General features: G+C 69.3%; 48 protein-coding genes, 1 tRNA gene and 2 pseudogenes (1 of these 51 running past the window's edge). 16 read left to right on the top strand and 35 right to left on the bottom strand.

Features of this window, described 5'->3' with window-relative positions; genetic code table 11:
• Positions 1-246 precede the first annotated feature (246 nt).
• Positions 247-909 carry an endonuclease NucS gene (nucS, locus tag ACTWQE_RS04190; protein ID WP_443327420.1) on the top strand — a complete coding sequence of 221 codons (663 nt, stop codon included), beginning with the start codon at positions 247-249 and terminating at the stop codon, positions 907-909.
• Between the two features lie 58 nt (positions 910-967).
• Here the strand turns inward: nucS and ACTWQE_RS04195 are convergent, their stop codons facing one another.
• The 4 genes from ACTWQE_RS04195 to ACTWQE_RS04210 form a co-directional block, all read right to left on the bottom strand.
• Positions 968-3,523: an ATP-binding protein gene (locus ACTWQE_RS04195; protein ID WP_443327421.1), complete on the bottom strand. Its 2,556-nt coding sequence runs from the start codon at positions 3,521-3,523 to the stop codon at positions 968-970.
• A gap of 387 nt (positions 3,524-3,910) precedes the next feature.
• The gene (locus ACTWQE_RS04200) at positions 3,911-4,234 is read right to left on the bottom strand and encodes an STAS domain-containing protein (RefSeq protein ID WP_443327422.1); all 324 of its coding nucleotides are present in this window, start codon (positions 4,232-4,234) and stop codon (positions 3,911-3,913) included.
• Positions 4,235-4,370: 136 nt separating this feature from the next.
• Complete coding sequence (locus ACTWQE_RS04205; protein ID WP_443327423.1) at positions 4,371-5,219, bottom strand: 3-hydroxyacyl-CoA dehydrogenase family protein; 849 nt, start codon at positions 5,217-5,219, stop codon at positions 4,371-4,373.
• 151 nt (positions 5,220-5,370) lie between these two features.
• On the bottom strand, positions 5,371-6,027 hold the full coding sequence (locus tag ACTWQE_RS04210) for a TetR/AcrR family transcriptional regulator (protein ID WP_443327424.1): 657 nt from the start codon (positions 6,025-6,027) through the stop codon (positions 5,371-5,373).
• 80 nt (positions 6,028-6,107) lie between these two features.
• Here ACTWQE_RS04210 and ACTWQE_RS04215 point away from each other — a divergent pair, with 80 nt between their 5' ends.
• From ACTWQE_RS04215 to ACTWQE_RS04225, 3 genes are read left to right on the top strand one after another with little or no spacing between them, the layout of a single operon-like run.
• A complete protein-coding gene (locus ACTWQE_RS04215) occupies positions 6,108-6,896 on the top strand; it encodes an ABC transporter ATP-binding protein (protein ID WP_443327425.1) in 789 nt (262 codons plus the stop codon).
• 32 nt (positions 6,897-6,928) lie between these two features.
• Positions 6,929-7,684: an ABC transporter permease gene (locus tag ACTWQE_RS04220; protein ID WP_443327426.1), complete on the top strand. Its 756-nt coding sequence runs from the start codon at positions 6,929-6,931 to the stop codon at positions 7,682-7,684.
• Between the two features lie 9 nt (positions 7,685-7,693).
• The gene (locus ACTWQE_RS04225) at positions 7,694-8,266 is read left to right on the top strand and encodes a cob(I)yrinic acid a,c-diamide adenosyltransferase (RefSeq protein WP_443327427.1); all 573 of its coding nucleotides are present in this window, start codon (positions 7,694-7,696) and stop codon (positions 8,264-8,266) included.
• 15 nt (positions 8,267-8,281) lie between these two features.
• Here the strand turns inward: ACTWQE_RS04225 and ACTWQE_RS04230 are convergent, their stop codons facing one another.
• On the bottom strand, positions 8,282-8,488 hold the full coding sequence (locus ACTWQE_RS04230; protein WP_443327428.1) for a hypothetical protein: 207 nt from the start codon (positions 8,486-8,488) through the stop codon (positions 8,282-8,284).
• Positions 8,489-8,491: 3 nt separating this feature from the next.
• On the opposite strand from ACTWQE_RS04230, the pseudogene ACTWQE_RS04235 reads away from it, so the two are divergent.
• Positions 8,492-8,881 (top strand): annotated as a pseudogene (locus ACTWQE_RS04235) (LuxR C-terminal-related transcriptional regulator); the annotation flags it as partial.
• Positions 8,882-8,966: 85 nt separating this feature from the next.
• Here ACTWQE_RS04235 and ACTWQE_RS04240 read toward each other — a convergent pair.
• The 25 genes from ACTWQE_RS04240 to ACTWQE_RS04360 form a co-directional block, all read right to left on the bottom strand.
• Positions 8,967-9,443, bottom strand: coding sequence for a DUF2550 domain-containing protein (locus ACTWQE_RS04240; protein ID WP_443327429.1), 477 nt, complete (start codon positions 9,441-9,443; stop codon positions 8,967-8,969).
• Positions 9,444-9,626: 183 nt separating this feature from the next.
• Entirely contained in the window at positions 9,627-10,004 is a 378-nt protein-coding gene (locus tag ACTWQE_RS04245; protein WP_443327430.1) for a F0F1 ATP synthase subunit epsilon, read from the bottom strand.
• Between the two features lie 123 nt (positions 10,005-10,127).
• Complete coding sequence (gene atpD, locus ACTWQE_RS04250; RefSeq protein ID WP_443327431.1) at positions 10,128-11,570, bottom strand: F0F1 ATP synthase subunit beta; 1,443 nt, start codon at positions 11,568-11,570, stop codon at positions 10,128-10,130.
• 5 nt (positions 11,571-11,575) lie between these two features.
• Positions 11,576-12,490 (bottom strand): F0F1 ATP synthase subunit gamma, encoded by a 915-nt coding sequence (locus ACTWQE_RS04255; RefSeq protein WP_443327432.1) that lies wholly within the window; start codon positions 12,488-12,490, stop codon positions 11,576-11,578.
• Positions 12,491-12,492: 2 nt separating this feature from the next.
• On the bottom strand, positions 12,493-14,064 hold the full coding sequence (atpA, locus tag ACTWQE_RS04260) for a F0F1 ATP synthase subunit alpha (protein ID WP_443327433.1): 1,572 nt from the start codon (positions 14,062-14,064) through the stop codon (positions 12,493-12,495).
• A 143-nt stretch (positions 14,065-14,207) separates the two neighbouring features.
• Positions 14,208-15,023 carry a F0F1 ATP synthase subunit delta gene (locus ACTWQE_RS04265; protein WP_443327434.1) on the bottom strand — a complete coding sequence of 272 codons (816 nt, stop codon included), beginning with the start codon at positions 15,021-15,023 and terminating at the stop codon, positions 14,208-14,210.
• Positions 15,020-15,571, bottom strand: coding sequence for a F0F1 ATP synthase subunit B (locus tag ACTWQE_RS04270; RefSeq protein ID WP_443327518.1), 552 nt, complete (start codon positions 15,569-15,571; stop codon positions 15,020-15,022). Before ACTWQE_RS04270 ends, ACTWQE_RS04265 begins: the two co-directional genes overlap by 4 nt.
• Before the next feature lie 44 nt (positions 15,572-15,615).
• The gene (locus ACTWQE_RS04275; RefSeq protein WP_443327435.1) at positions 15,616-15,864 is read right to left on the bottom strand and encodes a F0F1 ATP synthase subunit C; all 249 of its coding nucleotides are present in this window, start codon (positions 15,862-15,864) and stop codon (positions 15,616-15,618) included.
• Positions 15,865-15,938: 74 nt separating this feature from the next.
• Positions 15,939-16,748 carry a F0F1 ATP synthase subunit A gene (gene atpB / locus ACTWQE_RS04280; protein ID WP_443327436.1) on the bottom strand — a complete coding sequence of 270 codons (810 nt, stop codon included), beginning with the start codon at positions 16,746-16,748 and terminating at the stop codon, positions 15,939-15,941.
• 267 nt (positions 16,749-17,015) lie between these two features.
• A complete protein-coding gene (locus ACTWQE_RS04285; protein WP_443327437.1) occupies positions 17,016-17,453 on the bottom strand; it encodes a hypothetical protein in 438 nt (145 codons plus the stop codon).
• A gap of 268 nt (positions 17,454-17,721) precedes the next feature.
• Positions 17,722-19,128 (bottom strand): MraY family glycosyltransferase, encoded by a 1,407-nt coding sequence (locus ACTWQE_RS04290; RefSeq protein WP_443327438.1) that lies wholly within the window; start codon positions 19,126-19,128, stop codon positions 17,722-17,724.
• A 135-nt stretch (positions 19,129-19,263) separates the two neighbouring features.
• Entirely contained in the window at positions 19,264-20,553 is a 1,290-nt protein-coding gene (gene glyA / locus ACTWQE_RS04295) for a serine hydroxymethyltransferase (RefSeq protein ID WP_443327439.1), read from the bottom strand.
• Between the two features lie 245 nt (positions 20,554-20,798).
• Complete coding sequence (locus tag ACTWQE_RS04300; RefSeq protein WP_443327440.1) at positions 20,799-21,488, bottom strand: arsenate reductase/protein-tyrosine-phosphatase family protein; 690 nt, start codon at positions 21,486-21,488, stop codon at positions 20,799-20,801.
• Entirely contained in the window at positions 21,485-22,132 is a 648-nt protein-coding gene (locus ACTWQE_RS04305; RefSeq protein WP_443327441.1) for an L-threonylcarbamoyladenylate synthase, read from the bottom strand. The genes ACTWQE_RS04300 and ACTWQE_RS04305 overlap by 4 nt, the downstream gene beginning before the upstream one ends.
• 76 nt (positions 22,133-22,208) lie before the next feature.
• Positions 22,209-23,114 (bottom strand): peptide chain release factor N(5)-glutamine methyltransferase, encoded by a 906-nt coding sequence (gene prmC, locus ACTWQE_RS04310; protein ID WP_443327442.1) that lies wholly within the window; start codon positions 23,112-23,114, stop codon positions 22,209-22,211.
• A gap of 59 nt (positions 23,115-23,173) precedes the next feature.
• Positions 23,174-24,250, bottom strand: coding sequence for a peptide chain release factor 1 (gene prfA, locus ACTWQE_RS04315; RefSeq protein ID WP_443327443.1), 1,077 nt, complete (start codon positions 24,248-24,250; stop codon positions 23,174-23,176).
• A 124-nt stretch (positions 24,251-24,374) separates the two neighbouring features.
• Positions 24,375-24,599, bottom strand: a complete 225-nt coding sequence (rpmE, locus tag ACTWQE_RS04320) for a 50S ribosomal protein L31 (RefSeq protein WP_443327444.1) — start codon at positions 24,597-24,599, stop codon at positions 24,375-24,377.
• Positions 24,600-24,768: 169 nt separating this feature from the next.
• Positions 24,769-25,890 carry an LCP family protein gene (locus ACTWQE_RS04325; RefSeq protein WP_443327445.1) on the bottom strand — a complete coding sequence of 374 codons (1,122 nt, stop codon included), beginning with the start codon at positions 25,888-25,890 and terminating at the stop codon, positions 24,769-24,771.
• An 842-nt stretch (positions 25,891-26,732) separates the two neighbouring features.
• Complete coding sequence (gene rho, locus ACTWQE_RS04330) at positions 26,733-28,793, bottom strand: transcription termination factor Rho (RefSeq protein ID WP_443327446.1); 2,061 nt, start codon at positions 28,791-28,793, stop codon at positions 26,733-26,735.
• 335 nt (positions 28,794-29,128) lie between these two features.
• Complete coding sequence (thrB, locus tag ACTWQE_RS04335; protein ID WP_443327447.1) at positions 29,129-30,109, bottom strand: homoserine kinase; 981 nt, start codon at positions 30,107-30,109, stop codon at positions 29,129-29,131.
• A 444-nt stretch (positions 30,110-30,553) separates the two neighbouring features.
• Positions 30,554-31,639 carry a threonine synthase gene (gene thrC, locus ACTWQE_RS04340; protein ID WP_443327448.1) on the bottom strand — a complete coding sequence of 362 codons (1,086 nt, stop codon included), beginning with the start codon at positions 31,637-31,639 and terminating at the stop codon, positions 30,554-30,556.
• Between the two features lie 6 nt (positions 31,640-31,645).
• Positions 31,646-32,938 (bottom strand): homoserine dehydrogenase, encoded by a 1,293-nt coding sequence (locus ACTWQE_RS04345; protein ID WP_443327449.1) that lies wholly within the window; start codon positions 32,936-32,938, stop codon positions 31,646-31,648.
• 287 nt (positions 32,939-33,225) lie between these two features.
• The gene (lysA, locus tag ACTWQE_RS04350; protein WP_443327450.1) at positions 33,226-34,617 is read right to left on the bottom strand and encodes a diaminopimelate decarboxylase; all 1,392 of its coding nucleotides are present in this window, start codon (positions 34,615-34,617) and stop codon (positions 33,226-33,228) included.
• Positions 34,618-34,833: 216 nt separating this feature from the next.
• A complete protein-coding gene (gene nrtL / locus ACTWQE_RS04355) occupies positions 34,834-36,372 on the bottom strand; it encodes an ArgS-related anticodon-binding protein NrtL (protein WP_443327451.1) in 1,539 nt (512 codons plus the stop codon).
• A gap of 162 nt (positions 36,373-36,534) precedes the next feature.
• Positions 36,535-37,038: a response regulator gene (locus ACTWQE_RS04360; protein ID WP_443327452.1), complete on the bottom strand. Its 504-nt coding sequence runs from the start codon at positions 37,036-37,038 to the stop codon at positions 36,535-36,537.
• 261 nt (positions 37,039-37,299) lie between these two features.
• On the opposite strand from ACTWQE_RS04360, the gene ACTWQE_RS04365 reads away from it, so the two are divergent.
• A tRNA-Arg gene (locus ACTWQE_RS04365) sits at positions 37,300-37,371 on the top strand.
• Between the two features lie 846 nt (positions 37,372-38,217).
• On the opposite strand, the gene ACTWQE_RS04370 is transcribed toward ACTWQE_RS04365, so the two are convergent.
• Together ACTWQE_RS04370 and ACTWQE_RS04375 are read right to left on the bottom strand one after the other, a co-directional pair.
• Positions 38,218-38,802 carry a hypothetical protein gene (locus ACTWQE_RS04370; protein ID WP_443327453.1) on the bottom strand — a complete coding sequence of 195 codons (585 nt, stop codon included), beginning with the start codon at positions 38,800-38,802 and terminating at the stop codon, positions 38,218-38,220.
• A 471-nt stretch (positions 38,803-39,273) separates the two neighbouring features.
• Positions 39,274-40,968, bottom strand: coding sequence for a TIGR04141 family sporadically distributed protein (locus ACTWQE_RS04375; protein ID WP_443327454.1), 1,695 nt, complete (start codon positions 40,966-40,968; stop codon positions 39,274-39,276).
• Positions 40,969-41,186: 218 nt separating this feature from the next.
• Here ACTWQE_RS04375 and ACTWQE_RS04380 point away from each other — a divergent pair, with 218 nt between their 5' ends.
• The 6 genes and pseudogenes from ACTWQE_RS04380 to ACTWQE_RS04405 all read left to right on the top strand — a co-directional run bounded on the left by ACTWQE_RS04380 (position 41,187) and on the right by ACTWQE_RS04405 (position 50,314).
• Positions 41,187-43,307, top strand: coding sequence for an N-6 DNA methylase (locus tag ACTWQE_RS04380; RefSeq protein WP_443327455.1), 2,121 nt, complete (start codon positions 41,187-41,189; stop codon positions 43,305-43,307).
• 78 nt (positions 43,308-43,385) lie between these two features.
• A complete protein-coding gene (locus tag ACTWQE_RS04385) occupies positions 43,386-45,452 on the top strand; it encodes a type I restriction-modification system subunit M (protein WP_443327456.1) in 2,067 nt (688 codons plus the stop codon).
• A 182-nt stretch (positions 45,453-45,634) separates the two neighbouring features.
• Positions 45,635-45,967 (top strand): annotated as a pseudogene (locus ACTWQE_RS04390) (restriction endonuclease subunit S); the annotation flags it as partial.
• 378 nt (positions 45,968-46,345) lie between these two features.
• Positions 46,346-46,762: a hypothetical protein gene (locus tag ACTWQE_RS04395; RefSeq protein WP_443327521.1), complete on the top strand. Its 417-nt coding sequence runs from the start codon at positions 46,346-46,348 to the stop codon at positions 46,760-46,762.
• 7 nt (positions 46,763-46,769) lie between these two features.
• Positions 46,770-47,006 carry an AAA family ATPase gene (locus ACTWQE_RS04400; protein ID WP_443327457.1) on the top strand — a complete coding sequence of 79 codons (237 nt, stop codon included), beginning with the start codon at positions 46,770-46,772 and terminating at the stop codon, positions 47,004-47,006.
• A gap of 101 nt (positions 47,007-47,107) precedes the next feature.
• Positions 47,108-50,314, top strand: coding sequence for a type I restriction endonuclease subunit R (locus ACTWQE_RS04405; protein ID WP_443327458.1), 3,207 nt, complete (start codon positions 47,108-47,110; stop codon positions 50,312-50,314).
• Positions 50,315-50,358: 44 nt separating this feature from the next.
• On the opposite strand, the gene ACTWQE_RS04410 is transcribed toward ACTWQE_RS04405, so the two are convergent.
• Entirely contained in the window at positions 50,359-50,772 is a 414-nt protein-coding gene (locus ACTWQE_RS04410) for an ATP-binding protein (RefSeq protein WP_443327459.1), read from the bottom strand.
• A 251-nt stretch (positions 50,773-51,023) separates the two neighbouring features.
• Here ACTWQE_RS04410 and ACTWQE_RS04415 point away from each other — a divergent pair, with 251 nt between their 5' ends.
• The 3 genes from ACTWQE_RS04415 (at position 51,024) to ACTWQE_RS04425 (ending at position 53,772) form a co-directional block, all read left to right on the top strand.
• Positions 51,024-51,872, top strand: a complete 849-nt coding sequence (locus ACTWQE_RS04415) for a helix-turn-helix domain-containing protein (protein WP_443327460.1) — start codon at positions 51,024-51,026, stop codon at positions 51,870-51,872.
• Between the two features lie 9 nt (positions 51,873-51,881).
• Positions 51,882-52,073: a hypothetical protein gene (locus tag ACTWQE_RS04420; protein ID WP_404748153.1), complete on the top strand. Its 192-nt coding sequence runs from the start codon at positions 51,882-51,884 to the stop codon at positions 52,071-52,073.
• An 82-nt stretch (positions 52,074-52,155) separates the two neighbouring features.
• Complete coding sequence (locus tag ACTWQE_RS04425) at positions 52,156-53,772, top strand: protein kinase domain-containing protein (RefSeq protein ID WP_443327461.1); 1,617 nt, start codon at positions 52,156-52,158, stop codon at positions 53,770-53,772.
• 27 nt (positions 53,773-53,799) lie between these two features.
• On the opposite strand, the gene ACTWQE_RS04430 is transcribed toward ACTWQE_RS04425, so the two are convergent.
• Both ACTWQE_RS04430 and ACTWQE_RS04435 read right to left on the bottom strand, forming a co-directional pair.
• On the bottom strand, positions 53,800-55,905 hold the full coding sequence (locus tag ACTWQE_RS04430) for an AIPR family protein (RefSeq protein ID WP_443327462.1): 2,106 nt from the start codon (positions 55,903-55,905) through the stop codon (positions 53,800-53,802).
• Between the two features lie 26 nt (positions 55,906-55,931).
• Positions 55,932-57,296, bottom strand: coding sequence for a hypothetical protein (locus ACTWQE_RS04435; protein ID WP_443327463.1), 1,365 nt, complete (start codon positions 57,294-57,296; stop codon positions 55,932-55,934).
• A 261-nt stretch (positions 57,297-57,557) separates the two neighbouring features.
• Here ACTWQE_RS04435 and ACTWQE_RS04440 point away from each other — a divergent pair, with 261 nt between their 5' ends.
• Positions 57,558-57,671: the 5' end (the start) of a hypothetical protein gene (locus tag ACTWQE_RS04440; protein WP_443327464.1), read on the top strand. Its footprint extends 483 nt past the window's final position; the window shows 114 of its 597 coding nt (coding positions 1-114); the start codon lies at positions 57,558-57,560; the stop codon falls past the right edge of the window.

Below are 57,671 nucleotides of genomic sequence, written 5' to 3' on the forward strand. Positions count from 1 at the left end.
GCAGGGCCTCGGTTGAGGGTGGTGGCGGGAGACGGGCGGGCGAGGGGGGCGGCCCGCAGGGCCTCGGTTGAGGGTGGTGGCGGGAGACGGGTGGGTGAGGGGGGCGGCCCGCAGGGCCTCGGTTGAGGGTGGTGGCGGGAGACGGGTGGGTGAGGGGGGCGGCCCGCAGGGCCTCGGTTGAGGGTGGTGGCGGGAGACGGGTGGGCGAATCGCGTGGACCGCGCCCGTCGAGTAGCGTGGCCGACCATGCGTCTCGTCATTGCCCGCTGCTCCGTGGACTACGCGGGCCGGCTCACCGCCCACCTCCCTCCGGCACCCCGTCTGATCCTTGTGAAGGCCGATGGCAGTGTGTCCATCCACGCGGACGACCGGGCCTACAAACCCCTCAACTGGATGTCCCCGCCGTGCACCCTCAAGGAGGGGGACGACAAGGTGTGGACGGTGGTGAACAAGGCGGGCGAGAAGCTCATCATCACCATGGAGGAGGTCCTGCACGACTCCTCGCACGAACTGGGCGTGGACCCCGGTCTGATCAAGGACGGCGTGGAAGCGCACCTCCAGGAACTGCTCGCGGACCGGATCGAAACCTTGGGCGAGGGCTACGCGCTGATTCGGCGTGAATACCCCACAGCCATCGGCCCGGTGGACATCCTGTGCCGGGATGCGGACGGTACGACGGTCGCCGTGGAGATCAAGCGACGTGGCGAGATCGACGGTGTGGAGCAGCTCACCCGCTATCTCGAACTCCTCAACCGGGACCCGCACCTGGCCCCGGTGAAGGGCGTCTTCGCCGCCCAGGAGATCAAGCCGCAGGCGCGGGTGCTCGCCACCGACCGCGGCATCGGCTGTGTCGTCCTCGACTACGACGGACTGCGCGGTATCGAGGACGACAAGCTCCGCCTCTTCTGACGGACCCGGCCCACCGGCACACCGCCCGGCCGCGCCGCGTCCCGCTACGGCCCCGGTCTCAGGTGATCGGGGCCGTACCCGTCTGCGAGCCGGACGCACCGGACGACGCGGTGGTGCCGCTGGTGCCGGGATCGCTGCCCTGCGGGCTGCTCGGCGCGGGGCCGCTGGCCGTGTCCGACGTACCGTCGCTCGGCGTCGCCGTCGGGGTCGAGGACGGGGACGGCGACGAAGACGTCGGGGGCCGGGACGTGCTCGGCGACGTCGGTGGCCGCGACGAGGGCGGCTTCGGCGACGACGGCGGCTTCGGCGGATCGTCCGGGTCGTCGGTCTCGTCCGGCCTCAACGGCCCGGGGGTGCCGCTGGTCGACGGCCTCCCGGACGGGGCCTCGCTCTCGGCCGGTCCGGACGGGGCCGCCGTCGCGGGGGCACCGCTCGCGCCCGGCTTCTGCGGTCGGCTGGTCGCGTCCTGCGTCGGGGGCTCGTCCGCGATGAGCCCGTTGCTGCCGTCGTCCTCGTCCGCCGTCTGCTCGGACTTCATCCTGCCCGGCGCCCCGTCGTCACCCCCCGAGGCAGCGCCCAGGGCGACCACGGTGCCGAGCACGGCCACGAGCAGTGCGCCCGCGCCCGCGGCGACCACATTGCGCCGGGCGCCGGTGAGGACCGTACGCCGGAGCCCCGTCAGCTTCCCGAGACCCGCCGGGCCCGGGCGACCGCTCTGCGGGGAGACCACGGTCATGGCCTCGGCCGCGGACCCGAGCACCGCAGTGACCCCGCCGGGCGGCGAAGCCGACGCGTCACTGCGCGCGTCCGATATCTCCTCGCCCGCGGTCGTCCGGCCACCGCCGGGCACGAACCCGCCGGACTTGTCGGCGACGAGCGCCAGCGCACGCCGGCCCGCGACCGCACCGCGCCGGTCCGCGAGAGCGCCCCGCAGCGCGATGGAGGCCTCCAGCTCGGCGCGGGCCCGCTCCACCTGTCCGGTGCACAGCGCCAGGGCACCCAAGTCGTGGTGGAAATACGCCTCTTCGGCGACCTCACCGGAGAGCCGGGCGGCTTCCTGGCCGTGCCGCAGCGTCCGCTCCCAGGCGCCCCAGTGCAGTGCTGCGGCGAACGCCGGCGCCGCCGTACGGGCCAGCAGTACGGCCGCGCTCGGGTGTCCGGCCTCCTCGCTGCCCATGAGCACCGACATCGCCGCGAGGATGGCGTCCCCCTCGGCCGCGACCCGCTCGGGGGTGACGGACGGGTGCCCGACCCACCAGGCGTAGTGCTGCGCCGCGGTGTGGGCGTACGCGGTCGCGTCATCGGCGTAACCGGCGGCCTCCAGTTGGGCCGCGGCACCGGCGGAGAGCCTGTACTGGGCTCCGACCGGGGTGAGCAGCCCGCAGGCCAGCAGCTCCCCGACCGAGGCGTCGGCATGGGTGTCCCCCACGAGTGCGGGCAGATGCGCCTGGTGCGGGCACGCGCCGCCGAGCGCGACGGCGAACCGCAGGGTGCTGCGGGCCGCTTCGCTGAGCCGGGAGGCGAGCAGGGCGGCCGGCGCCGCGGCCTCGGGGAGCGTCGGCAGCGGGGCGGCGGGCCCCTCCGCGGCGGGCGGTGTGTCGTCGGCCCGGTCGGCGGGTTCGCCGTGCTCATCGGCGGACTCCGGGTCATCGGACAGCGCGTCGCGCTGCCTGAGCAGCGCCGCGGCCTGGACGAAGCGCAGGGGCAGCCCCTCGGATTCGAACCACAGGTCCGCCGCCCACGCGGCCTCGTCCTCGGTGAGCGGGCGCTGCACGGCCCGCTCCAGCAGCTCCAGGCAGGCGGGGCGGGTGAGACCGGTGAGAAAGACCTCTTCGAGATGGGACTCGGCGGAGGGCGCGGCGACATCGGGCGTGGCGGAGAGGAGGAAGGCGCACTCGGGGGTGGCGTCGAGGAGTTCGTCCAGCGCGCTGCCGCCGAACTCGAGGTCGTCGAGGACCACGACGGCCCCGATCTGCTGGGCCGCCTCCAGCAGCTCCGCCCGCCCCGGCCGGTACAGCGGCGCGTGGTGGACGGTCGCGTAGAGCTCGTGGAGCAGATCGGTGGCCGTGCGGTGGTAGCCGGACAGCCGTACGAGGCCGTCGGGGGCGAGCTCGGCGCAGTCCCCGGCGACGGCGTCGAGAAGAGCGCTGCGGCCCGATCCCGAGGGGCCGGTGACCCGTACGGACCGGCCGCGGGAGAGCAGCCGTACGAGCCGCTCGCGCTCCTCCTGGCGCTCCAGGAGCGGCAGTTCGGGCGCGGCGGGACCGGCCGGTACGGGCGGCATGGCGGCCCGGCGCCTGGCGGCACGCCGCTCGGCGTCCGCCCGCTCGGGGCGCTCTCCTCCGGGCGCTCCCACCGGGGAGGCTCCCCCGGGCGGGCAGGGCTCGATCTCGCTGCCGTCAACGGGATTGACGGTCAGCAGATACTCGCCGGTCAAGACCTGGACGGTGCGGGCGGGCGCGGGCCCCCTCCCGCTGTCCCGCTCACCGGGCCCGAAGCCGGGTGTCAGGGGGTCCCGCGGCTGCCGCGGCGGATCTCCGCCGCGGTCGCGCCGCGCGTCGCGGCGATCGCTGTCGTGGCCGTACTCTTCCGGCCCCCGGTTGTTCGGGTCCATGATCAAAGCCCCCCAGTCCGGGTCGCGTACCGTCAAGCCTCCCGGCCTGTCCGCACGCTGTCCGTCGCTTCCGGTCCGGTGGTCCGTCGCGGTGTGCCCGTAGACGACGGCAACCGAACCCCGGACCTTCGCACAGTATCCAGGAAGAGGAGCGGCGCCACGCGGCCGGGAAGGTCACAGCTTTGTGAGGAATGGCGGCCGGTGTTCCCGGCCGGAGCTCCGGGCCCGATGCCGTCGGCCGCGAGTCCGGGCCGGCCGGAAACCCCCGGCCGTGCGCTCCGGCCCGGCCCGATTCCCGAGTCCATGGTTCCGGGCCCGGCCGGCCCCCGGGGCGTGTACTCCCGGTACTTCCCGGTACTTCCCGGCCTTGGCCGGGCCCCGGGCCGGTCAGACCCGGGGCAGCGACTCGGCTTCGATGCCGCCCTCGATGGCGAGGATGCGGTGCAGGCGGGTGGCCACCAGGAGGCGCTGCATCTGGGGCGGCACTCCCCGCAGGACCAGCCGGCGGTTGGCCCGGCCGGCCCGGCGGTGCGCACCCATGATCACCCCGAGTCCGGTGGCGTCCCAGGAGTCGAGTTCGGTCAGGTCGAGCACGAGGTCGCCCCGGCCGGAGTCGACGGCGGTGTGCAGGACCGTACGGGCGTCCGCCGCGCTGCGGACGTCGAGGCGGCCCCCGACGACCAGCTCGGCGTGGTCGCCCCTGATGTGCATATGCGCTCCCCGAATGTGGTGCGTGCGTGGTCAACGTCTACAGAACTGACTGCCTCTCACACGGCAAAGTTGCCGCCTGTAAGCGAACCGATACGGAATTCACCCCTTGGAGTGACCCCCCGAGGGTGACGGCGCATCAGTGCTTGTAGAAGCCCTGCCCGCTCTTACGGCCGATGTCACCGGCATCGACCATCCGGCGCATGCTCTCCGGAGGCGCGAACTTCTCGTCCTGCGTCTCCGTGTAGATGTTGCTGGTGGCGTGGAGCAGGATGTCCACACCGGTCAGGTCCGTCGTGGCGAGCGGCCCCATGGCGTGGCCGAAACCCAGCTTGCAGGCGATGTCGATGTCCTCGGCGGAGGCCACGCCGGACTCGTGCAGCTTGGCCGCCTCCACGACGAGCGCGGAGATGAGGCGGGTGGTGACGAAGCCGGCCACATCGCGGTTGACCACGATGCAGGTCTTGCCGATGCTCTCGGCGAACTCGCGGGCAGCGGCGAGGGTTTCGTCACTGGTCTTGTAGCCGCGGACGAGTTCGCACAGCTGCATCATCGGCACCGGCGAGAAGAAGTGGGTGCCGACGACCTTCTCCGGACGGCCGGTCACCGCCGCGATCTTGGTGATCGGGATGGCGGAGGTGTTGGAGGCGAGGACCGCGTCCTCCTTCACCAGGCCGTCGAGGGCACGGAAGATCTCCTGCTTGACCTCGATCTTCTCGAACACCGCCTCCACCACGATGTCCGCGTCGGCGACGGCGTCGAGATCGGTGCTGGTGCTGATACGAGCCAGGGCGGCCTCCGCCTTCTCGGCGTCGAGCTTGCCCTTGGAGACGAACTTGTCGTACGACGCCTTGATGCCGTCGGTGCCACGGGTCAGCGCCTGGTCGGTGACATCGCGCAGGACGACATCCCAACCCGCCTGGGCCGAGACCTGCGCGATACCGGCTCCCATGAGTCCGGCCCCGATGACGGCGAGCTTCCTGGCCACTCCTGCTCCCTCAACCCTGGAGTCCGGGGGGCACCCCCGGTAACCCTGCGAAAATTCAGCTCTCGGGCGGACCTTAGCGCTCGTGAGGGCCCACGGGGCCGGGAAGAGATGCGCGTCACGTCTCACATGACGGACATCACACGCCTGCGGGTCATTCGGCCGACCGGACTGCGTAGTTGAGGACCTTTTCGCCCAGCAGTTCCTCGACCTGGTCGAGTTTGTCCAGTACGGCTCGTGAGGCCTCGGCCGGCCGGAGCCCCTCGGACATCGCGCGCCGGACGCCACTCACGACCGTGCCGTTCAACCAGCCCAGCTGACCGGCCACGAGCTCCGGCATGGCGTCACCGGGCCCCGTGCCGGACTCCTCGCGCAGCGCCTGCTCCACGGCGTCGACGGCGCGCTGCTGTATCAGGTGGAGCCGGGCCACGAGCGCGGGTGACTCCCGCACCACCGTGGCGAACGCGGCGTACCCCTCGGTCAGGCCGATCGACGGCGAGACGGCCACGAGATCGTCGCGCAACCCGCGCAGCACCGCCCGGGCCGCGGACTCGCCCATGCGGCGGCCTCGCACCATGGCGGCGAGCCGGTCGACGACGGCGTCCTCCCGGTCGAAGAAGAGATCCTCCTTGGCCGGAAAGTAGTTGTAGACGGTGTTGACCGACACCTCGGCGGCCTCCGCGACCTCGGCGATCGTCACTGCGTCGAAGCTCCGCTCCATGAAGAGGCCGGTGGCCACATCCGAGATGTGCTGCCGGGTCTGCCGCTTCTTGCGCTCCCTCAGGCCTTCCGCCCTGACCGTCCCTGCCATGCCTCCATGCTAACTTCGCCGCACTCTCTTAAAACTTGGGGTCATTGCAAGTTTGCAGTGACTATGTTTTTCTGGGCTTCATGACCCCACCGATCCTGAGCACCATCGGACTTGCCCGGACGTTCCGTACGAAGCGCGGACCTGTGGAAGCCGTGCGCGGTGTCGACCTGACCGTCGAGCGGGGTGAGATCCTCGGCTTCCTCGGGCCCAACGGCGCGGGCAAGACCACCACGCTGCGGATGCTGACCACGCTCCTCCCACCGACCGGCGGCACGGCCTCCGTCGCCGGGCACGACCTCGTCGCGGACCCCGCCGCCGTACGCCGCCGCATCGGGTACGTCGCCCAGTCCGGCGGCGTCGATCCGACCGTCTCCGTACGCGAGGAACTCATCACCCAGGGACGGCTGCACCGGCTCCCCCGGGGCGCGGCCGAGCAGCGCGCGACCGTACTGGCTGGGGACCTCGGCCTCACCGAGGTGCTGGACCGTCCCTGCGCCGCGCTCTCCGGCGGCCAGCGGCGGCGGCTCGACATCGCCATGGGCCTCACCCATCGTCCGGAGCTGCTCTTCCTGGACGAGCCGACCACCGGCCTCGATCCGGGCAGCCGGGCCGACTTGTGGGACCTGGTCCGGCGGATCCGGTCCGAGCACGACACGACCGTCTTCCTCACCACCCACTACCTGGACGAGGCCGACGCCCTGGCCGACCGGCTCGTCGTCGTGGACGGGGGCCGGGTCGTCGCCGAGGGCACGTCCGAGGAACTGAAGACCCGGTACGCGGGCTCACCGGAGGCGACCCTTCAGGACGCGTTCCTCGCGATCACCGGCCGCTGCGCGGCGCCACGGGACCGAGCCCCCGTGGCCATCTGAATTCTCCGCTGCCATCCGACCGGGAGCCCCTTATGACCTCTGTCCTGTCCGACACCGCGATCCTCTTCGGCCGCTATCAGCGCCGGACCCTGGCCTCGAAGCCCATGATGTTCTTCGGTGCGCTGATGCCTCTGCTCTATCTGGTCTTCTTCGGCCCGCTCCTCCAGGACCTGCCGCTCGGAGCCCGGGGTGACTCCTGGCAGGTGCTCGTCCCCGGACTGCTCGTCCAACTCGCCCTGTTCAGCGCCGGGTTCGCCGGATTCGGCGTGCTCATCGAGAAGCAGCACGGCGTCATCGAGCGGATGAGGGTCACTCCGGTCAGCCGGATGGCCCTGCTGCTGGGCCGGGTGTCGTGCGATGTCTGCGTCCTGCTCCTGCAGTCACTGCTGCTGGTGCTGGTGGCACTCGCGTTCGGGCTGCGGGCCCCGCTGCCCGGCATCCTCATCGGCTTCGCCTTCGTCGCCGTACTGACGCTCTCGCTGGCGTCCCTGTCCTACGCCGTGGCTCTGCGGGCCCGTACCCCGCAGGAGTTCGCTCCGGTCATCAACACCGTCAACATGCCGGCGGTGCTGCTCTCCGGGGTGCTGCTCCCCATGGCACTGGCGCCCGCCTGGCTGGATGCCGTCTCGCACTTCGTGCCGTTCCGCTACCTCGTGGACGCCGTACGGGCGGGGTTCGTCGGCGAGTACACGGGCGCCACCATGCTGTACGGCGTTCTGGCGGCCGCCGCGCTGGCCGCCGTCTCCGTGACCGTCGGCACACGAGTCTTCCGCCGGGCCGGGGCATAGGCTCGCCTCATGGTCAATCTGACGCGCATCTACACCCGCACCGGGGACGACGGTACGACCGCCCTCGGCGATATGAGCCGCACCGTGAAGACGGACTCGCGGATCGCCGCGTACGCCGACGCGAACGAGGCCAACGCGGCGATCGGCGTGGCCATCGCCCTCGGGCAGCTGTCCGAGGAGGTCGTGAAGGTCCTCGTCCGGGTCCAGAACGACCTGTTCGACGTGGGCGCCGACCTGGCCACTCCGGTGGTCGAGGAGCCGGAGTACCCGCCGCTGCGCGTCGAGCAGTCCTATATCGACAAGCTGGAGGCGGACTGCGACCGCTTCCTGGCCGATCTGGAGAAGCTGCGCAGCTTCATCCTGCCGGGCGGCACACCCGGCGCGGCGCTGCTGCACCAGGCGTGCACGGTCGTACGGCGGGCCGAGCGGTCCACCTGGTCGGCGCTGGAGCGGCACGCCGACATCATGAACCCGCTCACCGCGACGTACCTCAACCGGCTGTCCGACCTCCTGTTCATCCTCGCGAGGACGGCGAACAAGGAGCTCGGCGACGTGCTGTGGGTACCCGGCGAAAACCGCTGACGGCTCGGTCCGCGGTCAACGCCGGGACTGCAGCCGCTCCCGGGGCCGTTCCGTGTCCTGCGGCGCGGCCCCGGCGGGGGCCTCCTTCGGCCAGAGCGTGTAGCTGACGGCGATGACCAGGTTGATGCCGATCACCCAGAGCATTTTCGTCTGCCACGCCCGCAGGGAGCCGGTGTCCCCGTCATTCCCGACGTAGAGGATCGCGCCCTGGAGCAGCCCCATGCCGTCTTCGGCGCGCTGCGCGCGGGGGCGTCGGGCTTTCTGCTGAAGGACAGCGACGCGGCGGGGCTCATCGAGAGCGTACGGACCGTGGCCCGCGGGGACGGCATGATCGCACCCGCCGTGACGCGCCGTCTGATCGCGGAGTTCGCCGCACCCAGGACCGTACGGGCACCGGAGGCAGCCGATCCGGCGGTACTGGACACGCTGACCCGGCGGGAGCGCGAGGTGCTGGGTTGCATCGGCGAGGGCCTGTCGAACGCGGAGATCGCCACCCGGCTGGCGATGGCGGAGGCCACGGTGAAGAGTCATGTGAGCCGGCTGCTGGCCAAGCTGGACCTGCGCAGCCGGGTGCAGGCGGCCGTCCTGGCGCGGGAGTTGGGCGTCGGCCGCTGAGAGGGCCTGGCGACGCGGACACGGAAGACCGGCCACGCGAAGAAGACACTCCGCCGGCGGACCTCCCCCCAACGGGGCCTGTTATTCAGGCCACATTGACTCTCTGGCCCGGTGGCGCCGCTTCGAGCCAGGCGAGGAAGCCCGTCAGCGCGTCCTCGCTCATGGCGAGTTCAAGGTGGGTGCCGCGGTGCAGACAGCGCAGGACGATGGCGTCCGACAGCAGCGCCAATTCCTCCTCGCCCTGCGGAGTGCGGCGCGAGAGGACCTCGATCGCGGATCGCTCCAGGACGCGGCGCGGACGCGGGGCGTAGGAGAACACCCGGAACCACTCGACCCGGTCACCGTTGTAGCGCGCGACCCCGTACACCCAGCCCTTGCCGCTGGGCTCGGGGTCCGGCGCACCGGCCTCGGTGGTGCCCGCGCTCACCTGCACGTTCCAGCGCAGACTGCAGTCGAACGTGCCGCCCGAGCGCTGGATCAGTCTGCGGCGCAGCCCGAAGACGAACAGTCCCAGCAGCACCAGCGCGATGACCACGCCGCTCACCAGCAGTGCGAGGAACATCTACACCGACCTCCTCGCCTCTTCTAGCCGGACGACCAGTATGACCTCAGGATCTGCCTCAGCCGCGGACTGCCCTGGAGTATTCCAGCGCGGTCCGCGGCTGTGGGGGCGCCCCCCCGGGGGCCTCTCCCAGCGATCGCCGGGGGAGGATTCCGGAGGGCGTGTGTCGTGTCTCCGGGCGGGTCAGCGGTGGCCCGTTGCCGCTACCAGCCGGACCTCCGCACGCCGCTCCGCGGCGGCGTCCGTGTCCGACTTCGCTCGCTCCAGGGCCCGCTCCGCACGGGCGACATCGATCTCGTCCGCCAGCTCCGCGATCTCGGCCAGCAGCGAGAGCTTGTTGTCGGCGAACGAGATGAATCCGCCGTGCACCGCCGCGACGACAGTACCGCCGTCACTCGTACGGATGGTGATCGGGCCGGACTCCAGCACACCGAGCAGCGGCTGGTGGCCGGGCATGACGCCGATGTCACCCGATGTGGTACGTGCGACGACCAGGGTGGCCTCGCCGGACCAGACACTGCGGTCCGCGGCGACCAGCTCGACGTGCAGCTCAGCAGCCAACGTGGCTCCTCGGGTCTCCACCTGCCGTGGCAGGTGTCCAGTAAAAGACTGGGGTGTCAAGAATAACGGGCGCGGATGTCAGGGGCGGGGCGGCCCCGCCCCTGACATCGTCGAGCACGGGGCTCAGGAGACGCCCAGCTCCTTGGCCTTCGCCTTCAGGTCGTCCAGGCCACCGCACATGAAGAACGCCTGCTCGGGGAAGTGGTCGTACTCACCGTCGGCGATCGCGTTGAACGCGGCGACCGACTCGTCCAGCGAGACGTCCGATCCGTCGAGACCGGTGAACTGCTTCGCCGCGTGGGTGTTCTGCGACAGGAAGCGCTCGATACGACGGGCGCGGTGGACGACCAGCTTGTCCTCCTCGCCGAGCTCGTCGATACCGAGGATCGCGATGATGTCCTGGAGGTCCTTGTACTTCTGCAGGATCCCCTTGACGCGCGAGGCGCAGTCGTAGTGGTCCTGCGAGATGTAGCGCGGGTCCAGGATGCGGGACGTCGAGTCCAGCGGGTCCACCGCCGGGTAGATGCCCTTCTCCGAGATCGGCCGGGAGAGCACCGTCGTCGCGTCGAGGTGCGCGAAGGTGGTCGCCGGAGCCGGGTCGGTCAGGTCGTCCGCCGGCACGTAGATCGCCTGCATCGAGGTGATCGAGTGACCGCGGGTCGAGGTGATGCGCTCCTGCAGGAGGCCCATCTCGTCCGCGAGGTTCGGCTGGTAGCCCACCGCGGACGGCATACGGCCGAGCAGGGTGGACACCTCGGAACCGGCCTGGGTGAAGCGGAAGATGTTGTCGATGAAGAACAGCACGTCCTGCTTCTGCACATCGCGGAAGTACTCCGCCATGGTCAGACCGGCCAGCGCGACCCGGAGACGGGTGCCCGGGGGCTCGTCCATCTGGCCGAAGACCAGCGCGGTCTTGTCCAGAACACCGGACTCGTCCATCTCCTGGATGAGGTCGTTGCCCTCACGCGTACGCTCACCGACACCGGCGAACACGGAAACGCCCTCGTGCAGCTTGGCCACACGCATGATCATTTCCTGGATGAGGACGGTCTTGCCGACGCCCGCACCACCGAACAGACCGATCTTGCCGCCCTTGACGTACGGGGTCAGCAGGTCGACGACCTTCAGGCCGGTCTCGAACATCTCGGTCTTGGACTCGAGCTGGTCGAAGGCCGGGGCCTTGCGGTGGATCGGCCAGCGCTCGGTGATCTGGCTCTCGGCCTCCGGCTCGTTCAGGATCTGGCCGAGCGTGTTGAAGACCTTGCCCTTGGTGATGTCACCGACCGGCACGGTGATGCCGGCGCCGGTGTCGGTCACCGCGGCCTGGCGGACCAGACCGTCGGTGGGCTGCATCGAGATCGCGCGGACGAGGCCCTCACCGAGGTGCTGGGCCACCTCGAGGGTCAGCATCTTGAGCTTCCCCTCCTCGGCCGGGTCGGCGACCTCGACGGTCAGCGCGTTGTAGATTTCCGGCATCGCGTCGACGGGGAACTCCACGTCGACGACGGGGCCGATGACCCGCGCGACGCGGCCGGTCGCCGTGGCCGTCTCAACAGTGGTGGTCATAGTTGTCAGTCACTCCCCGCGGTCGCGTCGGCCAGGGCGCTCGCGCCACCGACGATCTCGCTGATTTCCTGGGTGATGTCGGCCTGGCGGGCCGCGTTGGCAAGCCGCGTGAGCGACTTGATGAGCTCTTCGGCGTTGTCGGTCGCCGACTTCATCGCACGGCGGCGGGCGGCGTGCTCGGAAGCGGCCGACTGCAGCAGAGCGTTGTAGATCCGGCTCTCGACGTACCGCGGCAGCAGGGCGTCGAGAACGTCCTCCGCCGACGGCTCGAAGTCGAACAGCGGAAGGATCTGGTCTTTGCCGCCCTCCTCCTTGGCCGTCTCGTCGAGGGTGAGGGGCAGCAGCCGGTCGTCGATCGGCGACTGCGTCATCATCGACACGAACTCGGTGAAGACGATGTGCAGCTCGTCGACCCCGCCCTCGGCCGTGTCCGTGACGACGGCCTCGATCAGCGGAGCGGCGACCCTCTTGGCGTCCGCGTACGTCGGACTGTCGGTGAAGCCCGTCCAGGATTCCGCGATCCTGCGCTCACGGAAGCTGTAGTAGGCCACACCCTTGCGTCCGACGATGTACGGGACGACCTCCTTGCCCTGGGCGGTGAGCCGCTCGGTGAGCGCCTCGGCCGCCTTGATGGCGTTGGAGGAGTAGCCGCCGGCCAGACCGCGGTCGCTCGTGACGAGCAGCACCGCGGCGCGGACGGGGCTGTCCACCTCGGTGGTCAGCGGGTGCTTGGCGTTGGAGCCGGTCGCCACCGCCGTGACCGCCCGGGTCAGCTCACTCGCGTACGGCGTGGAGGCCGCCACCTGGCGCTGCGCCTTGACGATGCGCGAGGCAGCGATCATCTCCATCGCCTTAGTGATCTTCTTCGTGGCGGAGACGGACTTGATGCGGCGCTTGTATACCCGAATCTGGGCGCCCATGCTCAGCCCTCACCCAGGAGCTTGCCGTCCGAGGTCTCGAACTGCTTCTTGAAGCTCGCGACCGCGTCGGCCAGCGCCTGCAGCGTGTCGTCGGACATCTTCCCGCCCTCGCGAATGCTGGTCAGCAGACCCTTGTGCTCGCGGTGCAGGTAGTCGAGGAGCTCCCGCTCGAAGCGCCGGATGTCCTCGACCGGCACGTCGTCCATCTTGCCGGTGGTACCGGACCAGATGGAGACGACCTGGTCCTCGGTGGAGTACGGCGCGTACTGGCCCTGCTTCAGCAGCTCGACCATGCGCTTACCGCGCTCCAGGGAGGCCTTGGAGGCCGCGTCCAGGTCGGAACCGAAGGCGGCGAACGCCTCCAGCTCGCGGTACTGGGCGAGGTCCACACGGAGCCGGCCGGAGACCTGCCGGATGGCCCTGTGCTGGGCGGAGCCACCGACACGGGAGACGGAGATACCGACGTTCAGCGCCGGGCGCTGACCCGCGTTGAACAGGTCCGACTCCAGGAAGCACTGGCCGTCGGTGATGGAGATGACGTTGGTCGGAATGAACGCCGACACGTCGTTGGCCTTGGTCTCGACGATCGGCAGACCGGTCATCGAGCCCTTGCCCATCTCATCGGAGAGCTTGGCGCAGCGCTCCAGCAGACGCGAGTGCAGGTAGAAGACGTCACCCGGGTAGGCCTCACGGCCCGGCGGGCGGCGCAGCAGCAGGGAGACGGCGCGGTAGGCATCGGCCTGCTTCGACAGGTCGTCGAAGACGATCAGGACGTGCTTGCCCTGGTACATCCAGTGCTGGCCGATGGCCGAGCCGGTGTACGGGGCCAGGTACTTGAAGCCGGCCGGGTCGGACGCCGGGGCCGCGACGATCGTCGTGTACTCCAGGGCGCCGGCCTCCTCCAGCGCGCCGCGCACGGACGCGATGGTGGAACCCTTCTGGCCGACCGCGACGTAGATGCAGCGGACCTGCTTGTCGGGGTCGCCGGAGCGCCAGTTGTCACGCTGGTTGATGATCGTGTCGATCGCCAGCGCGGTCTTGCCGGTCTGCCGGTCGCCGATGATCAGCTGACGCTGGCCGCGGCCGATCGGGGTCATCGCGTCGACGGCCTTGAGGCCGGTCTCCATCGGCTCATGGACCGACTTACGGACCATGACGCCGGGAGCCTGCAGCTCGAGGGCGCGACGACCTTCGGTCTCGATCTCGCCGAGACCGTCGATCGGGTTACCCAGCGGGTCGACGACGCGACCCAGGTACCCCTCGCCGACGGCGACGGACAGGACCTCACCGGTGCGCGTGACCGGCTGGCCCTCCTCGATACCGCTGAACTCGCCGAGGACGACCGCACCGATCTCGCGCTCCTCGAGGTTGAGGGCGAGACCGAGGGTTCCGTCCTCGAACTTCAGCAGCTCGTTCGCCATGGCCGAGGGAAGACCCTCGACCTTCGCGATGCCGTCGCCGGCAACGCTGACCGTACCGACCTCCTCGCGCGAGGCCGCGTCCGGCTTGTACGCCTGGACAAAGTTCTCCAGCGCGTCCCGGATCTCCTCCGGCCGGATCGTGAGCTCCGCCATCTGGGTTCCCTGCTCTCCTTGTTGGGCCCGAAGTGTTCTCTGGGGGGTACGGGGGTGTCACCCCCCGAGATGTCACTGCGACTACGGCCCAACTCGGGCCGCTAACAGTACGTTTCTTCAGCTGCTTTTGAGTTGGTGGCCGGTCAGCCGGCCATCCGCCGGGTCGCCTCTTCGAGGCGGTCCGCGATGGTCCCGGTGATGACCTCGTCGCCGACGCGAACCTTGATCCCGCCGAGGACCTCGGGGTCCACGTCGAGGTTCAGGTGCATCTGCCGGCCGTACAGCTTCGCCAGAGCGGCACCGAGGCGCTGCTTCTGCCGGTCGCTGAGCGGCACTGCCGAGATGACGACCGCGACCGTACGGTCCCGGCGCTCCGCGGCGAGCTTGGAGAGGGCGTCGAGCCCTCCTTCCAGGCTACGGCCCCGCGGATGTGTCACAAGGCGCACCACGAGCCGCTCGGTGACCGGGTTGGCCCGGCCGCCCAGCAGGCTGCGCAGCAGCTCGGCCTTGGCCGACGGGGTCGCGATCCGGTCGGTCAGCGCGGCGCGCAGCTCCGGCGAGGAGGAGACGATCCGGCCGAACCGGAACAGCTCGTCCTCGACGTCGTCGAGCGCACCACTCCGCTGGGCCGCGACCAGGTCGGCGATGTCCGCCAGCTCCTCGGTCGCGTCCACCAGGTCGCGGGAGCGCGACCAGCGGGCGCGGACCATGCCGGAGAGCAGATCGACGGTCTCGCCGCCCACCTGGTCGCCCAGCAGGCGCGCCGCCAGCTCCGCCTTGGCGTCACCGGGCTGCGCCGGGTCGGTGAGGACCCGACGCAGCGACACCTCGCGGTCGAGCAGCCTCGTGACGGCGGCCAGCTCCTCGGCGAGCTTCGCCGCGTCGACGGACGTGTTGTCCGTCAGCGCGTCGAGACGCTCACGCGCGGAGGCCAGTGCCTCGCGGCTCGCTCCATTCATCGGGCGGCCCCAGTCGACTCTGCCTTCTCCTCGAGCTCGTCGAGGAAGCGGTCGATGGTGCGGCTCTGCCGGGCGACGTCCTCGAGGGACTCGCCGACGAGCTTGCCGGCCAGATCGGTGGCGAGCTTGCCCACGTCCTGGCGCAGCGCCTGAGCGGCTTGCTTGCGGTCGGCCTCGATCTGGGTGTGACCTGCGGCGATGATCTCCTCACGCTGCCGCTGGCCTTCCGCACGCATCTCGGCGATGAGCGCGGCACCCTGCTCCTGCGCCTCCTGGCGCAGACGCGCGGCCTCGTGCCGGGCCTCGGAGAGCTGAGCCTTGTACTGCTCGAGCACGTCCTGGGCCTCGGTCTGGGCCGCCTCGGCCTTCTCGATCCCGCCCTCGATCGCCTCGCGGCGCTGCTCCAGAACCTTGTTGATGTTCGGGAGGAGCTTCTTGGCGAGGAAGAGGAAGACGATCGCGAAGGCGATCAGACCGATGACGACCTCTGGGAGCTCCGGGAGAAGCGGGTTCTGGGCCTCCCCCTCTTGCGCCAGCTGCAGGGCGATCACATCAGTGCCTTTCGTCGAATCGGGCAGTGCGTATGCCGCGATTACTTCGTCACCGGGTAGACGAACGGCATGACCAGACCGATCAGGGCGAGCGCCTCACAGAGAACGAAGCCGAGAATCTGGTTCGCACGGATCAGTCCGGCTGCCTCGGGCTGGCGGGCCAGCGCCTGGGTGCCGTTACCGAAAATGATGCCGACGCCCACGCCGGGGCCGATGGCTGCAAGGCCGTAGCCGATCGAACCGAGGTTGCCTTCGAGGTTGACCGCGGCGAGGGTCTGGAGAGCGGACATGCCGTTTCTTCCTTCTCTTTCACGGACCGGTGGGGGTTGGCCACCGGACGACTGTCGGTATGAGTCCTGGCTGCTCAGTGGTGCTCGGCGAGAGCGCCCTGAATGTAGTTGGAGGCCAGGAGGATGAAGACGTACGCCTGCAGCGCCTGGATGAACAGCTCGAAGGCCGTCAGCAGGATGACCATGACGAACGAGACGCTGGCGTAGGCGATGCCGATGCCGTTGAGCAGGTACCAGCTGGCGATCGTGAAGATCAGCAGCAGCACGTGCCCGGCGAACATGTTGGCGAAGAGCCGGACCGCATGCGTGAACGGCCGGATGAGCAGATTCGAGAAGACCTCGATCAGCATGACGACCGGGAGCACCGGCCCCAGCGACTTGTCGTAACCGGAGATGTTTTTCCAGCCACCGACAAAGCCGTGGCGCTTGAAGGTCAGGCTGACCCACAGGACATAGACGATGGCGGCGAGCGCGGCCGGGAACCCGATGACCGAGGGCACGGGGAACTGGGCGAGGGGAATGATCGCCCAGATATTCATGATCCAGATGAAGAAGAAAAGCGAGACCATGAGCGGGACGTACTTTTCGCCCTCACGCTTGCCGAGCGTCTCGTAGACCACGCCACGGCGCACAAAGTCATAGCCCGCCTCGCCCACCATCTGCAGCTTGCCGGGGATCACCTTCGGCTTGTTGAAGGCGGCCCAGAAGAACCCGATCACGACGATCGTGCTCAGCGCCGCCAGCAGCATCGGCTTGTTCAGCTCGACGCCGCCGATGGTGGCGATCGGCTCGAAGACGAACGAGTGCAGGCCGGGGGCCGGGAAGCCGCATCCCTCAAAGATGTGGCAATCGGTCTCGAAGGCGAGCATCTGGTCAGCACTCACCGCGAGCTCCTTCAGCGTGGCGCATAGGTACGGCAACCTCGTTGTGTCGGCGCGGCACGCAGCCGCGGTTCGGCACTGGACTGGTCTAACGAATGTGAGGACGGCGGCTGGTCGGCGCTGAGCCGAGTGGCCTGCCAGGCATCAGCTGCATGGGCTGCCGGTTCCGTCCCGTTGAACTCGGGAACTCAGCCGCCTGCGCCAGCAATGCCGCAGTTGACACGGGACGATAGCAGGCGGTCCTGCCCATGCTTATTCCGGCCCTACGGGTCATACCGCCGACCCCGCACGCTCGGACTTCTCGGGCTCATGCGACTCGGGCTGAACGTAGAGAACTTTGGCCTTCATATGGGCACGAGCTTGGGCGGCGACCCAGATGAGGGTCGTCACCAGCAAGGTGAGGCCAAATGCCTGCACATTGAACAGGGTTGTGTTCTTGAACACCGCCAGGAAGACGGCGAGCAACAAAACCTGCGTTGTGTAAAGCAACAGACCCATGATCTGGAAGAGCTGCGGCAAGGATCGGGCGGTCCGCTGCAGTACCACGACCCCGAGCCCCATGAAGAGCATTACCAGTAGCGCACCGAACGCCGCGCCGATCGCCCCCTTGCCGCCGGCGAGCACGGCGCTGACAACGACGGCGATCACGCCGACGGCAGCCGTGGGCACGGCGGTATGGAGGAGCATTCGGACGTCATTGTCAGGCATGGCGGCAACTCCGGCGGGAGACGGGGGCACGAGTGTCGTCATGGACGAGCGTAGGGCCCGGCTGAGGGTGCACCTCGCACCCAAGGGCCGTCGCGGTGCGGCCCCTCGGCTCTGGCGCCGGGTTTAGTGAACGGTATCACAAACTATTTGATGAGGTCTTTACCTACATCGTGTGCTACCCGTCACACATTCGAGCTAACCGCTGCACCGATGAGCTGACCGTCGGCGGAATGTCTGCTATAGGGGCTGATATCCGGCTCCTGAGCCCCTACCAATGGCGGGAACGGGCACCGATCGCGGTCGCGCCATTGGCCCGGGCGGCGATCGTCGTGGTGGCCTTCACACCGGCGGGCACCGGAGCGAGATCGTCCTCTCCTACCTGTTCGGGGAGCCCTTCCCCCGCACCGGGCCGGTCTCCGGCCCCCGGCCACTCACCCGTCGGCTGCTCACCCGTCGTCGGCTGCTGAGGCGTGCCGGACAGCGCCGGTGCAGCCGTCGAGGCCGGCGTGGCGCTGCGGTAGCGCGGCGGGAGGAAGGACTCCGCCCAGCGCGGTGCTCGCGGGGAGAAGCGCGGCATCAGCAGGAGCACCAGGCCCAGTGCGCTCAGGGCCATGATCAGGAGCAGGATCCACACACTGGCCGAGTTGACCGAGTACGCGACGGCCCCGAAGGCGATCAGCGCCGACCAGAAGTACATGATCAGGACCGCGCGGCTGTGCGAGTGGCCGATCTCCAGCAGCCGGTGGTGCAGATGCCCGCGGTCGGCGACGAACGGCGACTGGCCCTTCCACGTACGGCGGACGATCGCCAGGACGAGGTCGGCGACCGGGACCATCAGTACGGTCAGCGGCAGCAGCAGCGGGATGTAGACCGGCACCGTCGCGTGGACGGCGGCCCGCTCCGAGCCCGTGAAGAGCTTCAGCGCGTCGGGGTCCACCTGGCCGGTGATGGAAATCGCACCCGCCGCGAGCACCAGGCCGATCAGCATGGAGCCGGAGTCGCCCATGAAGATCCGCGCCGGATGCATGTTGTGCGGCAGGAAGCCGATGCACATGCCCATCAGGATCGCCGCGAAGAGCGTCGCCGGTGCGGCCGCCTCGAGTCCGTACCCGAACCACATCCGGTACGCGTACATGAAGAACGCCGCCGCCGCGATGCAGACCATGCCGGAGGCCAGGCCGTCCAGGCCGTCCACGAAGTTGACCGCGTTGATGGTGATGACGACCAGCGCGACCGTGAGCAGCGTCCCCTGCATCGATGTGAGCGCGACCGACCCCACTCCGGGCACCGGGATCCACAGGATCGTCAGCCCCTGTATGACCATCACGCCCGCGGCGATCATCTGTCCGCCGAGCTTGATCAGCGCGTCCACGCCCCACTTGTCGTCGAGCACGCCCAGCAGCCAGATCAGCGCGGCGCCGGAGAGCAGCGCGCGTGGCTCGTTGGACAGTTCGAACACCTTGCGGACGTCGGCCAGATGCGCGGCGACCAGCAGACCGGCGCACAGCCCGCCGAACATGGCGATGCCGCCGAGCCGCGGTGTCGGCTCGCGGTGCACATCACGGGCACGGATCTCCGGCATCGCACCGGCCGCGATGGCGAACTTTCGCACCGGGCCGGTGAGGAGATAAGTGACCGCGGCCGTGACGCACAGCGTCAGCAGGTATTCACGCACGGGCTGCCCCAGGGGTATCGCTGGCCATCTCAGCCCCACACCCTAGCTTCTCGGCGCGGCGCGCCGGTGCGGGCGATCAGGCGGGCACACGGTGGAGGACACCCTCGGTGCTGAGACGGTTCCACGGCCCCTCCGCTACTCGGTACGCGTCAGGGGATACGGGGGAAAGGCACTCGCCAGTTCAGTCGCCCCCTCACGCGCCCCCGGGTCCTCCCGCAGTGCCGCCCCCACCAGCTTCGCGATCCGCGTCATCTCGCCCTCCCCCATGCCCTGGGTGGTGACCGCCGCGCTGCCCAGCCGGATGCCCGTCGCCGGTGCGGGCGGTGCGGCGCCGTGCGGCAGGGCACAGGTGTCGAGGACCACACGCGCGGCGGCGCAGCGGCCCCGGGCCGTACGCCCGTCCAGGCCCAGCGGAGCGACATCCGCGCAGATGAGATGCGTGTCGGTGCCCCCGGTGGCGAGCGCCAGCCCTTCCGCCGCCAGCCCTTCGGCGAGAATCCGCGCGTTGGCCGTCACCTGGTGCGCGTAGGCGGCGAAGGCCGGGGTCGCGGCCAAGGCCACGGCCTTGGCCGCGATGGTGTGCATCTGGGCGCCGCCCTGGGTGAAGGGGAAGACAGCCCGGTCGATTCGCTCGGCGAGATCGGCTCCGCAGAGGATCAGGCCGCCGCGGGGCCCGCGCAGCACCTTGTGGGTGGTGGCGCACACCACATCGGCGTACGGCACCGGGCTGGGCGCCACTCCCCCGGCGACCAGTCCGATGGGGTGCGCGGCGTCGGCGATCAGATACGCGCCGACGTCGTCGGCGATGTCCCGGAAGAGGGCGTAGTCGGGATGGCGCGGATAGGAGATCGAGCCGCACACCACGGCCTTGGGGCGGTGCCGGCGGGCCAGGGCGCGGACCTCGTCGTAGTCGATCAGGCCGCCGTGCTCGGGGTGGTCGGGCGGGTGGACGCCGTATCCGACGAAGTCGAACCACCGGCCGGAGAAGTTCGCGGGCGAGCCATGGGTGAGATGCCCGCCCTGCGGCAGGGCCATGGCGAGCACGGTGTCCCCGGGCCGCAGCAGGGCGGCGTACGCGGCGAGGACCGCCGAGGAGCCCGAGTGCGGCTGGACGTTGGCGTGATGGGCGCCGAAGAGCGTGGTGGCCCGCTCGACGGCGAGCCGTTCGGCGAGGTCGACCAGCTCGCAGCCGCCGTGGTGGCGGGCGCCCGGGTAGCCCTCGGCGTACTTGTTGGCGAGGGGGGAGCCCAGCGCCGCGAGCACCGCGGGAGAGGTGAAGTTCTCCGCCGCGATCAGCTGGAGGCCGGCTGACTGGCGTTCGAGTTCGGCGAGCAGCAGCCCGGCGAGTTCGGGGTCCTGGCGGCGCAGCGCGTCGAAGTCCGGGCCCCAGTGAGTGCGTGTCGTATCCGCGGTGCTGACCGGCATGGCTGACTCCGGGCATCGGTGGTGGTCCTGCCAATGTAGGACCGCGGCGATGAGGCCGCAGGTGCTCAGCGGCTCCCGTGCACCGGTTCGGCCACTGCCGTTCGTCCCCTCGTGTGCTCAGGCCTCGCCCCTCGTTTGCTCGGGCCTCGCCCCTCCTGCACTCGGGTCTCGTCCCTGCTGCGCTCGTGACCCGCACTCGTGCGGGCGCGCTCAAACGTTCCCCCGCCCCTGGGTGGCCCGGCCGTTCAGGTCTTCGCGGGGACGCCCGTGAGGGCCGTGACGACCGGGTCCAGGGCCTGGTGGATCTCGTCGCCGATGCTGCGGAAGAAGGTGATGGGCGCGCCGTACGGGTCGTAGACCTCGTCCGCGTCCGGGCTGGGGGCCAGCAGCCAGCCGCGCAGTGCCGCCGCGGCCCGCACCAGGGAGCGTGCGCGGTCGACGACGGCGCCCGCGGGCTCCGGGTCCGGCAGCGTCGCCGGGTCTATGGCCCGGACGAGGCGGGTGAACTCCTTCAGCGTGAAGGTGCGCAGGCCCGCGGAGTGCCCCATGGAGATCACCTGGGCCCGGTGGTCGCGGGTCGCGGTCAGCACCAGATCGGCGCGGATGACGTGCTCGTCGAGGAGCTCGCGGCCGACGAAGCCGGCCGGGTCCGCGCCGAAGTCGCTGAGTACGGTCGCCGCGTGCGCCTCCATCGGGGCGCCCTCATGCCCCCAGGTGCCCGCGCTCTCCACGATCAGCCCCCTCGTCCCGCGGTGGTCCGGCGGCTCGCCGAGGCGGTCCGCGAGGGCATGCCGGGTCAGCCGCTCGGTGATCGGCGAGCGGCAGACGTTGCCGGTGCTGACGTGGAGGATGCGGAAGGTGTCCCGGGAGGCGCCGGTGCCGTCCGCGCGGAGGACATCCCGGTCCGCTATGCCACGCCCCTCAGGGGCGGTCAATTGGCCACCTCGAGGTCGGGTACGACCTCCCGGAGCTGCTCGGCGCTCAGCGCGCCCGCACGCAGCAGCACCGGCACCTTGCCGGTGACATCGACGATCGAGGACGGCACGGCGGCGGGGGTGGGGCCCCCGTCGAGGTAGACGGATACCGAGTCGCCGAGCATCTCCTGCGCGGCATCGCAGTCCTGCGGGGCGGGATGCCCCGTGAGGTTGGCGCTGGAGACCGCCATCGGGCCGACCTCGGTCAGCAGCTCGATGGCGACCGGGTGCAGGGGCATCCGTACGGCGACGGTGCCCCGGGTCTCCCCCAGGTCCCACTGCAGCGACGGCTGGTGCCGGGCGACGAGGGTCAGCGCGCCCGGCCAGAAGGCGTCGACGAGCTCCCAGGCCTGCTCGGAGAAGTCGGTGACCAGCCCGTGCAGGGTGTTCGGGGAGCCGACGAGGACGGGCGAGGGCATGGCGCGGCCCCGGCCCTTCGCGGCCAGGAGGTCACCCACGGCCTCGGAGCTGAAGGCATCCGCACCGATGCCGTAGACGGTGTCCGTGGGCAACACGACCAGTTCGCCGCGGCGGACGGCGGAGGCGGCTTCACGCAGACCGGTCGTGCGGTCGGTCGCGTCGGTGCAGTCGTAACGCCGGGCCATGGTTAACGGGCCTCCCTGTTCCGGGGCTCCTGCTGGGTCTTCTGTCGGTGCGCCGCTGTCACGGCGCGGGGTGCGGTCACGGGGTGGCCCGGCGGGCCGTGGCGAACCGCGGCCGGTTGTTGAGGTCGGGATGGTCGGCGGCGTCGGCCCAGCCGCGTTCCTCGGTGAAGATCCACGGCACCTGCCCGCCCTGGGTGTCGGCGTGCTCGACGACCACGACGCCGCCCGGACCCAGCAGCCGGTGGGCGGTCCGCTCGATGCCCCGGATGGTGTCCAGGCCGTCCTCGCCCGAGAAGAGCGCCAACTGGGGGTCGTGGTCGCGTGCCTCGGGGGCGACGTACTCCCACTCGGTGAGCGGGATGTACGGCGGGTTGGAGATCACCAGATCGACCTGGCCGTCGAGCTCGGGGAGGGCGCTGAAGGCGTCGCCGTGGTGCAGCTGGACCCGTGATCCCTCGACGTTCTTGCGCGCCCAGCGCAGGGCGCCCTCGTCGAGCTCGACGGCGTGCACCCGCGAGCGCGGCACCTCCTGGGCCAGCGCCAGCGCGATCGCGCCCGAGCCGGTGCAGAGGTCGACGATGAGCGGCTCCACGACGTCCATGGCCCGTACGGCGTCTATGGCCCAGCCGACGACCGACTCGGTCTCCGGGCGGGGCACGAAGACACCGGGGCCGACCTGGAGCTCCAGATAGCGGAAGAAGGCGCGGCCGGTGATGTGCTGGAGGGGTTCGCGGGCCTCACGGCGTGCGACGGCCTCCCAGTAGCGGGCGTCGAAGTCGGCGTCGGCGACCGTGTGCAGCTCACCCCGTTTGACGCCGTGCACGAACGACGCGAGCTCCTCCGCGTCGAAGCGCGGTGAGGGCACGCCCGCGTCGGCCAGCCGCTGGGTGGCCTGGGCCACCTCGGCGAGCAGCACCGAGCGGGGGTGCGGCCCGCGGCGGAGCGGCTGGGGGTCGTTGTGCCCCCCGGAATGTTGCTGCATCCGGTCCTCCGACGACGGCTTACGGGCTTGACGCTGACAGGGGTGGTTCAGGGCACCGCCTACTGGGCGGCGGCCAGTTTGGCGGCGGAGTCCGCGTCGACACAGGCCTGGATCACCGGGTCCAGCTCGCCGTCGAGCACCTGGTCCAGGTTGTACGCCTTGAAGCCCACACGGTGGTCGGAGATCCGGTTCTCGGGGTAGTTGTACGTCCGGATGCGCTCGGACCGGTCGACGGTGCGGACCTGGCTGCGCCGGGCGTCCGCGGCCTCCTTCTCCGCCTCCTCCTGGGCGACGGCCAGCAGCCGGGCACGCAGGATACGGAGCGCCTGCTCCTTGTTCTGGAGCTGGCTCTTCTCGTTCTGGCAGGAGGCGACGACACCGGTGGGGAGGTGGGTGATGCGCACCGCGGAGTCGGTGGTGTTGACCGACTGGCCGCCGGGCCCGGAGGAGCGGTAGACGTCGATCCGCAGGTCGTTGGGGCTGATCTCGACGTCGACGTCCTCGGCCTCGGGGAGGACGAGGACACCCGCGGCGGAGGTGTGGATCCGGCCCTGGGACTCGGTGGCGGGCACCCGCTGGACCCGGTGCACCCCGCCCTCGTACTTGAGCCGGGCCCAGACGCCCTGACCGGGCTCGGCGGAGGCGTTGCCCTTCAGCTTCACCGCGACCTGGACGTCCTTGTAGCCGCCGAGGTCCGACTCGTTGGCCTCGATGATCTCGGTCTTCCAGTTGTTGCGCTCGGCGTAGCGCAGATACATCCGCAGCAGATCGCCGGCGAAGAGCGCGGACTCGTCGCCGCCCTCGCCCGCCTTGATCTCGAGGATGACGTCCTTGTCGTCGCTGGGGTCGCGCGGGACGAGCAGCAGCCGCAGCTTGTCGGTCAGCTCCTCGCGCCGCTGTTCCAGCTCCTTGACCTCGGCGGCGAAGTCCGGCTCGGCCGCGGCGAATTCGCGGGCCGTCTCGATGTCGTCACCGGTCTGCTTCCAGGAGCGGTACGTGCCCACGATCGGGGTCAGCTCGGCGTAACGCTTGTTGAGCCTGCGCGCGTTCGCCTGGTCGGCGTGGACCGTGGGGTCGGCGAGCTTCTTCTCCAGATCGGCGTGTTCGCCGATCAGTTCCTCGACCGCCTCGAACATCGGGACTCGTTCCTTGAGTGAAGGGCTGGTTGCACAGGGTGCGCGTACGGGATCCTGCGGGACGACAAAGCGCCGGTCCGGTCACCCCTGGGCGGGGCGACCGAGGACCGGCGCCTGCGGGTCGCTACTTCTTGGCGGACCCGGCGGCCTTGCCGAAGCGGGCCTCGAAGCGGGCCACACGGCCACCGGTGTCGAGGATCTTCTGCTTGCCCGTGTAGAACGGGTGGCACTCGGAGCACACGTCGGCGCGGATGGCGCCTTCGGAAACGGTGCTACGGGTGGTGAACGAGGCTCCACAGGTGCAGCTGACCTGGGTCTCCACGTACTCCGGGTGGATGTCGCGCTTCAAGGGATTCTCCTAGGTTCGGGAGGGCTCCGGGTCGTACGGCGGGATGCCTGTGCGTGAACCGGGGCCGACGTACCAGTCTGCCAGCACTGGCCGTATCTCCCAAAACCGGGGGCGGCCGGAATGCATTCCCGCCGCCCCCGGGCCCGCCGGTGATGCCCCGGGGGGACGGTCAGGAGCTCTTGACCACGTCGGAGGCGTCGGACGGGGCACCCGCGGCCCCCTTGGTCGCGGACTGCGGAATCGGCCGGTCCTGATGCAGGGCGTTCCACACCTGCCGGCCCTGCTTCTCCAGCGGTACGACGCGGTTCGGGTCGGCCTTGTCGTAGACGACCGGCAGCGTCACCAGCCGCATGTCCTCCGAGCCGATGCTCTTGAGGCCCCTGGTGAAGCTGAGCAGCTCGTTCACGGAGGACAGGTCGGAGTCGGTGGTCACGGTCCGCGTGGCGGTGTCCGCGAGGCCGTAGAGCTTGCCGGGATCGCCGAACAGATCGACGTTCTTGACCTGGGTGATCAGTGCCTTGACGAAGGCCTGCTGGAGCTGGATCCGGCTGAGGTCGCTGCCGTCCCCGACCGCGTGGCGGGTCCGTACGAGGCCGAGGGCCTGCTCGCCGGACAGGGTGTGCCTGCCGGGCTTCAGATCCAGCCGGCTGCTCCTGTCCTTGATCGCCTCGCCGGTGGTGACGGGCACCCCGCCCAGCTTGTCGATGAGCTTCTTGAAGCCGGTGAAGTCGACCTCGAGGTAGTGGTCCATGCGGATGCCGGACATCTTCTCGACGGTCTTCACCGAGCAGGCCGCGCCACCGATCGCGTACGACTCGTTGAACACCGCGCGCTGGACGGCCGGGGAGGTGCCGCCGCCGGTCTTCCTGCACTCCGGGCGGCTGACCACGGTGTCGCGCGGGATGCTGACGACGCTCGCCTTCCGGTGACCCTCGTACACGTGGAGGACCATCGCGGTGTCCGCGCGGGCACCGCCGTCGTCGTCCCCGTACTTGCCGTTGACGCCCTTCCGGGAGTCCGAGCCCATGAGCAGGATGTCCATCGAGCCGTTGTCGACGTTGCGCGGGCGGTCGGTGCCCAGGGCCGAGTTGATGTCGACGCCCTTGAGGTTGCCGTTGAGCTGGAAGTAGGCGACACCGAGCCCCGCACCGCCGAGGAGCACCAGTCCGGCGGCCGACCAGGCGCCGACCGTCAGCGCCTTGCGACGGGCACCGGGCGCCTTGGGGTGCCGGCCCGTGGCGCGTATTCGGCCCGGCCGCGAACTCCCGGCGCCCGTGTTGTCGTCGGCCATCTGCTCCTCAGTCCTCGCGATGCGTTCCGGCTGTCCGGCTACCCCCTGCCGACATGGTCAGGCGTGGAATGTCGTCATCTGTCAGGACGACGGCTCCCGCACGAGGGTTGCACGGCGGCCCTGAGCGCCTTTTCGGACGAACTGTGAGAACGGCATGGGGGCCCTCAGGCGTCACACCGCTCCCACCTGCGGTTTCGGCCACGGACGTGGTGCTGGTTTCAGCCAGTGCCGATCTTGACGCGTGTGGCGAACATCTCGGTTGATCCCCCAAAGGGCGATACCGGGGGAGCCTTGCCACTGCCCTGATGGAGGGCGGCGTTCCGCGGTCGTACGGGCGGGGGAGCCGGCCCTGATGTCGCCGGTCATGCCGCCGGGGGGCAGTCAAGGCGTTGTACGACGCCCCGTACGCGTTCCGACGGGTGCCGGGAGCGGAAAGACCGCTGCCCCGCTGCCGCGCACCACGGGCGTCCGGCTTCCGTACCCCATGAACTCACGCCGGTCGGTGGGGAGTCGGAGTCCGAGGAGCCGGGGCCGGGGGTGCCTCCGGCGGAGGCGGCGTCCGTACCGCCCGCCACGACCGAGACGGGTACTCGTCTCTCACCGACCCGCAGCGGGACAAGGAGTGGCGGAGAGAAGGGACATGGGCCCGGGCGCACCCGCGGCAGCGCGAAGGGGCATGCGACGCGGTGTGCCGACGACAGGGCTCCACGCGGTCAGTGGCGGAGCCAACCGCCTGGGGCGAGCGCGAACGCACAGGCGCAAGCACGAGGGCCTTCCCGTCACCGGGGTGACGGGAAGGCCCTCGTGGTGGTCCCGGGCCACGCCCGGGGAAGGAGTGCGGCTCAGTCGTTGCCGTTGCTCATCCCCGGAGTGGTCTTCTGGATCTGCAGCAGGAACTCGGCGTTGCTCTTGGTCTGCTTCATCTTGTCCAGGAGCAGTTCGATGGCCTGCTGGGAGTCGAGCGCGTGCAGCACCCGGCGCAGCTTCCAGACGACGCCCAGCTCTTCGCCGCCGAGCAGGATCTCTTCCTTACGGGTGCCGGACGCGTCCACGTCCACCGCCGGGAAGATGCGCTTGTCGGCGAGCTTCCGGTCGAGCTTGAGCTCCATGTTGCCGGTGCCCTTGAACTCCTCGAAGATCACCTCGTCCATCCGCGAGCCGGTCTCGACCAGCGCGGTGGCCAGGATGGTCAGCGAGCCACCGTCCTCGATGTTCCGCGCGGCACCGAAGAAGCGCTTCGGCGGGTAGAGCGCGGTCGAGTCGACACCACCGGACAGGATGCGGCCGGAGGCGGGAGCCGCGAGGTTGTACGCGCGGCCCAGACGGGTGATGGAGTCCAGCAGCACGACCACGTCGTGACCCAGCTCCACCAGACGCTTCGCGCGCTCGATGGCCAGCTCCGCGACGGTGGTGTGGTCCTCGGCGGGGCGGTCGAAGGTCGAGGAGATGACCTCGCCCTTGACCGACCGCTGCATGTCGGTGACCTCTTCGGGCCGCTCGTCGACGAGGACGACCATGAGGTGGCACTCGGGGTTGTTGTGCGTGATCGCGTTGGCGATCGACTGCATGATCATGGTCTTGCCGGCCTTCGGCGGCGAGACGATCAGACCACGCTGGCCCTTGCCGATCGGCGCGACCATGTCGATGATCCGGGTCGTCAGCTGGCCCGGCTCGTTCTCCAGACGCAGCCGCTCCTGCGGGTACAGCGGGGTCAGCTTGCCGAACTCCGGCCGTCCGCGGCCGGTTTCGGGCGCCATGCCGTTGACCGAGTCGAGGCGGACGAGGGCGTTGAACTTCTCGCGGCGCTCGCCTTCCTTCGGCTGGCGGACCGCGCCGGTGACGTGGTCACCCTTGCGCAGGCCGTTCTTACGGACCTGGGCGAGCGAGACGTACACATCGTTCGGGCCCGGGAGGTAGCCGGAGGTCCGGATGAACGCGTAGTTGTCGAGGATGTCCAGGATGCCCGCGACCGGGATCAGAACGTCGTCCTCGGAGACCTGCGGCTCGTTGCCGAAGTCGTCGCGGCCACGGCGGCCGCGGCGGTCACGGTAGCGGCCACGGCGGCCACGCCGTCCGCCCTCGAACTCGTCGTCGTCCTGTCCGCCGCCGCGGTTGTCCCGCTGCTGGCGGTTGCCGCCGCCCTGCTGGCCGTCGTCGCCCTTGCCGCGGCGATCGCGCTGGCCGCCGCCACGCTCACGGCGGTCGCCCTTCTGGCCCTGGCCGCCCTGGCCGCGGTCCTGGCGGTCGCCGCCCTTGCCCCGGCCTTCGGCCGTGTCGGCCGCGGTCTCGGCCTTGGCGTCGGTCTTGGCCTCGGCCTTCGTCTCGACCCTGGTCTCGACCTTGGTGTCGGTGCCGGACTCGGCGGTGTCGGGACTGCCGGCCTGTGCCGTGGCGCGGCGCCGGCGACGTCCCTCGCCCGCGGGCTGTTCATCGCTGGCCGGCTGACCCGGAATCTCGATCTGCTGCTGGGCCGAGGCCTTCTCGGCCGTTGTGTCGGTGCCCTCCGTCTCGCCCGTACGGGCCTTGGAGGTGGTACGGCGCTTCGGCTTGGCCTCGGCGCCGGAGGCCGGGGAATCGGCGGGGGCGTCGGCGCTCTTGGCCGGGGCCGAGCCTCCCCCGGAGCCTGCGGCCTGGGAGGCGCCCCCGGCCTGCTTCTCCTTGATGACCTCGATCAACTGGCTCTTGCGCATCCGCGCGGTGCCCTTGATGCCGAGGCCGGACGCGACCTGCTGCAGCTCGGCCAGAACCATGCCCTCGAGGCCGGTGCCGGAGCGGCGTCGCCGCGAGGCAGTACCAGTGGCAGCACCGGTGGCAGGCGCGGCAGGAGCGTCCGTGGCGGGCGCGGAGGCAGCGCCGACGGAGTTGTCGGCAGTCACGCCCATCAGATCGGTGGTGTCGCTCACGAAGGGTCCTTCCCTGGAGCGGGCGTCGGCCTGTCTGGCTCGGCGACCGGTTGTGCTGTCCGGCTGCGGTCCTTGGGTTGCGGACCGGCCGGGGCGGTGGTCCGCCAGTACGGCGGAGAGATCATTTGATGGTTCCGGCGCATCGCGCCGACTCCGGAGCGAACTCGAATCTGCTCAGGCAGGCTGCTCAGGCAGTTTGGGAGGCTCCCGGAAGAAGGGTGGTCCCAAAAGGGGACACGGAGCACCGCACCGCGAAGGTGTCGAGTGCAGACTTGAGGTTAACACTACCGGATCCAACAAACATTCCCCCTCTCCAAGTCCGGCAATCGTGCAGTTCACCCGGGGGTACGGCCCTCGGCTGCGCCACCAGGGGTTTTGTTGCTTCCCTGGTGGCCGTTCTTTCCGGCGAGCGGCAGCACACTGGCGCCCGCCGCGTCGAGGGTCAGACGGTTGGCCGCCCATCCCTCGCCCGCCAGCTGTGCCACCTTGTCGGCGGCACTGTCCTCGGCCAGTGCGAGCACCGTCGGGCCCGCACCGGAGATGACCGCGGGGACCGAGTCCGCGCGCAGTCGGTTGACGAGAGCCACGCTCTCGGGCATCGCCGGAGCACGGTACTCCTGGTGAAGCCGGTCCTCGGTGGCCGCCAGCAGCAGCTCGGGCCGCCTGGTCAGCGCCTCGACGAGCAGCGCCGCCCGGCCCGCGTTCGCCGCGGCGTCCACATGGGGGACCGTACGCGGCAGAAGCCCGCGCGCGGTCTCGGTCAGCACCGGCTTCGACGGCACGAAGACCACCGGAACGATGGACTCTGAAGGCGCCAGTCTGATGGCGCGCGCCGCTCCCGCGTCGGTCCAGGCCAGGGTGAAACCGCCGAGCAGACACGCGGCGACGTTGTCGGGGTGGCCCTCGATCTCGGTGGCCAGCTCCAGCAGAGCCGTGTCGTCGAGCCGCTCGGCGCCGCCTATGGTCACCGCGCGGGCGGCGACGATGCCCGCGCAGATGGCGGCGGAGGAGGAGCCGAGGCCGCGGCCGTGCGGAATGCGGTTGGCGCAGACGACCTCGAGACCCCGCGGCTGCCCGCCGAGCAGGTCGAACGCGGTGCGCAGCGACCGTACGAGCAGATGGCTCTCGTCCCGGGGCAGTGTCTCGGCGCCCTCACCGGCGATGTCGATGTGCAGACCTGCGTCGGCGACCCGGACGACCACGTCGTCGTACAGGCCCAGGCTGAGGCCGAAGGCGTCGAAGCCCGGGCCGAGGTTGGCGCTGGTGGCGGGAACGCGCACCCGGACGGCGGCGGCTCGGAAAGCGGGACCGGCCATCGCTCGATGACTCTCCTTGATGTGGAACGTGGGAATTTCCCCGGGCTTCCTCCCCGGGCTTCGCCCTGTGGAACCCCGGGGGACCCCGCCAGGGCCCGGCGGCCGCGCAATATGTGGCGGGCAAGCTACGGCAGGGCGGGGTTTCGCGTACCAGCCTATCGAAGGAAGGTTCTGCCGCGACATAGGGCGCACAGGAGGCGCACGATGCGTGTCGCACCCCGTCCTGTGCTTCGTTGAGGCGTTTCTCCCCGGTTGTACCGGGGAGATCAAGCCAGATCGGGCCGGCCGGGGCCGGCTGTCTCTGCCGCTTCCGGCGAGCCGGGAACCCGGTGCCGGAAGACCGTTCCGCCGGGGCAGGGGGCCGGGGGCGGCCGGCCGACCGGCCGGGAAACCGGCCGACCAGTCATCCCGTCATCCCGTCAACCGTTCGGCCCGTCAGCCGGATCAGAGGAGACCGAGCCGCTCGGCTGCCGCGTCCGCGTCCACCGGTACGGTCACGGGCTGCGGCGCGCCCGCCACCGCCCAGTCCGGGTCCTTGAGGCCGTTGCCGGTGACCGTACAGACGATCCGCTGGCCCGGGTCGACCTTGCCCTCCTCCGCGGCCTTCAGCAGTCCCGCGACGCTCGCGGCCGACGCGGGCTCGACGAAGACGCCCTCCTGCGAGGCGAGCAGCCGGTAGGCCGCGAGGATTTGACGGTCCGTCACCGCATCGATGAGTCCACCCGACTCGTCGCGGGCCTGCTCGGCGAACGTCCAGGACGCGGGGTTCCCGATCCGGATCGCGGTGGCGATGGTGTGCGGGTCCTTCACCGGCTCGCCCCGTACGATCGGAGCCGAGCCGGAGGCCTGGAACCCGAACATCCGCGGCCGGCGGGAGGCGACGCCGTCCTTCGCGTACTCCTGGTAGCCCCGCCAGTACGCGGTGATGTTGCCCGCGTTGCCGACCGGCAGGACATGGATGTCGGGGGCGTCGCCGAGCGCGTCGACGATCTCGAAGGCGGCGGTCTTCTGGCCCTCGATGCGGTACGGGTTGACCGAGTTGACCAGCGCGACCGGGTACTTGTCCGACAGAGCGCGGGCCAGGTTCAGACAGTCGTCGAAGTTGCCGTCGACCTGGAGGATGCGCGAGCCGTACACCAGCGCCTGGCCCATCTTGCCCAGCGCGATCTTCCCCTGCGGGACGAGGACGGCGCAGACCATCCCGGCCCGTACGGCGTACGCGGCCGCCGAGGCGGAGGTGTTGCCGGTGGAGGCGCAGATGACGGCCTTGGCCCCCTCCTCCTTCGCCCGGGTGATGGCCATCGTCATGCCCCGGTCCTTGAAGGACCCGGTCGGATTGGCGCCCTCGACCTTGAGGTGGACCTCGCAGCCGGTGCGCTCGGAGAGCACCTGCGCGGGCACGAGCGGAGTCCCGCCCTCGCGGAGGGTGACGACCTGGGTCCCGTCGGTCACGGGCAGGCGGTCGCGGTACTCCTCGATGATGCCGCGCCACTGATGGGTGCCGGTGGGCCGGTCGACGATTGCAGACATGGTTCCTTACTCCCCTTCAACCCGCATGATGCTCGCGACGTCGCGCACGGTGTCCAACCGGCGCAGCGCCTCGACAGTGGCCGCCAGGGCGGCGTCGGGCGCCCGGTGGGTGACGACCACGAGCGATGCCTCGCCGTCCTTCCCCTGCTGACGGACCGTGTCGATGGACACCCCGTGCTCGGCGAAGACATTGGCGACCTGAGCCAGGACGCCGGATTTATCGGCGACGTCGAGGCTGATGTGGTATCGCGTGACGACCTCGCCCATCGAGCTCACCGGCAGTCGCGTGTACGCGGACTCGCCGGGGCCGGTCGCCTCGTTCACCTTGTTCCGGCAGACGGCGACCAGATCGCCGAGGACCGCGGAGGCGGTGGGCGAGCCGCCCGCCCCCGGTCCGTAGAACATCAGCTGACCGGCGGCCTCGGCCTCGATGAAGACCGCGTTGTACGCCTCGCGGACGGAGGCGAGCGGGTGGCTGAGCGGGATCATCGCGGGGTGCACACGCGCGGTCACCGACCGGCCGTCGGTGGCGCGCTCGCAGATGGCGAGCAGCTTGACCGTACAGCCCATGCGCTTGGCCGAGGCGATGTCGGCCGCGGTGACCTCGGTGATGCCCTCGCGGTGCACGTCCTCGATGGTGACGCGGGTGTGGAACGCGATACCGGCCAGGATCGCGGCCTTCGCGGCGGCGTCGAAGCCCTCGACATCGGCCGTCGGGTCGGCCTCGGCGTACCCCAGGGCGGTGGCCTCGTTGAGCGCCTCGCTGTAGCCGGCACCACCGGTGTCCATCCTGTCGAGGATGAAGTTGGTGGTGCCGTTGACGATGCCCAGGACGCGGTTGACCTTGTCGCCCGCGAGGGACTCGCGCAGCGGCCGCACCAGCGGGATGGCGCCCGCGACGGCGGCCTCGTAGTAGAGGTCCGTGCCCCGCTGCTCGGCCGCGGCGTGCAGGGCCGCGCCCTCCTCGGCCAGCAGCGCCTTGTTGGCGCTGACCACGCTGGCGCCGTGCTCGAAAGCCGTGGTGATCAGGGACCGGGCGGGTTCGATGCCGCCGATGACCTCGATGACCACATCGATGTCACCCCGTTTGACCAGTGCCATGGCGTCCGTGGTGACCAGCTCGGAGGGAACGCCCTCCCGGACCCGGCCGGGGCGGCGTACGGCGATTCCGGCCAGTTCGACGGGGGCGCCGATCCGGGCCGCGAGGTCGTCCGCGTGCGTCGTCATGATGCGCGCCACCTCTGAGCCGACCACTCCACAGCCCAGCAGCGCCACCTTCAGCGGACGCGTACGCATCATCCGACCTCGTTTCTCATACATCGTGGTGTTGCACCAGTCTCACTCACCGGACGGGACTTTCTATCCCCGTTCCAGAATTCGAGATGCCCTTCTCACCATTGCGAGAAGGGATCTCAAGATCTCAATTGTCCGACGTCTCTGCGATGTCTCTCCCATGTCCGTCCGGCGTCGGGCACGTCCGTCCGGCTTCGGTCCGGCTTCGGTCCTGCCTTGGTCCGACTTTGGCACGGCTTTGGTCCGACTTCGGCCCGGCCTTGGTCCGACTTCGGCCCGGCACCGGCCCGCGGCTATCCGACGTCGAGGCGGAGCAGATCCTCCTCCGTCTCCCGGCGGACGATCACCCGCGCCTCGCCGTCCCTGACCGCGACCACCGGCGGGCGCAGCGCGTGGTTGTAGTTGCTCGCCATGGAGCGACAGTAGGCGCCGGTCGCGGGCACCGCGATCAGGTCCCCCGGCGCCAGGTCGGCCGGGAGGAACGCATCCCGTACGACGACGTCGCCGGACTCACAGTGCTTGCCGACGACGCGGGAGAGCATCGGCTCGGCGGTGGAGACGCGGGAGACCAGGGCGACGCTGTACTCGGCGTCGTAGAGGGCTGTGCGGATGTTGTCGGACATACCGCCGTCCACACTGACGTAGGTCCGCAGGCCTTGCAGCGGCTTGACCGTACCGACCTCGTAGAGGGTGAACGCGGTGGGGCCGACGATCGCGCGGCCGGGTTCGACGGAGATCCGGGGGACGGCGAGGCCGGCGTTCTCGCACTCACGGGTGACGATCTCGCCGAGGGCCTTGGCGATCTCGTGCGGCTCGCGGGGGTCGTCCTCGGCGGTGTAGGCGATGCCGAGGCCGCCGCCGAGGTCGATCTCGGGAAGCTGGACGCCATGCTCGTCACGGACCTCCTTCAGCAGTCCGACGACACGGTGGGCCGCCACCTCGAATCCGGAGGTATCGAAAATCTGCGATCCGATGTGGGAATGAATACCGACGAGTTCGAGGTGTTCGAGCTTGAGCACGCGGCGTACGGCCTCGGCCGCCTGGCCGCCCGCGAGCGGAAGGCCGAACTTCTGGTCCTCGTGCGCGGTCGCGATGAATTCGTGGGTGTGGGCTTCGACGCCGACGGTGACCCGGATCTGGACGCGCTGGCGCTTACCGAGCTTCTCGGCGATATGGGCGACCCGCACGATCTCCTGGAAGGAGTCGAGAACGATGCGCCCGACGCCCTCGCGGACCGCGCGCTCGATCTCCCCCGTGGACTTGTTGTTGCCGTGCAGCGCGATGCGCTCGGCGGGCATCCCGGCCGCGAGCGCGGTGGCCAGCTCGCCGCCGGAGCACACATCGAGGTGGAGGCCCTCTTCGTTGAGCCAGCGGACGACGGCGCGTGAGAGGAACGCCTTGCCGGCGTAGAAGACGTCGGCGCCGTCCCCGAACGCCTCGCGCCAGGCACGGCAGCGGGCACGGAAGTCGTCCTCGTCGAGGAAGAAGGCGGGGGTCCCGAACTCCTCGGCGAGCCGCTTGACGTCGAGGCCGCCCACGGTGGCCACGCCCTCGGCGTCGCGGGTGACCGTACGGGACCAGACGCGTGGGTCGAGCTCGTTGAGGTCGGCGGGCGGAGCGGTGTAGTGGCCCTCGGGAATGACGTCGGCGTAGCGGGGGCCTGCGGGGTGGGCGGAGCGGCTCATGCGCGGGCCTCGATTCGCTGGTCAGGGCGTCCGCCTGGGGCGCACCGGTTCATGGCGGTCTCACTTCGTTCGGTCACGCGGCTTGTCGTGGGGCTCGTCAGGGGGCTGATCATGGTGTTGATCACGTGGTTCTCACGGGGGGGTCTTACGGGTGGTTCTCACGGGGGTGCTTCTCACGCGGTGGGCCTCCGGGGCTGATCACGGGCTCTGATCTCCTCAGAGGTGTACGGGTGCGGTGATGCCGAGCAGGTGCAGGCCGCCTGCGAGCACTGTCCCGGCCGCCTCGGCGAGGGCGACGCGGGCCCGGTGGGCGGCCTCGGGTTTCTCGTCACCGCGGGGCAGGACCGAACAGGTGTCGTGAAAGCGGAAGAAGGCGTCGGCCGTCACTTCGAGGTGCCGGGCGACTCGGTCGGGAGCCTTCAGCCGGGCGGCGGAGGCGAGAACGGCGGGGTACTCCCGGACCGCGGCGAGCAGATCTGCCGCGGCGGGATGCTCGCAGACAGCGGCGAGCGAGTCGGCCGGGGCGGCATGCGCGCGGACGACGGCGAACGAGTCGCCCGGGGTTGCGTGTTCCCGGACCGCGGCGAGCGAGTCGCCCGGGGTTGCGTGTTCCCGGACCGCGGCGAGCGAGTCGCCCGGGGCGGCGTGCTCCCGGACCACGGCGAGCAGATTGGCCGGGGCGGGCGTGGGGTGGCCGGGCTGCCCTGGGTCCGGGGCATGGCGGGGCTCGGCCTGGCGTCCCGTGTCCACAGGAGGGGCGGGGGCGGCCGGGGTTCCTGTGTCAACTGGCTGTCGGGGCGCGGCCGCAGGTCCCGTATCGGCCGGATGGCTAGGGGCAGCCGCACGTCCCGCGTCCGCTGAAACGCCGCGGTCAGCCGATGCCGGAGCGAGGACTCCCAGGTCGGCGGCGTTGCGGAGGAGCGCGCAGGCGCGGGCATGGGCGTATTGGACACGGAAGAGGGGGTTCGACTCGCGCTGGGCGAGGAGCTCGTCCGGGTCGGTACGGGGGTGGTCGTGAGCGGCCGGACGCAGGAGGGCCCACCGGGCGGCGTCGGGACCGAGACGGCGCAGGAGCTCGGCGGCGGGTACCCGGACGGGAACGGGGCGAAGGTCGGCAACGGGGCGTACGGTCCTGCTCTGCGCGGTGTACACGCCCTGGGCGGTGTTCGCGCGCTGCGCGGTGTTCGCGCCCTGCGCGGTGCTCTCGCTCGTGCTCTCGCTCTGCGCGGTGTAGGCGCGAGAACCCGTGCCCGGAGCGAGCTCGGCCCAGTCGGGGTCCGGCTCACCCTGGCACCGGATGGTGACACGAGCGGCGCCCTGGGTGCGGAGGATGCGGGCGAGGGCGTCGGCGGTGACGGCGGCACGGGTTTCGCGGGGGAAGGTCAGCTCGACGACCTGCCCGGCGAGCGTGTCCCCGGACCCGTACGAGCGGCCTCGGCTGAGCACCGTCCGTACGAGACCGCTGTGCGAGTCGTCGTCCAGGGTGATGTTGAGGAAGCCGGGGCCGGCGATCTCGACCCGGTCGACACCGGGGGCCTGGGCGAGGCGTGGACGCAGAATCTCGGCGATCCGACGAGGCGGGTGGCCCGCGGGCCCGGCCAGCTGAAGGGCGATGTTGGTGGCGTAGTCCCCGCAGCCGGGGCGGGGCGGGCGCTGGACCACCGCGCGCGTCGGCACGGGAGCATGCAGCTCACCGGCCTCGACGGCACAGCGCACGGTGCGGAGCACGGTGCGGGAGAGGTCGGCGGGGGTCACGGGACAAGCGTATGGGAGGAGGGGGGTGGGTCCGCGAACCGGTATTTGCCGCACGGTGGGAATCACAGCCGTGGGTTCACCGCGGAGTGCCAGGGTTCACCGCACGGTGGGAATTCAGGGTTCACCGCACGGTGGGCATCGCCGCCCGGTCCGCGCGGTGATTCACCCGGCGGGGCGGACGGCCGGCTCCGGACCGTCGGCGGGACTGGGCCCGGACAGTCGGCCACCGTGGCCGCCGGGGTCCCCCTGACCGGCCAGCCGCCGTACCAGCCGTACGAGCTCGACGGGCTCGAAGGGCTTGGGCAGAAAGGCGTTCACCCCCAGGGTCTGCCCCCGGTCCACCTCCTGCTGGGTGCAGGCACTGATGATCGCCACCGGGATGTGACGGGTGCCTGGATCGGAGTCCAGCCGGGCGGCCGTCCGCATACCGTCGAGCCGGGGCATGACGACATCGAGGGTGATCACGTCGGGGCACACGCGGTGGACGATGTCCAGACACTCGGCACCATCGGCCGCGGTCACGACCTCGAACCCCTCAAGCTCGAGATTGACCCTGATCAGCTGTCGGATGACCTTGTTGTCGTCGACGACAAGGACCCGACCGTACGAGCCAGGCACACCCCGAGAGTAGGTCGACGGCTCCGGCTGCGTCCGGGTTTTGCCCACTTCCGCCACGTGCGGGGGACCGTTGCCAAGCCATTGACGAGATTTTGAGCCACTTTGCTGGTGGGGCTGGAGTGACAAACCACGACGACTGAGCCGCCGCCCCGCCGGCCCCCCGTGGCGCCAACGGCCTCCCCTCGGCACGGCCGTCCGCGCCACCCCACGGGCACCCGAAAGGAGCCCCCTGCACCGGCAAAACCCTGTTCATGGACACCCCTCCGGAGCTGGTAGGGTTCTACCCGTCGCCACGAAACGCGACGTGTCGCCCCCGTAGCTCAGGGGATAGAGCAACGGCCTCCGGAGCCGTGTGCGCAGGTTCGAATCCTGCCGGGGGCACCTTGTATGAGGTGCCCAAAGACCCCGCCATCAGCGCTTTAGCTGAGAGCGGGGTCTTCGCGTATGCGCAGCCGTGTGCCGCTCGAAGCAGCCGTATGACGGGGTCCGTGGACGAGGCGTGGACGGGATCTTGAGGCGTTGTCCCAGGTGAGCCTCAGGAAGAGGACGGCCCGGAGAGCTCAAGGGGGCGGACACTCGGGACGCCCTGAAAGGGGCGCACGCATGGTGACCTGGTGGTCAGCCCAGGAAGCCCAATGACCCGGCGTGGCCGCCCGCGCTACCGCCCTGGGCGTGCACCACAGGCTGCGGCCGCTTCGCCTCTCGAGCCGGTGAGGCGGGTTCGAATTCCGCTGCCGGCACCGGGCCGGTGTCGTCCAGCAACCCCGGGGCGCCTGCCGTGTGCCGCCGCCGACCTCGATCTCTGCACACCTACGGCACGAGCCGCCCGCAGCAGGGGAACCAGACGGGCGGCTTCGGGGGCATGGCACAGCCTTCGCACCGCGACCCGGCCGTGCGAAGGCTTCGAGGGCAAAAAACAGTCCCCGGTAGTGCTGCACGTGTCCTGGAGCTTCAGTCGTCACTTCACTCCGGTATCGCGCCGGCTTGCCGGGGGCCTGAACCACATCCTGTCCAAGTCACTCCGCCGACTAGACGTCCTCATCGACTTTGCAACTCTTTCGGTGTTATGGCCTATCAACCAGATTAAGCAGGATATGCACCGAGTCAATAGGCTTTGGGGAAAGTTTTCAGCATCCAGCGAGTGAAGGCGCGTGACCGCCCCCGAGGCTGCTATGTCTTCGTTGGATGGGTCCGCGCTGGGAGTATGAGGCACCAGGTCCCGCACGATCACTCGTATTCGCGAAGCAGGTCCTCGATGCGCCGGTTGGCGACGTCCTGCCGTCCGTCGGAGCACTTCGTATAGCGGGTCAGCAGGACCTCGACACTGTTGCCGGCGCGCTCGGCCACCTCGGTCGGGTCGACACCGGCGTTGAGCCACGTCGACAGCGCCGAGTGCCGAAGGTCGTACGGCCGACTCGCGAGCGGCGAGGCCGCCACGGCGGGCGGAAGGGCGAGGAGCCGGGCCTCCTGCCACACGCTGTAGTAGGTCGAGGACGGGACGACCGAGCCCTTCTCGCAGAAGAACAGCCGCCCGTCGTCCGCCGTGCCGAAGGTGGCCAGGTGCTCGCGCAGCACGGCGACGAGGTGGGGCGGGATGGGCAACCGCGGGACCTCCTCGGTCGGCCGGTTCTTCAATCCGCGGTCGTCGTGGGTCTCCCCCGAGTCGGTCCACTGCTTGCCGACGGACGGACGGGTCCGGTGGAGCAGCGCCGAACCCCAACCTTGCTCGGAAAGATTCAGGTCCGTCTCGACGAGGCCGACCGCTTCTGCCGGCCGGAGGCCGCCGAAGTACATGGCGGCGAACAGACCCACGAGGCGACGACCACGGGCACGCCGGCCGTCCGGAGCGCTCGTCGAGGAGTTCCAGCGTCACGCTGGTAAAAGGGATTCGTTGATGCCGTCCCGCGTGTTGGGGGCGGAATGGGGCCATTTCATGGGGAGATACCTGAGAGCGAAGGCGTACCACGACACGGCCGACTTCTTCTCTTCCATTGAGGCCGGAAGGCCCGACTCCATATCCAACTCCTCGCCGTCGCGCATCGCGCGCATGAGCTTCGTGCGGTAGTGGTCGGCAAGCGAAGGCCATGGAAGCGGCGAAGATCCTGGAGATGCAGCCGTGAGGGACTCCCCGGCGTCTGCTACCGGGCCTCCTGGCAGCTACCCGGACCGGACTTCCACCGCCAGGCGGCAACGAGCTTACGCCCGAAGATCAACTACGTCATCAAGAGCTCCAGTCTGCTGGGCGCGCGAAAGCGCGAGGTTAGATGTGTGTTGAGGCCCCCGCTACGCGGCCAGGTGGCGGATTCCCGCCCCGCTCGGAGGCACCGCTGTGGCCTGGATCCCGATGACCTCGACTTCGACGCCCCAGGCCTCAAGGATCTTGGCCGTCTGCACGAGGGTGACCTGGGAGAACGGGAACAGCGTGTCGGCGGTGAGGTCGGTTCCGCTCTTCAGCAAGATCGCGAATACGACCTTCGACGGTCGGAAGCCGTCCGGCAAGGCCCGGCCAGGCCGGGCCGCGGCCACCTTCCGGGCGAACCCGTCCATGGCCTCCGGCGAGTGCAGCAGGGTCTGAACGGCGACCACGGCCTGACCGAACAGATGGCTCAGCGCGTCGGAGCCCTTGGCCCGCTTCACCATGACCAGGACGTCGTCCGGGCTCAGCAGGTCGCAGATCTCCACGCCGTTGCCCCGGTGCAGCGCGGTCCGGACGTTGTCACGGTCGAAGCAGACGTACCCGGGCCGCAGGTCGGGCACCGACTCGTTGTAGTCCCGCTCCTTGTCCCCGAGCACCCAGGCCGGAAGGTCGACCGAGGGCGTCCCGGTGATGAGCCGCTCCACCTGCGAACGGATCGCCTCCAGGTACGCCTCACCGATCTCGTACCACTGCCCGTCCAGCAGGAAGAACCGGCGGGCGCCGAGCGTCACCTGTGCCTCGATCCACCGCAGCACGCTCGCCGTCCAGATGACATCACCCTTCTCCGCCCGGGTGTGCGCGTAGAGGGTGACCGTGCCATCCCGGAGCGCGGCGAAGCGCGTTCCGGGCCGCTGCACGCGGGCCCGGTTGAGGACGTACTCCAGGCTGAAGTCATCGGTGAGGCGTGCCTCCAGGCTGTGCACCTTGGTGGCGAATGCCTGGGCGGCGCCGTAGTCGTCCCAGTGATCGGACGGGACGGCGACTGCGATACGTCCGTCCGGTACCTCGCCCAGCATGTCGTCGAGCCGCTCCTCCAGCCGCGTGACGAGGTCGGCGTCCTTGACCGAGACGATGTGCTCGACGAACTCCAGTTCCGGAGCCGGGGCCTCGTCCCGAAGGACACAGGCGATGGCCCGGATGTCCGCGACCAGGTCCGGAGCGTCGATACCGAGGCGCATCCGCAGCCCGGTACCGCCTTCGACACTGGAGATCTTCGTACGGTCGTCCTGAGCGATCGTCAGCTGGATCCCGTCCAGCCGACCGCCCAGACGCCGCACGATCTGCGCGTGCTCCTGGACACCCAGGCTCCAGACCGGAGCGCCGCCGGGCACGAGAGTGATGTCGGTCCGGCCGCCGCCCGGCGTATGGGAAACCATGTCCCGGATCTGGGCGGGGTCCACCCTGCGGATCACGAAACTCAGCCCGAACCGCCGGTCCTTGACCCGGTCGGGCACCAGGCGGAAGCCCTGGTCATAGCCGGTGGCGTACACCTCTCCGTCGACCGCGAGCATCAGCAGCCCGGCCGACCGGTTCACGGGCCGCGACACCTCGCACCCGGTCGTGCGGTTGATCTCGCCGCACCAGCTCGCGACCGGCTGCTCGAAGCTGCCGGTGACCAGCAGTGCCGGAACACCCAACCACTCCTCCGGCAAGTGCAGTTCCGCGTCAACGGCTTCGAGCCGAGCCGGGTCGAGGACGTCGAACATCGCGTCGACCGTGGGAGCGATACCCGTGAGCCGGTACAGGGTGCGCTTGGACGTGCCGGAAGTGTTGGTGGCCATGGTGCCGCTCCATTCGAATCGACGTGTTGTGGGCAGGGGGAAGCCCGGGAGACCCGGGGAAGCCGGGGCGCCAACTGAAAGCACAACCAGTAGAGCGGCAACTGAAAGCACTGTCAAATGAAGATTGAAAGCGCCGTCAAACAGTTCACATCGGTTAGATGTCGGTATAGAGTGAAGCCGTCCAGCACGCGCGCCCCCACGTCACCCGGCAGGAGCCCATGAACCAGCAGGCCAGTGCCCTCGTGACCGCCGCCGACATCTCGCGGCTAGCCGGAGTCACCCGCGCCACAGTGAGCAACTGGCGTCGTCGGCATCCGGACTTCCCCGCCCCTGCGGGAGGCACGGACACCAGCCCGACCTACGACCTCGACGCCGTACGCGCCTGGCTCTCCGCCCGTGGCCAACTCCCCGAGGACACACCGGCGGACCGGCTTCGCACCGCGCTACGCACCCACCCCGGCGACGGCGAACTGGCCCTGCGCCTGCTCCCTGTGGTGCTCGAGGCTGCCCGGCTGGACAGGAGAGAGCGCGAAGCCCTTCCCGAACTGCGTGACGACGCACTGCTGCGATGGGTCCGGTCAGCTGCGGACGACGGAGCCCAGGACATCCCGGGAACCGAGGACGCCGCATACGCCCCCGAGGCGGCCGGGCCGCTGAGGGCTTTGTTTCAGTGCGTCGTCACGGATGGCGCCGAGGCTGCGACGGATGTCCTGGCCGAACGCCTGCTGGAGGACACGGGGGGCACCGGCACCTACCTCACGCCGCGCCCCTTGGCCGACCTCATGGCCCGACTCCTGGCCGACAGCGCGGGTGCTTCCCCCGCGAGCGTTCTCGACCCCGCGTGCGGTACCGGATCGCTGCTTGCCGCGGCGGCAACCGCGGGCGCGAGCGAACTGCACGGCCAGGACGTGCTGGTCGCCCAGGCCGCCCAGGCCGCCGTGCGGCTCCGGCTGAACGCCCCCGAGGCGGCGATCTCCGTACGTACGGGGGACAGTCTGCGCTCCGACGCCTTCAAGGGCCTCACCGCGGACGCCGTCCTGTGCAATCCCCCGTACGGAGTCCGTGATTGGGGGCACGACGATCTGGCGTACGACCAACGCTGGGCCTACGGCGTGCCTCCCAAGGGCGAGCCCGAACTCGCCTGGGTCCAGCACTGCCTGGCCCACCTCACCCCCCGCGGCCGTGCCGTACTGCTCATGCCCCCCGCCGTGGCAGAGCGCACCGCCGGCCGGCGTATCCGGGCTCAGCTCGTACGCGACGGAGCCCTCCGCGCGGTCGTCTCGCTTCCCCAGGGCGCGGCAACCCCGCTCCACATCGGCCTGCACCTGTGGGTACTCGAACGGCCCGATCCGCAGGCTGAAGCCCCGGGTACGGTCCTGCTCGTCGATACCGCCGCCGAGATCCGAGATCTCGACTGGGACGCCGTCAACGACACCGTGCTCTCGGCGTGGCGGCCCTACCTCGCCGACCAGGACGGCTTCACGGGAGCCCCGGGCATCGCCGCCGCCATGCCGGTCACCGACCTCCTGGACGAGGCCGTGGACCTGACCCCGGCCCGCCACATCCGAACGGCTTCCAGGCAAGCCCTCCGCCCCGCCCTGCTGGCCCGGCAGGCATCGGAGCTGTATGACCAACTCCGTGAAGAGGCAACAGACCTGGTCGGCCTCAGCACCGACGGCGACTGGCCGCCGGCCGACGACCGGCCCCGCGACTGGCGCACCGCAACAGTTGCGGACCTTCTGCGCGGCGGTGCTCTCAGTCTTCTCCACACCGCGCCCCCGGGCCGCCGGACCCGTAGCGGCCAACCGCAGCCTCGGCCCGAACCAGAACCCGGCGCACGACCGGCGCTCACGGCTGCCGACGTCTTCGAAAACCGGCCTGCCTCCGGAACGGAAGCGGACCTTCCCACCGGCGTCGCCCTCCCCCTGGTCCAGGCAAGTGACGTGCTGCTCACGGAGATCCTCCGCGTGGGACGCACGGCCGTGGCCCGGGTCGTCGAGCCGGGCGAGACAGGCTGCTTCCTAGGGCCTCACCTACTACTCTTCCGCCCGGACCGGCGCCGGCTCGACCCGTGGTTCCTCGCCGGGTTCCTCGCGGCGGAGCCGAATGTCAACGCCGCCGCCACCGGCACATCCCTCGTCCGGGTGGACCCGCGACGCCTACGCGTTCCCTTGCTCCCGCTCGCCGAGCAGCAGCGCTACGGCGCCGCCTTCCGCCGCCTTCACGAACTGCGCACTGCCGCCCGCCGTGCCGACCGGGCCGCCGAGGAGGTCACACGTCTCCTCGGCACCGGACTCACCGGCGGCGCCCTGTTGCCGGACGGTCACGGATCGGCGTGAAACCTGCGGCCCGGCACCGCGAACGGCAAGACTTGACGTCGCCGTCCCGCTGGGACGGCGAACACCGGAAGGACTCTGTTGAACAGCAGTAAGCACACGGAACTGGCGAACCACGCGTGGGCGGTCGCCGATCTCCTGCGCGGCGACTACAAGCAGTCCGACTACGGCAAGGTGATCCTGCCGTTCACCGTGCTGCGGCGCCTGGAGTGTGTCCTCGCTCCGACCAAGGACAAGGTCCTGGAAGTCGCCGCCCGCTACCAGGACCAGGACATCAACCCCGACCGCTTCCTGCGCAAGGCGTCCGGCCACAGCTTCTACAACACCAGCACCTACACACTGAAGGCCATCGGGGGCGACCCCTCGCACGCGGCGAAGTACCTCAACGAGTACTACGGCGCCTTCTCCCCCAACGCGCGGGAAGTCCTGGAGCGGTACGACTTCGCCCAGCAGATCAAGCGGCTGGACGCGGCTAACCTGCTGTACCAGGTGGTCGGACGGTTCGCCGACCTCGACCTGCGGCCGGTGAAGAGGGACGAAGACGGCAATCTCGTGCTCGGCGAGGACGGCAAGCCGGTCGAGATCGTCACCAACCACCAGATGGGCTACACCTTCGAGGAGCTGATCCGGCGCTTCGCCGAGCAGTCCAACGAGACGGCCGGTGAGCACTTCACGCCGCGGGAAGTCATCCGGCTGATGGTCAACTTGCTCGTCGCACCGGACAGCGACGCGCTTGCCCTCCCCGGCACGGTTCGCACGGTCATGGACCCGGCCTGCGGGACCGGCGGCATGCTCAGCGCGGCCGAGGAGCACATCACGGCCCTCAACCCGGACGCCACGGTCAAGGTCTTCGGCCAGGAACTCAACGCCGAGTCCTGGGCCATCTGCCGGTCGGACATGATGATCAAGGGTCAGGACCCGGAGAACATCAAGTTCGGCAACTCGTTCAGCGACGACGGCCACGCCGGAGCCACCTTCGACTATCTGCTGGCCAACCCGCCGTTCGGCGTGGAGTGGAAGAAGGTCAAGGACGCGGTCGAGGAGGAGCACGAACGCCTCGGTGAGAGCGGGCGGTTCGGGGCCGGACTACCGCGCATCAACGACGGCTCGCTGCTCTTCCTCCAGCACATGATCTCGAAGATGAAGCCGGTGGACGCCGCGGGGTCGGGCGGCAGCCGGATCGCGATCGTCTTCAACGGCTCCCCGCTGTTCACGGGGGCGGCGGAGTCGGGTGAGTCCAGGATCCGGCAGTGGATCCTGGAGAACGACTGGCTGGAGGGCATCGTCGCCCTCCCCGACCAACTCTTCTACAACACCGGCATCTCCACGTACTTCTGGGTGCTCAGCAACCGCAAGGCCAGGGACCGGCGCGGCAAAGTCGTCCTGCTGGACGCGCGCGACTACTGGCGCAAGATGCGGAAGTCGCTCGGCGACAAGCGCAAGGAATTGGGCGAGCAGCACATCTCCGAGATCACGCGGCTCTACACGGAGGCGCTGGCTGTCGTTGACGCGGCGGAGAAAGGCGGCGGCCACGACCTGGCCGACCAGGCCGGGAAGATCAAGGTCTTCCGTAACGAGGACTTCGGGTATCACCGGATCACCGTCGAACGGCCGTTGAAGCTCCGCTTCGAGGTGACGGAGGAGACGCTGACGGCAATCACCGCGTCCAAGCCGATCACACGGGCCACGAACGTCGAGGAGTTCGCGGAGGCGCTGCGCCCGCTGGTCGGCAAGTCCTGGACGACGAAGTCCGACGCGTGGATCGACCTGAAGGACGCGGTCGTCGCGGCCGGCCTGATGTGGCCGTCGGGCGCGCCGTTCGGCAAGGCCCTGCGGGAGGCGGTCGGCGTTCGAGACCCGGAAGGCGAGGTTCAGCGCATCAAGGGCCAGCCGGAACCGGACCCTGAGCTGCGGGACTACGAGAACGTGCCGCTGGAGGAGGACGTGGAGGAGTACCTGCGGCGGGAGGTTCTGCCGCACGTTCCGGACGCGTGGATCGACCACAGCAAGACGAAGATCGGATACGAGATCCCGTTCACGCGGCATTTCTACGTGTACAAGCCGCCGCGGCCGTTGGAGGAGATCGACGCAGAGCTGAAGGCGCTTGAGGGCGAGATTCAGGCGCTGCTGGGGGAGGTCACGGAATGAGCAACAGGGCACCTTACGCCTACCCGCAGTTTCCGCTTCGGCGTTTCGTCCACGAGATGACCGATGGGCCCTTCGGAAGTTCTCTGACGAGTAGCCATTATTCTGATGAAGGCGCACGTGTCATTCGCCTCGGAAATATTGGATCGGCTCACTTCAGGAACTCCGATGCAGCGTTCATCCCGATGGACTACTTTCACGAGTTGCGACGCCATGAAGTCAAGGCTGGAGATTTGCTCATTGCAGGGCTCGGCGATGAACGACATCCCGTCGGGCGTGCCTGTATTGCACCAGACTACCTAGGGCCCGCCATCGTTAAGGCGGATTGCTACAGAGTTCGACTCGATGAGAACCGACTCACGCATCGGTTCGCTGCATGGGCACTCGGATCTTCAACCGTCGCAGACCAAGTTTCAGCCTCGACCCGAGGGTCGACGCGGTCCCGGATCAATCTGGAGGTAGCACGCGAAATCTGTCTTCCCGTGCCGCCCGTGGACGAGCAGCGTCGCATCGCCGACTTCCTCGACGCCGAGACTGCCCGCATGGACAAAATGATTACAACTGCTCAACGTATGCGTACAGTTCTAAGCGAACGCAGGTCTGCGCACAGGGCACTAACCCTTCGAGGTGGGCACAAACCCGGGGGAAGATACATCCACCCGATGCTTGGCGACTTGCCGGATGAATGGAAGGTGAATCCCCTTAGGCGACTAGTTCCGCGGATCGGCGTAGGGGTGGTAGTTGACCCTTCGTCATATTTCTCAGACGAAGGAGTCCCCTTTCTTCGGGGTGCGAATATCCTCCCGGAGAAGTTTCACCTTGAGGGCGTTAAGCGCATTTCACTACTGGACAGTCGGAAACTTTGGCGTTCCCAGCTATTCGAGGGTGACGTTGTCGTGGTCCGCGCAGGAGACCCAGGCCGAGCGGCAGTCGTAACCGGTGAACTTAACGGCGCCAATTGCGCCTCAGTTCTTGTGCTCAAAAAGGGCGAAGCCCTGCTTCCCGAGTATCTCGCAGCATACTTCAACAGCGCGCTAGGCGCTGCGTATGTCGACTCTGTTCGATACGGTGCAGCCCAGGAACAAATCAACGTATCTCACGTGGTCGACTTCATGGTGCCTGTACCGTCGATTGCTGAACAAAAAGAAATTCTTGCAGAATTGCATCGCTCTGCAGCGCCAGGAGTCGCCATGGAGCGACTGTTGGCAAACCAATCCGCGGTCCTCGCCGAGCGGCGCCAAGCCCTGATCACCGCCGCCGTCACGGGCCAGATCGACGTGTCCACCGCCAGCGGACGAGGGATCGAGGAATGATCGCGCCATGAGTCCCGCCGCGCCTCACCGCCCGATGCCGTTCATCACCCGTGTCCGGGTGGACAACTACAAGTCCATCGCTCACTGTGACGTGGCTCTCGGCCGGTTCACCGTGCTGCTCGGGCTGAACGCCGCAGGCAAGTCGAACTTCCTCGATGCCCTGCGCTTCGTTCGCGACGCGCTGGTGAACGGCCCGGCCGCGACGGGGTGCGGTACCGCCCCCGCGTGGACCAGGCGGCACTGACCCAAGACATGGATCTCGGCCTTGCCCGCGCTAACTCATCCTCGTTCGACAAGTTCTGCCGCACCTACCTGATCACCGGAAAGCGGGGGGAATAGCCGCTCATGCCCGTCCACGACGAAGCAGCCTTCGGGAACGCCATAGTCGCCGCCTTGCTGGAGCGCGGTTGGTGTGAAGGAAGCCGACAGGACTACCGCCCCCAACTCGGCCTGGACACCGCCCAGCTCTTCGAGTTCATCGGCAAGACCCAAGCCGACGACTGGGCCGAGCTGATCGCCCTCTACGGCGGGGATCCCAACACCGCCCAGGCCGGGTTCGCCAAGCGCGTGGACCAGGCGATCGGAACCGACGGCGTGCTGGATGTGCTCCGCAAGGGCGTGAAGGACCACGGTGTCCTGATCAGGCTCGCGTACTTCAAGCCGTCGCTCGTCGCCTCGGACGCTGTCCTGGACGACTACCGAGCGAACCGGCTGACCTTCGTCAAGGAGCTGGAGTACGCCGCCAAGCAGGCGGACAAGGGCAAGCGACTCGACCTCACCCTCTTCCTTAACGGGATCCCGCTGGCGACCGCCGAGTTGAAGAACGCCCTCACGCGCCAGGGCGTGGAGGCCGCCAAGGACCAGTACCGCATGGAACGCGACCCCACCGAGCTGATCTTCACGCGGCGTGTGATCGCGAACTTCGCCATCGACACAGACCTGGTGTTCGTCGCGCCGGAGCTGCGCGGCAAGCCGACGCGGTTCCTGCCGTTCAACACCGGGTCGGAGGGCCCGGGGAAGCCCGGCGGTGCGGGGAATCCGGCGCCCACCGTCCCCGGGACGTACGCGACCTCGTACCTCTGGGAGCAGATCTGGGAGCGGGACACCTGGCTTGACCTGATCGAGCGGTTCGTACACCTCAGCAAGGAGAAGGGCCCGGACGGGCGGACGCGGAAGAAGCTGATCTTCCCGCGCTACCACCAGTGGGACATCGTCAAGAAGCTCGCCGACCATGCGGCCCGCCACGGCGCCGGTCACAACTACCTCGGCATGGCCTCCGCCGGCTCCGGCAAGTCGAACACCATCGGATGGCTGGCGCACCGCCTGTCGTCGCTGCACACGCCCACCGACCCCGCCGAGATCGATCCCGATGCGCTGGCCGCCGGGCTCAAGCCGGGCGCGCCCGTCTTCGACAAGGTCGTGATCATCACCGACCGCCGCAATCTCGACGCCCAGCTCCGGGAGACCGTCGGCAGTTTCGAGAAGACCGCCGGTCTGGTGGTGAAGATCGACGAGAAGCACGGCGCGAAGTCCGACCAGCTCGCCAAGGCGCTGTCCCGCGAGACCGGGAAGATCATCACGGTCACGCTGCACACCTTCCCGGCCCTCATCGACTACCTGCGCCGCAACCCCACCGAGATCCAGGGCCACAACTTCGCGATCATCGTGGACGAGGCCCACTCCTCACAGTCCGGCGGCGCGGCCACGGACGTACGCGCGGCGCTGCGTGGCCTGGGCCTGGACTCGGACTCCGACGAGCCCGGGGCCACCGAACAGACAGCAGCGACGGAGACCACCACCGATGCCAAGCTCCGTCGCAAGGCCATCCAGCGCAGCATGGCCTCGAACCTCTCCTACTTCGCGTTCACGGCCACGCCCAAGGCCAAGACGCTCGAACTCTTCGGCGCCCTGGACAGCGTCAACGGCAAGCCGACGTACGTCCCCTTCCACACGTACTCGATGCGTCAGGCCATCGAGGAAGGCTTCATCCTCGATCCCCTGCGCACCTACGTCACGTACGACACGTACTGGAAGCTGGTGAACAAGAACCCGGACGAGCGTGAGGTGGACCCGTCCAAGGCGAATCCGCTGCTCGCCCGGTACGCGCTCACGCACGACTCCACCGTGACGCAGCAGGCGCAGGTGATCGTCGAGCACTTCCGTACGCACACGGCCGGCCGGCTCGGCGGGCGGGCCAAGGCCATGGTGGTGACGGCCTCCCGGCACAGCGCCGTGCAGATGGCCCGCGCGATCAGGAAGTACGTCGACGACCAGGCGTACGCCGACCCCGGCGTCCTGGTCGCGTTCTCCGGGAGCCTGACGTACGACGGCGAGGAGACGACCGAGCCGAAGGAGAACGGCGGCCTCGCGGAGTCCGCTCTGCCGAAGGCGTTCGCGTACACACGCAAGGACGACAAGGCCGTGCGCACCGGCGGGAAGGCGACGCAGCGCGAGTACCGCATCCTGGTCGTCGCCGAGAAATACCAGACCGGCTTCGACCAGCCGCTGCTCACCACGATGTACGTGAACAAGAAGCTCGCGGGCATCAGCGCCGTCCAGACCCTCTCCCGCCTGAACCGCACCGCCGACCGCAAGTCGCAGGCGGACCTGGCCGTACTGGACTTCGTCAACGAAGCCGAGGACATCAAGGAGTCCTTCCGCCCGTACTTCGAGGAGGCGAACACCCTCCCCTCCGACCCCAACCTCCTCTACACCGCGCAGAGCCAGGTCATGCAGCCCGACATCCTCGTCGAAGAGGAGATGCGGGAATTCGCCGATGCCTACCTTGCGGCCGAGGAGAAGGCGGCGGGCTCTGTGGCCCGCTGGGAGAAGCTGCACGCGGAGCTGTACCGGCATCTCGGGCCCGCCGTCGAACGGTTCACCGAGCTGCTGGACCGCAAGGACGAGGCGGGTGACCCGGACGAGGACGCCCAGGAAGCCGCCGAGCAGTTCCGCGCGGACCTCAACGACTACGTACGGAAGTACGGCTTCCTCTCGCAGATCGTGTCCTACCGCGACGCCGACCTCGAATGCCTCTACCTCTACGGCCGCCACCTGCTCAACCGCCTGCCGCGTCGCGGAGACGGCGGCGTGGACATAGGGGACGTCGACCTCAGTCACCTGCGTATCCAGAAGACCGGCCAGCACGACCTCGCACTGACCTCGGAGGGAGCGGCGGAGCTGCGCGGCTTCGGCGAGGGCTCAGGTGGCGCCAAGGAGCAGGAGAAGTCGCTGCTGTCGGAGCTGATCGAGAAGTTCAACGACAAGTTCGGCACCGACTTCACCGATCAGGACGTGATCACGCCGTTCTCCGAGGCGAAGGCCGACCCGAGGGTCCGCGCCGCCGCCGTCAACGACGAGGAGAACTTCGGGCTTGTCTTCGACGAGGTCTTCGAAGACAAGATGGCCGAGCACATCGACACCATCGCCGACATGGGACGCCAGTACTTCAGCCACGACGACAGCTTCAAGCAGTCGCTCAATCAGAGTGCGCGCCGTGCGGCTTGGCGGATGATCCGCCGGGAGGAGAACATCGACGACGAGGCGGCCTGACCCACCTGGTCTTCCGGCCCCTCCCGGCCGACCGCTCCGCCGGGTCAACCGCCCTGGTGGAAAGGGAGGCCCGCGATCACGGAGGTTCCGCGCGTGGGGCGCGGCCGGACGGTCCAGGCGGTGGCGAGGCTGTCGACGAGGATCAGACCCCGACCGCACTCGGAGTCCGTGTCCGGGTGGGCCAGTGCTGGCTTACCCGTACCCGGGTCGGAAACGGCGAGCCAGTAGTGTCCGTCGGCGGGCCACAGGACGAGTTCGATGAAGTCCTCGTCCGCCCAGCAGGCGCCGTGACGGATGCCGTTGGTGACCAGCTCGGAGGTCAGCAGGCCGAGGTCGTCGCCGAGGTGGGGACGAAGGACCTGCGGCAACGACTCGGCGACGGCGTGGCGGGCCCGCCGTACGGAGGCGGGGCGGGCGGGGAAGCGCCAGTGGACGGGTACGAGGGGGATCTCGGGCATGGCGAACTCCACGGCTGTGTGAGGGGGTTGGGATCGCCGGTGGCCTACCGCCCTGGCCGCGAGTGCACCCGTCCAGGGCAGGCGGGCATGCTCACGCGGTGCGCTTCCGGCATTGCGGTGTGTAACTCGCGGGATACTGACAGTAGAGCAAGTGGTGGTAAATTTTCCACGCTCTCAAGAGAATTCACCACGGAAAGGTAAGGCGGCCTCCGAGTGTGACCGAGCGGCCCCAACCGGACGGAAGGAACCCCATGCCCCCGAGGACGACCCCTACGGAACGGCAGAAGCGACTCGGAAGTGAGCTGCGGCGCATCCGTACTGTGGCAGGCATGTCCGCAGAGTTCGCGGCGGGTCTACTGGGTGTGGACCGAGGCAAGATCTCCAACATCGAGTCAGGAGTCCGGGGCATCAACGCCGACCGCCTGCGCACACTGGCCTGCAACTGCGATGTGACCGATGAGGCATACGTCGAGGCGCTCGTCGAGATGGCCCAGGTGAGTACAGGCTGGTGGGAGCGCTATCGAGGCATCCTGCCCCAAGGCCTGCTGGACATCGCAGAAGCGGAAAGCAACGCTGTACGCATGCGCGGCGCCAACACCGTGCACGTGCCGGGCATGCTCCAGACATCGGAACAGGCGATGGCCATCTTCCGAGCCGCGGTCCCTGCCCTGCCCGAGCACGAGGTTGCCCTACGACTCGCGCTGCGTTCGGAACGCCAGCAGGTGATCACCGGCGACACCGCTATCCCGTACGTCGCTGTCATCCACGAGGCCGCACTGCGGATGCAGTTCGGCGGTACCGACGTGGCCCGTGCCCAGTTGGAGTACCTGCTTGAGGTCTCCGAGCGAGACAACGTCACCGTGCTCGTCCTCCCCTTCACCCACGGTGCCTTCCCTGGAGCCGGGCAGACCGTCGTCTACACCGCAGGACCCGTACCGCAGCTCGATACAGTGCAGGTGGACAGCTCCCACGGACCCGCCTTCCTCCACGCCGAGGGGCAGTTGGCGAAATACCGGGCACAACTCGATCTGTTGGAAGGTCTGGCACTGCCGCCAGAGCAGTCCCGAGACTTCATTCGTGAGCTCGCACGCCAACTGTGAGGAGCACCAGTGCCCGACATCACCTGGGAAAACCCCTTCTGTGCCGAGGGCAGCTCCTGCTTCCGCCTCGGCACCGACGCCGACGGGAACGGCTACATAGCCGTGGCCGGCCAAGAGGACCACTACCTCACCGACTCCCTCGAAGCCCTGCGTACCCTCATCACCGACATCAAGGCCGGCAAAGCCGACCACCTGCTGTAGGGCCCACAGCGCGCGCCGCCGCCAGTCGGTACCGTGTACAGCGATCGACTGACGTGGCATCAGGACGACGGGGGCGCAACGCGTGGCGCAGGCAAGGAGAATCGGCGAGCAGGGCCGCTATGAGCTGATCGAGGAGATCGAGTCCGGCGGCATGGGCACGGTCTGGCGCGGCTACGACGCCGTCCTGGACCGGGAGATCGCGGTCAAGCTCATCCGGCCCGACGTCGTCGCGACCCCCGCGCAGGCGAAGGAGTTCACCCACCGCTTCGAGCGCGAGGCGCGCGTCACCGCACGGATCGGGCATCACGGAGTGCCGCAGGTGTTCGACGCGGTATTGAACGAGGCGTCGTACGACCGGCTGTACCTGGTGATGGAGTACGTGCGCGGGATCTCCCTGCGCAGGGTGCTCACGGGCGCGGAGGACGGAGCGGCGGAGGGGCTCCCGGTGAGCTGGGCCGCGTCGATCGCCGCTCAGATCTGCACGGTCCTGTCGTACGCCCACGCCATCCCGGTCGTGCACCGCGACCTGAAGCCCGACAACGTCCTGATCTCCGCGGACGGCACGGTCAAAGTGCTGGACTTCGGCATCGCGAAACTGCTGCGCACGGACGTCACCCGGCTCACGGCCACCGGCAACCGGATCGGTACCAGCCGCTACATGCCGCCCGAGCAGATCGACTGCGCGCAGATCACACCGCTGAGCGACCTCTACGCGCTCGGCTGCGTGCTGCACGAACTCCTTGCCGGTGAGCCGGTCTTCAGCGGCGACAACGACTACCAGCTCATGCACCAACACATGGACGTGCCGCCGACGCCGTTGCGCGCCCTGCGGCCCGAGGTGCCGGAGGACCTGGAGTCGCTGGCCCTGGACTTGCTGGCCAAGGCGCCCGAGCAGCGTCCGGCCGACGCGTACGCGGTGTACGAGCGCCTGTCGCCGCACCTGCCGCAGCCAGGTTCAGCGGCTGACCCCGTGGTCTTCACCGACGGTGGCTCCCCTGCCGCGGTTCCCGACCCGACGGTGGTCTACCGGCAGCCGAACGCACCCCTGCGACGGACCACGACGCCTGCGCCCTCACCCGAGCCGACGGCTCCGGTGCCGGTCCCGGCGCGCGTCGACACCGCGCTGCGGGACGCGATCCGGGATGCCTACGCCCGGTCCGCGGACCTCGCCGAGAGGGGGCGGTTCGCCCAGGCCGCAGACGTCCTCAAGGCGGCGATCGCCACGGCGGCCACCGCCCTCGGCGCGCACAACCCCCGGGTGCTCGGCCTGCGGCGGCAGCGCGCGGCGGTCCTCATGGCGGGCGAGGACTTCCGGCGCGCCTTACCGGAGTTCGACGCGCTGGCCGCCGTCTACGCCCGTACGGCGGGACCGGCCGGCGACAACGCGCTGGAGTGCCGTCGGCACGCCGCCCACTGCCGGGCCAACCTCGGCCAGGCCACCGGCGCCCTGCGGGAGTTCCAGGAAGTCCTGGAGGTCGTGTCCGACACGGATGGAGACGCCTCCGAGACCGCTCTCGACCTGCGCCGCAGCATCGGTGTCCTCCTCTTCTCCGAGGGCCGCCGCAGCGAGGCCGAGGGGGTCCTCGACGCCCTCCACGAGGACATGTGCGTCCTCCTCGGCGAGGACCATGAGGAGACCCGCGAGATCGCCGATCTCCTCGCCCGGCTGCGCGGCCCGGAGGGACAGCGCCCTTACTGACGTCCTGCCGGTGCGGTGCACACACCGTCAGGCCTCGTCCTCGGCCTCTTCGCTGTGGATGCGCTGAGCCAGATCCCACAGGCTCAGGCCATCCGACTGGAACCAGCGAGCCGTTCCCTGGTTGGCCACGGGTCGCTCGTCCCAGTCGGCGTCCGCCCACATCCTCGACACCAGCCCGGACGGCGAGTACTGCTGCTCGTCGTACGCCCACAGGATCGGCTTGGTCCGGTGATTGACCCAGGTCGCCTGGCGTCGGCTTTCGTCTTCGGCAAGCCACTCTTCGATGGCGTCACGCTCGGGCTCGGTCTGAGCCACGTACCGAAGGGGGGATCCGTCCTTGATGACACGGCGGTCGACCAGAAGCGGCACGGTGTTCGGGCGACGCGGCTTGCGTTCCTTCACGGGAGGTGCGGGAACGGCGACGCCATCGGCCAGGTCACCGAGGACATGCTTCGCGAGTTCCCGGCACGTCTCCGCGGTCTGGAAGGCGGTCCTGATCTGGGGACGTGGCCCGTAACGAGTGACGATCTGGTGCGTCAACCGACGCACCAGATCCGGTACGAGGGCGGGAATCTTCTCCAGGACCTCGCTGTCCCAGTCGAAGTCGGGGTCATCGACACTCGTGGCGCCGAGATGCTGAAAGAGCAGGTGGGTGACGAGAAAGCCACCGTGCTCGGTGGTCGCAGCCTCGCGGCTGTTCTGACCACTGCCCAGTTCGTAGACCGCGCTCCGCGCCGCGCGAAGCGTGAGGACTGAGCGCCACACCTTCTGGGGAGAGGGCTCGCGTTTGAACAGCAGGGTGTGGCTGCCCTTGGGGCCCTGCTCCCAGAGGTTCTCCGTCGAACTGGCGGCCCGGGCGGCCTGTTCCACATCCGGGTGCAGGCACGCGAGTGCGAGAGCGAGTTCGTCCAGTGAACAACCAGTCTCGGGCGCGGCGACCGGCTCGCCGCGCTTGATCACGTACTGCTTGCGCAGTTCGGCGCGTAGGTTGGCCTTGATCGCCTGGTGCACGGGTTCGAGCGCGATGTGATCGCGCTGCTCGATGGCGTTCTGCCGGTTCGCCGCCTGCGAGACCTGTACGCCGAATTTCCGGTCCTCATGCGTGTTGATGACCTTGACGCTCAGGGTGGCGTGGGCCGCGGCCTCGCCGTCGTCGTGCATGGCCCTGGCGACAGCCCGTACCGTCTGAGCGCCGTTGACGATGCTCGCCCCCGTCACGGTGAGAGTGGTCGGCCTGCTCTGCGGTGCCTTGGCGCTGTCGTGCTTCGCCGTGAGCGAGTCGCAGATCATGGTGATGCCGTTGTTCAGGTGCCAGAATTTGGTGGGATCGGACGTAAGGGTCTGACCGATCTCCGCATTGGTGACGGTGGTCCCGAGCGGGGCCCGGAGATTCTGCTCGAACAGGCCGGTACCGTGCGTCTCGTACCACTCGGCAACGCTCTCGGCGGAGACCGTGCCCTGATAGGCCTCGAGCGGTCCCTTCTGCTGGTACCAGTCGTCAAGGCGTACATCCAGGCAGATCGGCTCCGGCCGAAGATCCGCATGGATCTGGTCATGGAAGTCTGCGGCGTACAGCACCTCGACGCTCATGCGGGCGCCATGCTTGTTGAACTCGTCGAGAGCGTTGTCGAGAACCTCGCGTGCTGGCGGGGAGGGCTCCACGGTGCCCATCAGCGCGATGACCAGAGTGGCTCTCTTGTTGACGATGAACGGCCTGGCCTCCAGGGCAAGGGCGCCGGCACGCTGGTTGAACTGGTCGTACAGCTCGTTCTCGATCCGGTTCAGGCCGTCCACCATCGCCTTGGCGGCGTCCACGTCGAAAGTCGCCGTACCCTTGTCGCTCCACTTCGCCTGGACGAGCAGAGCCTGCCCGCTCTCCGGCAGGGGGGCGATGGCGTCCAATCCCTGGTCCGCGATGCCGTCCGTGACGAACCGGGCCGCCTCGGCCACACTGCATTGGGCCACGCGTCGTACCGCGAGGGCTGCGAGGGCGCGGGAGAGGAAGCGCTGTTCGTAGTTGCCCCCTCGGAAGTGGGCGATGTCGCTGTCGTCTATCACCCCGTCGAATGTCTCGTGCAGTTGCTCGCGGACCTGCGTTACTTGGCGAGGTGTGTCCGCCCCCGAGGTGGCCATGGATGATTGCCTTCCCACTGGTGGTGTCATGCGATGCCCTGAGCCCGCATCCCGATCCCTGCGCCGTTGCCACGCGGTCGACTGCTGAAGTCGACGACCACCAAGGCGACACCAACCGTTTCGACAGTGGCCTCCACCCAGTCCAAGGCCACTTCGAAGGGCACGTCGCGCGCACCGAACCAGCCGTCGCGCACCAAGCGGGCGAAGTCGGTCGGCACCAGGTGGCGGGTGAGCATGTCGGTGGAAAGACCTGGGAGACCATGCACCGCGGCGGCCGAGACCGCTGCCGCAATCTGGCCGTAGGGGTAGATCGCGCCGGGGCTCGTCCGGTACAGAGCAGCAGTGAAGGGCACCTGCTCGTGAATGCGGAGAAAGAGAGGGTCGTCCAGCAAGCCGTAATCGTCGGCGCTGCGTCGGGCCGGTCTCGGTAGGCGGTGAACACGGCCGAGAAAATCGTCCAGACTGTGCCGGGCATCGGACGACAAGAGCCCGTTCGGGGCAGGACACAGGTAGCGCAGTATGACGAGCGTCCGGGTGTCCACGTGGTAGTAGTAGGCGTCGAGGGAGCCCTCCCCGCCGTCGACCACCCACCGATCGGTTATCGACGTGGCCTCGAAGTCATAGCTTTGGCGGCCTCCGCCGCTCGCGAACGCCTGGACGACGGTCTCACCGACACCGCTGAACCTCTCCGCTGCCCGCCCGCGGATGTCGTCGAGCATCGGCTGAACCGCAGTCCCGGTGAGCCCGCTCAGGAAGCCTGCCCGGGCGGCTGTCCTGTCCCAGCCGCGCACCGGCGCGAAGTCGTTCGGGGTGAACCCGGCTATCTTGGCGAAGAGCAGCAGAGCGTCACGCTCATCGCGCCAGCGGAGCTCCCGGTCGCTCCAGCCTTCGCCGTCGTCGAGCAACGGCAACAGCCTCTGGACTTCCCTCTCGACATCAGGGGAGATGCGCCGGAGATTGGCGAACACGATGTCCGCGCCAACCGTTACAGGACCGCTTTCCGGTAACGACCTGGCGAGTGCGCCGTCCCGCTCGCCGCCGGCGCACCAAAGCCCCGAGAAAGGCACCAGGCCTCGAATCCTTCGTGCACGGGTTACGACGACCTTCCGGTCCCGGTCGGTCTCGTGAGCAGGGCGGACGATGCCCAGCCCCCAGATCCGCTCCGGTTGCTCCCGGCCACCTTCGTCGCCCTGCTGGTCGGCAGGAGCAAGCAGGATCGCGAGGTGTGACTTGACCTCGGGCCACTCACGGCAGGGTTGGGAGTAGGACCTTTCCTTGGTGTGGTCGGCATCGAGCAGACGAAGTAAGTCATTGTCAGGGCGCAGAATCGCCAGCCGCGGCGATCGCGCCGAAGACGGGAAATCTACCCGCCTTGGTTGTGCGAATGCCATCCACTCCCCCGAACCGCCTGCCACCACACCAAGCCAGGCTCAGAGGGATGGTAGCGCGCCAGCTCCAACCTCTGGCTCACGTCCCCAGTTCTCGCCGCTTCGGCCGGCTCCGTTATGTCTTCGCCCAGTTCCTCAAGGACCAAGCCGACGGACTCACCGATTGCCTGGCGCCCGGTCAACGCTGCGCGCAGGTCGCTGTCCCCCGCGTCAAACGGCCGACGCTGTACCTTCGCTACCATGCGGCCTCGAAGGGGGACGGCCGTGAGCGAGCAGCAGGAGGCGCGGAGTGCGCTCCTCGCTGCCCGGTACGCGCGCGCCAACGACGCCGTGACCACCATCGCAGCCCCTCTACTGGCAAGCGGTGGCGTGGCGCTG

Origin of the sequence: Streptomyces sp. 8N706, from assembly GCF_052245415.1 — a bacterium.
Classification (GTDB): Bacteria; Actinomycetota; Actinomycetes; order Streptomycetales; family Streptomycetaceae; genus Streptomyces.

What these genes read in the sequence shown, in the direction of transcription:
- nucS (WP_443327420.1), top strand. Translation starts at nt 247, where the DNA reads ATGCGTCTCGTCATTGCCCGCTGCTCCGTGGACTACGCGGGCCGGCTC.
- ACTWQE_RS04195 (WP_443327421.1), bottom strand. Translation starts at nt 3,523, where the DNA reads ATGGACCCGAACAACCGGGGGCCGGAAGAGTACGGCCACGACAGCGAT.
- ACTWQE_RS04200 (WP_443327422.1), bottom strand. Translation starts at nt 4,234, where the DNA reads ATGCACATCAGGGGCGACCACGCCGAGCTGGTCGTCGGGGGCCGCCTC.
- ACTWQE_RS04210 (WP_443327424.1), bottom strand. Translation starts at nt 6,027, where the DNA reads ATGGCAGGGACGGTCAGGGCGGAAGGCCTGAGGGAGCGCAAGAAGCGG.
- ACTWQE_RS04215 (WP_443327425.1), top strand. Translation starts at nt 6,108, where the DNA reads ATGACCCCACCGATCCTGAGCACCATCGGACTTGCCCGGACGTTCCGT.
- ACTWQE_RS04220 (WP_443327426.1), top strand. Translation starts at nt 6,929, where the DNA reads ATGACCTCTGTCCTGTCCGACACCGCGATCCTCTTCGGCCGCTATCAG.
- ACTWQE_RS04225 (WP_443327427.1), top strand. Translation starts at nt 7,694, where the DNA reads ATGGTCAATCTGACGCGCATCTACACCCGCACCGGGGACGACGGTACG.
- ACTWQE_RS04230 (WP_443327428.1), bottom strand. Translation starts at nt 8,488, where the DNA reads ATGGGGCTGCTCCAGGGCGCGATCCTCTACGTCGGGAATGACGGGGAC.
- ACTWQE_RS04240 (WP_443327429.1), bottom strand. Translation starts at nt 9,443, where the DNA reads ATGTTCCTCGCACTGCTGGTGAGCGGCGTGGTCATCGCGCTGGTGCTG.
- atpD (WP_443327431.1), bottom strand. Translation starts at nt 11,570, where the DNA reads ATGACCACCACTGTTGAGACGGCCACGGCGACCGGCCGCGTCGCGCGG.
- ACTWQE_RS04255 (WP_443327432.1), bottom strand. Translation starts at nt 12,490, where the DNA reads ATGGGCGCCCAGATTCGGGTATACAAGCGCCGCATCAAGTCCGTCTCC.
- atpA (WP_443327433.1), bottom strand. Translation starts at nt 14,064, where the DNA reads ATGGCGGAGCTCACGATCCGGCCGGAGGAGATCCGGGACGCGCTGGAG.
- ACTWQE_RS04265 (WP_443327434.1), bottom strand. Translation starts at nt 15,023, where the DNA reads ATGAATGGAGCGAGCCGCGAGGCACTGGCCTCCGCGCGTGAGCGTCTC.
- ACTWQE_RS04275 (WP_443327435.1), bottom strand. Translation starts at nt 15,864, where the DNA reads ATGTCCGCTCTCCAGACCCTCGCCGCGGTCAACCTCGAAGGCAACCTC.
- ACTWQE_RS04285 (WP_443327437.1), bottom strand. Translation starts at nt 17,453, where the DNA reads ATGCCTGACAATGACGTCCGAATGCTCCTCCATACCGCCGTGCCCACG.
- glyA (WP_443327439.1), bottom strand. Translation starts at nt 20,553, where the DNA reads ATGCCGGTCAGCACCGCGGATACGACACGCACTCACTGGGGCCCGGAC.
- ACTWQE_RS04305 (WP_443327441.1), bottom strand. Translation starts at nt 22,132, where the DNA reads ATGGCCCGGCGTTACGACTGCACCGACGCGACCGACCGCACGACCGGT.
- prmC (WP_443327442.1), bottom strand. Translation starts at nt 23,114, where the DNA reads ATGCAGCAACATTCCGGGGGGCACAACGACCCCCAGCCGCTCCGCCGC.
- prfA (WP_443327443.1), bottom strand. Translation starts at nt 24,250, where the DNA reads ATGTTCGAGGCGGTCGAGGAACTGATCGGCGAACACGCCGATCTGGAG.
- ACTWQE_RS04325 (WP_443327445.1), bottom strand. Translation starts at nt 25,890, where the DNA reads ATGGCCGACGACAACACGGGCGCCGGGAGTTCGCGGCCGGGCCGAATA.
- thrB (WP_443327447.1), bottom strand. Translation starts at nt 30,109, where the DNA reads ATGGCCGGTCCCGCTTTCCGAGCCGCCGCCGTCCGGGTGCGCGTTCCC.
- thrC (WP_443327448.1), bottom strand. Translation starts at nt 31,639, where the DNA reads ATGTCTGCAATCGTCGACCGGCCCACCGGCACCCATCAGTGGCGCGGC.
- ACTWQE_RS04345 (WP_443327449.1), bottom strand. Translation starts at nt 32,938, where the DNA reads ATGATGCGTACGCGTCCGCTGAAGGTGGCGCTGCTGGGCTGTGGAGTG.
- lysA (WP_443327450.1), bottom strand. Translation starts at nt 34,617, where the DNA reads ATGAGCCGCTCCGCCCACCCCGCAGGCCCCCGCTACGCCGACGTCATT.
- ACTWQE_RS04375 (WP_443327454.1), bottom strand. Translation starts at nt 40,968, where the DNA reads ATGGCCACCAACACTTCCGGCACGTCCAAGCGCACCCTGTACCGGCTC.
- ACTWQE_RS04380 (WP_443327455.1), top strand. Translation starts at nt 41,187, where the DNA reads ATGAACCAGCAGGCCAGTGCCCTCGTGACCGCCGCCGACATCTCGCGG.
- ACTWQE_RS04400 (WP_443327457.1), top strand. Translation starts at nt 46,770, where the DNA reads ATGAGTCCCGCCGCGCCTCACCGCCCGATGCCGTTCATCACCCGTGTC.
- ACTWQE_RS04405 (WP_443327458.1), top strand. Translation starts at nt 47,108, where the DNA reads ATGCCCGTCCACGACGAAGCAGCCTTCGGGAACGCCATAGTCGCCGCC.
- ACTWQE_RS04410 (WP_443327459.1), bottom strand. Translation starts at nt 50,772, where the DNA reads ATGCCCGAGATCCCCCTCGTACCCGTCCACTGGCGCTTCCCCGCCCGC.
- ACTWQE_RS04415 (WP_443327460.1), top strand. Translation starts at nt 51,024, where the DNA reads ATGCCCCCGAGGACGACCCCTACGGAACGGCAGAAGCGACTCGGAAGT.
- ACTWQE_RS04430 (WP_443327462.1), bottom strand. Translation starts at nt 55,905, where the DNA reads ATGGCCACCTCGGGGGCGGACACACCTCGCCAAGTAACGCAGGTCCGC.
- ACTWQE_RS04435 (WP_443327463.1), bottom strand. Translation starts at nt 57,296, where the DNA reads ATGGCATTCGCACAACCAAGGCGGGTAGATTTCCCGTCTTCGGCGCGA.